58 protein-coding genes, 1 tRNA gene and 1 pseudogene (2 of these 60 running past the window's edge) are annotated in these 57,671 nt (G+C 56.0%); 7 read left to right on the forward strand and 53 right to left on the reverse strand.

The window, feature by feature from the left end; genetic code table 11:
- From AB1644_02290 to AB1644_02350, 13 genes are all read right to left on the reverse strand, one after another.
- Window positions 1-964: the 5' portion of a chemotaxis response regulator protein-glutamate methylesterase gene (locus AB1644_02290; GenBank protein MEW6049877.1), read on the reverse strand. The gene continues 155 nt to the left of window position 1, outside the view; only the first 964 of its 1,119 coding nucleotides appear in the window; the start codon lies at window positions 962-964; its stop codon lies off the left edge, out of view.
- 12 nt (window positions 965-976) lie between these two features.
- Window positions 977-2,728 (reverse strand): chemotaxis protein CheA, encoded by a 1,752-nt coding sequence (locus tag AB1644_02295; protein ID MEW6049878.1) that lies wholly within the window; start codon window positions 2,726-2,728, stop codon window positions 977-979.
- Between the two features lie 10 nt (window positions 2,729-2,738).
- On the reverse strand, window positions 2,739-3,341 hold the full coding sequence (locus AB1644_02300) for a protein phosphatase CheZ (protein ID MEW6049879.1): 603 nt from the start codon (window positions 3,339-3,341) through the stop codon (window positions 2,739-2,741).
- Between the two features lie 18 nt (window positions 3,342-3,359).
- On the reverse strand, window positions 3,360-3,734 hold the full coding sequence (locus AB1644_02305; protein MEW6049880.1) for a response regulator: 375 nt from the start codon (window positions 3,732-3,734) through the stop codon (window positions 3,360-3,362).
- 27 nt (window positions 3,735-3,761) lie between these two features.
- Complete coding sequence (locus AB1644_02310; GenBank protein MEW6049881.1) at window positions 3,762-4,136, reverse strand: response regulator; 375 nt, start codon at window positions 4,134-4,136, stop codon at window positions 3,762-3,764.
- A 31-nt stretch (window positions 4,137-4,167) separates the two neighbouring features.
- Window positions 4,168-5,178, reverse strand: a complete 1,011-nt coding sequence (locus AB1644_02315; protein MEW6049882.1) for a protein-glutamate O-methyltransferase CheR — start codon at window positions 5,176-5,178, stop codon at window positions 4,168-4,170.
- 37 nt (window positions 5,179-5,215) lie between these two features.
- Window positions 5,216-5,587: a response regulator gene (locus AB1644_02320; GenBank protein ID MEW6049883.1), complete on the reverse strand. Its 372-nt coding sequence runs from the start codon at window positions 5,585-5,587 to the stop codon at window positions 5,216-5,218.
- Entirely contained in the window at window positions 5,580-7,493 is a 1,914-nt protein-coding gene (locus AB1644_02325; GenBank protein ID MEW6049884.1) for a HEAT repeat domain-containing protein, read from the reverse strand. The genes AB1644_02320 and AB1644_02325 overlap by 8 nt, the downstream gene beginning before the upstream one ends.
- A gap of 31 nt (window positions 7,494-7,524) precedes the next feature.
- Window positions 7,525-7,875 (reverse strand): STAS domain-containing protein, encoded by a 351-nt coding sequence (locus tag AB1644_02330; protein ID MEW6049885.1) that lies wholly within the window; start codon window positions 7,873-7,875, stop codon window positions 7,525-7,527.
- An 18-nt stretch (window positions 7,876-7,893) separates the two neighbouring features.
- Window positions 7,894-8,322 carry an ATP-binding protein gene (locus tag AB1644_02335; GenBank protein ID MEW6049886.1) on the reverse strand — a complete coding sequence of 143 codons (429 nt, stop codon included), beginning with the start codon at window positions 8,320-8,322 and terminating at the stop codon, window positions 7,894-7,896.
- Window positions 8,319-9,608, reverse strand: a complete 1,290-nt coding sequence (locus AB1644_02340; protein ID MEW6049887.1) for a SpoIIE family protein phosphatase — start codon at window positions 9,606-9,608, stop codon at window positions 8,319-8,321. Before AB1644_02340 ends, AB1644_02335 begins: the two co-directional genes overlap by 4 nt.
- A gap of 126 nt (window positions 9,609-9,734) precedes the next feature.
- Window positions 9,735-11,048 (reverse strand): ribosome biogenesis GTPase Der, encoded by a 1,314-nt coding sequence (gene der / locus AB1644_02345; protein MEW6049888.1) that lies wholly within the window; start codon window positions 11,046-11,048, stop codon window positions 9,735-9,737.
- Window positions 11,045-12,328 (reverse strand): DUF512 domain-containing protein, encoded by a 1,284-nt coding sequence (locus AB1644_02350; protein MEW6049889.1) that lies wholly within the window; start codon window positions 12,326-12,328, stop codon window positions 11,045-11,047. The genes der and AB1644_02350 overlap by 4 nt, the downstream gene beginning before the upstream one ends.
- 125 nt (window positions 12,329-12,453) lie before the next feature.
- Between AB1644_02350 and AB1644_02355 the strand changes: the two genes are divergently transcribed.
- Window positions 12,454-13,245, forward strand: coding sequence for a DUF3800 domain-containing protein (locus AB1644_02355; protein MEW6049890.1), 792 nt, complete (start codon window positions 12,454-12,456; stop codon window positions 13,243-13,245).
- 218 nt (window positions 13,246-13,463) lie between these two features.
- Here AB1644_02355 and AB1644_02360 read toward each other — a convergent pair.
- The 14 genes from AB1644_02360 to AB1644_02425 form a co-directional block, all read right to left on the reverse strand.
- Window positions 13,464-13,535: transfer RNA gene (locus AB1644_02360), tRNA-Gly, on the reverse strand.
- Between the two features lie 67 nt (window positions 13,536-13,602).
- Window positions 13,603-14,352 carry a twin-arginine translocase subunit TatC gene (gene tatC / locus AB1644_02365; protein ID MEW6049891.1) on the reverse strand — a complete coding sequence of 250 codons (750 nt, stop codon included), beginning with the start codon at window positions 14,350-14,352 and terminating at the stop codon, window positions 13,603-13,605.
- A 420-nt stretch (window positions 14,353-14,772) separates the two neighbouring features.
- A complete protein-coding gene (gene nrdR, locus AB1644_02370; GenBank protein MEW6049892.1) occupies window positions 14,773-15,261 on the reverse strand; it encodes a transcriptional regulator NrdR in 489 nt (162 codons plus the stop codon).
- 37 nt (window positions 15,262-15,298) lie between these two features.
- Complete coding sequence (gene cutA / locus AB1644_02375; protein MEW6049893.1) at window positions 15,299-15,619, reverse strand: divalent-cation tolerance protein CutA; 321 nt, start codon at window positions 15,617-15,619, stop codon at window positions 15,299-15,301.
- On the reverse strand, window positions 15,620-15,928 hold the full coding sequence (locus AB1644_02380; GenBank protein MEW6049894.1) for an MTH1187 family thiamine-binding protein: 309 nt from the start codon (window positions 15,926-15,928) through the stop codon (window positions 15,620-15,622).
- Between the two features lie 2 nt (window positions 15,929-15,930).
- Complete coding sequence (gene glyA / locus AB1644_02385) at window positions 15,931-17,202, reverse strand: serine hydroxymethyltransferase (GenBank protein ID MEW6049895.1); 1,272 nt, start codon at window positions 17,200-17,202, stop codon at window positions 15,931-15,933.
- 475 nt (window positions 17,203-17,677) lie between these two features.
- On the reverse strand, window positions 17,678-18,022 hold the full coding sequence (locus AB1644_02390; protein ID MEW6049896.1) for an MGMT family protein: 345 nt from the start codon (window positions 18,020-18,022) through the stop codon (window positions 17,678-17,680).
- Window positions 18,023-18,115: 93 nt separating this feature from the next.
- A complete protein-coding gene (rpiB, locus tag AB1644_02395) occupies window positions 18,116-18,559 on the reverse strand; it encodes a ribose 5-phosphate isomerase B (protein ID MEW6049897.1) in 444 nt (147 codons plus the stop codon).
- Window positions 18,559-19,503, reverse strand: a complete 945-nt coding sequence (locus AB1644_02400) for a branched-chain amino acid transaminase (GenBank protein ID MEW6049898.1) — start codon at window positions 19,501-19,503, stop codon at window positions 18,559-18,561. The genes rpiB and AB1644_02400 overlap by 1 nt, the downstream gene beginning before the upstream one ends.
- A 148-nt stretch (window positions 19,504-19,651) precedes the next feature.
- Window positions 19,652-20,233 (reverse strand): biotin transporter BioY, encoded by a 582-nt coding sequence (locus tag AB1644_02405; protein MEW6049899.1) that lies wholly within the window; start codon window positions 20,231-20,233, stop codon window positions 19,652-19,654.
- A 22-nt stretch (window positions 20,234-20,255) separates the two neighbouring features.
- Complete coding sequence (locus AB1644_02410) at window positions 20,256-21,404, reverse strand: acyl-CoA dehydrogenase family protein (GenBank protein ID MEW6049900.1); 1,149 nt, start codon at window positions 21,402-21,404, stop codon at window positions 20,256-20,258.
- A gap of 3 nt (window positions 21,405-21,407) precedes the next feature.
- Complete coding sequence (locus tag AB1644_02415; protein MEW6049901.1) at window positions 21,408-22,550, reverse strand: acyl-CoA dehydrogenase family protein; 1,143 nt, start codon at window positions 22,548-22,550, stop codon at window positions 21,408-21,410.
- An 11-nt stretch (window positions 22,551-22,561) separates the two neighbouring features.
- On the reverse strand, window positions 22,562-23,425 hold the full coding sequence (locus tag AB1644_02420; protein MEW6049902.1) for a 3-hydroxybutyryl-CoA dehydrogenase: 864 nt from the start codon (window positions 23,423-23,425) through the stop codon (window positions 22,562-22,564).
- A gap of 367 nt (window positions 23,426-23,792) precedes the next feature.
- Window positions 23,793-24,983 carry an acetyl-CoA C-acetyltransferase gene (locus AB1644_02425; protein MEW6049903.1) on the reverse strand — a complete coding sequence of 397 codons (1,191 nt, stop codon included), beginning with the start codon at window positions 24,981-24,983 and terminating at the stop codon, window positions 23,793-23,795.
- A gap of 275 nt (window positions 24,984-25,258) precedes the next feature.
- Here AB1644_02425 and AB1644_02430 point away from each other — a divergent pair, with 275 nt between their 5' ends.
- From AB1644_02430 to AB1644_02445, 4 genes are all read left to right on the forward strand, one after another.
- Window positions 25,259-25,921, forward strand: coding sequence for a porin family protein (locus AB1644_02430; protein ID MEW6049904.1), 663 nt, complete (start codon window positions 25,259-25,261; stop codon window positions 25,919-25,921).
- Between the two features lie 301 nt (window positions 25,922-26,222).
- Window positions 26,223-26,798, forward strand: coding sequence for an outer membrane beta-barrel protein (locus AB1644_02435; GenBank protein ID MEW6049905.1), 576 nt, complete (start codon window positions 26,223-26,225; stop codon window positions 26,796-26,798).
- A gap of 117 nt (window positions 26,799-26,915) precedes the next feature.
- Window positions 26,916-27,497 carry an outer membrane beta-barrel protein gene (locus tag AB1644_02440; GenBank protein MEW6049906.1) on the forward strand — a complete coding sequence of 194 codons (582 nt, stop codon included), beginning with the start codon at window positions 26,916-26,918 and terminating at the stop codon, window positions 27,495-27,497.
- A gap of 135 nt (window positions 27,498-27,632) precedes the next feature.
- Window positions 27,633-28,211, forward strand: a complete 579-nt coding sequence (locus AB1644_02445; protein MEW6049907.1) for an outer membrane beta-barrel protein — start codon at window positions 27,633-27,635, stop codon at window positions 28,209-28,211.
- 141 nt (window positions 28,212-28,352) lie between these two features.
- Here the strand turns inward: AB1644_02445 and AB1644_02450 are convergent, their stop codons facing one another.
- From AB1644_02450 to AB1644_02475, 6 genes are all read right to left on the reverse strand, one after another.
- Window positions 28,353-28,850 carry a biotin/lipoyl-containing protein gene (locus AB1644_02450; GenBank protein MEW6049908.1) on the reverse strand — a complete coding sequence of 166 codons (498 nt, stop codon included), beginning with the start codon at window positions 28,848-28,850 and terminating at the stop codon, window positions 28,353-28,355.
- Entirely contained in the window at window positions 28,843-30,363 is a 1,521-nt protein-coding gene (locus AB1644_02455; protein ID MEW6049909.1) for an acetyl-CoA carboxylase biotin carboxylase subunit, read from the reverse strand. The genes AB1644_02450 and AB1644_02455 overlap by 8 nt, the downstream gene beginning before the upstream one ends.
- A gap of 118 nt (window positions 30,364-30,481) precedes the next feature.
- The gene (locus AB1644_02460) at window positions 30,482-30,859 is read right to left on the reverse strand and encodes a GIY-YIG nuclease family protein (GenBank protein ID MEW6049910.1); all 378 of its coding nucleotides are present in this window, start codon (window positions 30,857-30,859) and stop codon (window positions 30,482-30,484) included.
- 98 nt (window positions 30,860-30,957) lie between these two features.
- Complete coding sequence (locus AB1644_02465) at window positions 30,958-31,752, reverse strand: enoyl-CoA hydratase-related protein (GenBank protein ID MEW6049911.1); 795 nt, start codon at window positions 31,750-31,752, stop codon at window positions 30,958-30,960.
- 10 nt (window positions 31,753-31,762) lie between these two features.
- Window positions 31,763-33,370, reverse strand: coding sequence for a carboxyl transferase domain-containing protein (locus tag AB1644_02470; protein MEW6049912.1), 1,608 nt, complete (start codon window positions 33,368-33,370; stop codon window positions 31,763-31,765).
- A 12-nt stretch (window positions 33,371-33,382) separates the two neighbouring features.
- Window positions 33,383-35,176, reverse strand: coding sequence for an acyclic terpene utilization AtuA family protein (locus tag AB1644_02475; protein MEW6049913.1), 1,794 nt, complete (start codon window positions 35,174-35,176; stop codon window positions 33,383-33,385).
- Window positions 35,177-35,439: 263 nt separating this feature from the next.
- Here AB1644_02475 and AB1644_02480 point away from each other — a divergent pair, with 263 nt between their 5' ends.
- Window positions 35,440-35,784: a carboxypeptidase-like regulatory domain-containing protein gene (locus tag AB1644_02480; GenBank protein MEW6049914.1), complete on the forward strand. Its 345-nt coding sequence runs from the start codon at window positions 35,440-35,442 to the stop codon at window positions 35,782-35,784.
- Window positions 35,785-35,960: 176 nt separating this feature from the next.
- The gene (locus AB1644_02485; protein ID MEW6049915.1) at window positions 35,961-36,269 is read left to right on the forward strand and encodes a hypothetical protein; all 309 of its coding nucleotides are present in this window, start codon (window positions 35,961-35,963) and stop codon (window positions 36,267-36,269) included.
- 503 nt (window positions 36,270-36,772) lie between these two features.
- Here the strand turns inward: AB1644_02485 and AB1644_02490 are convergent.
- From AB1644_02490 to AB1644_02585, 20 genes and pseudogenes are all read right to left on the reverse strand, one after another.
- Window positions 36,773-37,174, reverse strand: a complete 402-nt coding sequence (locus tag AB1644_02490) for a Zn-ribbon domain-containing OB-fold protein (GenBank protein MEW6049916.1) — start codon at window positions 37,172-37,174, stop codon at window positions 36,773-36,775.
- Entirely contained in the window at window positions 37,171-38,334 is a 1,164-nt protein-coding gene (locus tag AB1644_02495; GenBank protein ID MEW6049917.1) for a thiolase domain-containing protein, read from the reverse strand. Before AB1644_02495 ends, AB1644_02490 begins: the two co-directional genes overlap by 4 nt.
- 14 nt (window positions 38,335-38,348) lie before the next feature.
- Window positions 38,349-39,398 (reverse strand): hydroxymethylglutaryl-CoA synthase, encoded by a 1,050-nt coding sequence (locus AB1644_02500; GenBank protein MEW6049918.1) that lies wholly within the window; start codon window positions 39,396-39,398, stop codon window positions 38,349-38,351.
- Between the two features lie 520 nt (window positions 39,399-39,918).
- Window positions 39,919-40,689, reverse strand: a complete 771-nt coding sequence (locus AB1644_02505; GenBank protein ID MEW6049919.1) for an MBL fold metallo-hydrolase — start codon at window positions 40,687-40,689, stop codon at window positions 39,919-39,921.
- Window positions 40,690-40,721: 32 nt separating this feature from the next.
- Window positions 40,722-41,750 carry a GntG family PLP-dependent aldolase gene (locus tag AB1644_02510; GenBank protein MEW6049920.1) on the reverse strand — a complete coding sequence of 343 codons (1,029 nt, stop codon included), beginning with the start codon at window positions 41,748-41,750 and terminating at the stop codon, window positions 40,722-40,724.
- A gap of 131 nt (window positions 41,751-41,881) precedes the next feature.
- Window positions 41,882-42,088, reverse strand: coding sequence for a cold shock domain-containing protein (locus AB1644_02515; protein MEW6049921.1), 207 nt, complete (start codon window positions 42,086-42,088; stop codon window positions 41,882-41,884).
- Window positions 42,089-42,178: 90 nt separating this feature from the next.
- On the reverse strand, window positions 42,179-42,808 hold the full coding sequence (locus AB1644_02520; GenBank protein ID MEW6049922.1) for a hypothetical protein: 630 nt from the start codon (window positions 42,806-42,808) through the stop codon (window positions 42,179-42,181).
- A 3-nt stretch (window positions 42,809-42,811) separates the two neighbouring features.
- Window positions 42,812-44,569: a peptidylprolyl isomerase gene (locus tag AB1644_02525; protein MEW6049923.1), complete on the reverse strand. Its 1,758-nt coding sequence runs from the start codon at window positions 44,567-44,569 to the stop codon at window positions 42,812-42,814.
- Window positions 44,570-44,641: 72 nt separating this feature from the next.
- Window positions 44,642-46,357 carry an ATP-binding protein gene (locus tag AB1644_02530; GenBank protein MEW6049924.1) on the reverse strand — a complete coding sequence of 572 codons (1,716 nt, stop codon included), beginning with the start codon at window positions 46,355-46,357 and terminating at the stop codon, window positions 44,642-44,644.
- Between the two features lie 90 nt (window positions 46,358-46,447).
- Window positions 46,448-47,647 carry a type II secretion system F family protein gene (locus AB1644_02535; GenBank protein MEW6049925.1) on the reverse strand — a complete coding sequence of 400 codons (1,200 nt, stop codon included), beginning with the start codon at window positions 47,645-47,647 and terminating at the stop codon, window positions 46,448-46,450.
- 26 nt (window positions 47,648-47,673) lie between these two features.
- Entirely contained in the window at window positions 47,674-48,750 is a 1,077-nt protein-coding gene (locus AB1644_02540) for a type IV pilus twitching motility protein PilT (GenBank protein ID MEW6049926.1), read from the reverse strand.
- Between the two features lie 155 nt (window positions 48,751-48,905).
- Entirely contained in the window at window positions 48,906-50,597 is a 1,692-nt protein-coding gene (pilB, locus tag AB1644_02545; GenBank protein ID MEW6049927.1) for a type IV-A pilus assembly ATPase PilB, read from the reverse strand.
- An 81-nt stretch (window positions 50,598-50,678) separates the two neighbouring features.
- Entirely contained in the window at window positions 50,679-51,164 is a 486-nt protein-coding gene (locus AB1644_02550) for a roadblock/LC7 domain-containing protein (GenBank protein ID MEW6049928.1), read from the reverse strand.
- Between the two features lie 419 nt (window positions 51,165-51,583).
- Window positions 51,584-52,159, reverse strand: a pseudogene (locus AB1644_02555) (GTPase domain-containing protein).
- 28 nt (window positions 52,160-52,187) lie between these two features.
- Window positions 52,188-52,529: a roadblock/LC7 domain-containing protein gene (locus AB1644_02560; GenBank protein ID MEW6049929.1), complete on the reverse strand. Its 342-nt coding sequence runs from the start codon at window positions 52,527-52,529 to the stop codon at window positions 52,188-52,190.
- Window positions 52,510-53,505, reverse strand: a complete 996-nt coding sequence (locus AB1644_02565; protein MEW6049930.1) for a hypothetical protein — start codon at window positions 53,503-53,505, stop codon at window positions 52,510-52,512. The genes AB1644_02560 and AB1644_02565 overlap by 20 nt, the downstream gene beginning before the upstream one ends.
- A gap of 11 nt (window positions 53,506-53,516) precedes the next feature.
- Entirely contained in the window at window positions 53,517-54,395 is an 879-nt protein-coding gene (locus AB1644_02570) for a tetratricopeptide repeat protein (GenBank protein ID MEW6049931.1), read from the reverse strand.
- Window positions 54,396-54,511: 116 nt separating this feature from the next.
- Window positions 54,512-54,886: a hypothetical protein gene (locus AB1644_02575; protein MEW6049932.1), complete on the reverse strand. Its 375-nt coding sequence runs from the start codon at window positions 54,884-54,886 to the stop codon at window positions 54,512-54,514.
- A gap of 3 nt (window positions 54,887-54,889) precedes the next feature.
- The gene (locus AB1644_02580) at window positions 54,890-56,092 is read right to left on the reverse strand and encodes a DUF4388 domain-containing protein (protein ID MEW6049933.1); all 1,203 of its coding nucleotides are present in this window, start codon (window positions 56,090-56,092) and stop codon (window positions 54,890-54,892) included.
- Window positions 56,093-56,205: 113 nt separating this feature from the next.
- Window positions 56,206-57,671, reverse strand: the 3' portion of a protein-coding gene (locus AB1644_02585) for a ComEC/Rec2 family competence protein (GenBank protein MEW6049934.1). 838 nt of this gene lie beyond the right edge of the window; only the last 1,466 of its 2,304 coding nucleotides appear in the window; the start codon falls outside the window, past its right edge; its stop codon occupies window positions 56,206-56,208.

Raw genomic sequence — 57,671 nt, forward strand, 5'->3', positions numbered from 1 at the left:
AACCGACCACCCCGTTGTTCCCCATGCCGGTCAGGATAATCCCCATTGCTGTGGAGGTATAGCTTTCGGCGACTGAGTTCATCATGACGTCAACGCACGGCCGGTAGAGGGTGTTGGCAGGCTGGTCGGAAACAATCACGGTGGCCGAGCCTCCCCGTTTTCGCACGGTTATCTGGCGCCCGCCGGGCGCCAGCAGCACGACTCCCGGCTGGACTGATTCGCCGTCGACCGCTTCACGCACGGCCACCTGCGAAAGGCCATCCAACCGCTCCGCCAGTGACTTGGTAAACATGGGCGGTATGTGTTGGGCGATGACAATACCCACCGGGAGGTTGCGCGGCAATTTCGGAATGATGCCCTGAAGCGCGGGCGGTCCGCCGGTCGAGGAGCCGATCGCAACGATGCCGATCGGGTGGTTTCGCCGACGGGTTGTCCGTATCGAAGCAGGTGTTGCGGTTGTGGCCACAGCCAGGTTGCCAACACCGAGCTTGCCCCTGGCACCAGTCCCGCCCAATTGTCGCTGCCGGTGACGAGCCATGAGCAGGTGCTTGCGCCTGGCGATATCCTTGATCTTGGCCAGCAATTCTCCTTTGATCTTCACAATGTCCAAACTCACGAATGACATCTGCTTGGGAATGAAATCAACAGCTCCCAGGTCAAGCGCCTCAAACGTGGCATGCGCCCCTTCGGTCGTCAGCGATGACACCATCATGACCGGCACCGGATCGGTGGCCATGATCTGACGCAATGCAGTCAGGCCGTCCATCCGCGGCATTTCGATATCCATGGTGACCAAATCCGGCTTGAGCAGACGGACCTTCTCGATCGCCTCCTCGCCGTCCCGCGCGGTCCCGACAACTTTGATCGTAAGGTCCGACTCGAGCATAAGCGTGAGGGCCTTACGCATAAAGGCGGAATCATCCACCACCACAACGTTTATTGTCTTCTCCGGCACGCTGCTCATCGAACCATCATCCTACGCCAGTCGATGTGCGATATTGAACAAACCCAACAGGTCGACTATCAACCTAATCCGTCCATCCCCAAGTATGGTGGCACCGGCAATTCCTTCGGTGGCACCGAAATACTGGCCCAGTGACTTAATGACCACTTCTTCCTGGCCCAGGAACCGATCGATATTGATGCCCAACTTCTTGTCGGCCAGCCCGACCACCACCACATACGGCTTTTCCGCCAGGGACAGACCGCGGCGGTTTCGTCGCAACACATCACCGACATTGATCACCGGGATGACCTCGTCGCGGAGCCGCAGAACGGGGCGGCCATTGACGAAGGAAATGTCCGCCTGGTTCGCTTTCACGGTTTCGAACACCGACGACAACGGCAGGACAAACATCTCGCCGTCGGATTCGATAAGCAGTCCCTGGATAATGGCCAGCGTCAGCGGAAGTTTGATTGTCAAGGTCGTTCCCCGATCGCGGGCCGACTCCAGTTCGATCAATCCGCTTAGCTTCTCGATATTGGTTCGGACGACATCCATCCCCACGCCGCGGCCGGACACACCGGACACCACCTTGGCCGTGGAAAAACCCGGCTCGAAGATGAACCGGAACAGTTCCTTTTCCGACATGCGGTCAACTTCGGCTCGCCCGGCCATTCCCCGTTCCACCGCCTTGTTCCGGATGGCAGCGACATCGAGCCCCTTCCCGTCATCCTGTATACGCAGCACGATATTCGAGCCCTCCTGGCTCGCTTGCATAGTGATCGTTCCTTTTGCGGGCTTCCCTTTGGCTATCCGGTCCTCAGGTGATTCGATACCGTGATCGCAGGAGTTCCGTATGATATGCACCAGCGGATCCCCGATCTCTTCGATAACCGACTTATCGAGTTCGGTGTCCTCTCCCGACATGATTAGTTCGATCTGTTTGTGGCTGTCGCGACTGAGATCGCGAACCAGGCGCGGAAACTTGCTGAACACTTTTCCGACCGGCTGCATGCGCATCTTCATTACCGCCATTTGTAACTCGGTCGTGATGTAGTTCACGGAGGCCGCCGCCTGATTGAGCTGTTGCACCTGCGCGTTGCCTTCGAACGCCGAGGTGATACGCGAGATCGTCTGCATGAGGCTGTTCCGGCCGAGCACCAGTTCACCCATCAGGTTCATGAGCGAATCAAGTCGATTCACATCCACGCGGATGGTCTGGTCCGCGGAAACCTTCTTGTCGACTCCTGGCTTGGGCTGGGCGGCCACCGCCAACGGCTCTGCCGCCGGTGCCGGAGTCGCTACGTCCTCTGCAGGTGACGCTTTGATCGCAGCGACTTCAACGACCGGGGAAGCCTCCGGCAACACCGGAGCGGACCCGCCAGTCTGTATCGCCACCAGATTTGCTACGATCTGAGTGAGATCGAGCCGCTCCGTATTGCGAGCTCTGACATTCTCGATCAACGTCATGAGCAGGTCGAGCGACGCCAGCAGGACGTCCATTATCTCAGGCGTCACCGCCAGTTCAGCTTTACGCAGCTTATTCAGGACGTCTTCCATTTTGTGGGTCAACTCGGTGACCTGATCGAAGCCAAGGAAACTCGAGGTCCCTTTGATCGTGTGCGCGGCGCGGAAAATTTCGTTCAACAGATTTAAGTCCGACGGCATCGTCTCCAGTTTCACCAGGTTGGTATCCAGTGAATGCAGGAGTTCATCGGTCTCGACCAGGAAATCGTCGATGATTTCCTTCATTTCGTCCAGTTGGAGTTCCGTCTCGTTGGACATGCTGTCCCCCTTACCGCGACTTCGCTTTGGCAAACATCGAATCGATATCGGTCTGCCGGGCCTGTTTGTTGGCCAAGTCGGCGTGCGGGTCGAATGCCCGCGTCGGACGAGTCCTCGCTGGATCCTCGCCGGACGCTGATGACCCGCCCGGACCGAATCCGCCGAGTATATTCTGCAGACGGTCCTCGATGTCTTCAAGTAACGAGGCCGCGTGGTTCATTTGCTGCGAGGTGATGTCCTGAAACTGGAGTGCCTCCATGATCGCATAGGCGTCGTTCAGATTCGACTCAGCTTTTTGTCGGATCGCGGTGATCAGCATGGCGACATCGGCCTGCTGCCGTGCATCGATCATGGCGATCAACTGCGCCAGACCGGTGATCACGTCTTCTTCCCGCTGCGTGATATGTTCGACCACGTCGAGCATCCGGTGCGCCGCCGCCTCTGTCTGCGCCGATATTTTGTCGAGCTGGTTGGTGGCCTGCGGCACCTTCTGCTGCGATTCAACCAGCGGCTCGCGGATCTGTCGCACAGCTTCAAGGAGTCCGCTCACCGACAAGGCGATCGAACTCAGCTCGCTTTGCAGCCGGCCGTAGATGTCTTGCGTGTCAGTCATTCCTGCCTCCCATGTGCATCAGCCGGCCAGCACCTGGTCGATCTTCGCCTTCAATGTCTCCGGCGTGAACGGCTTCACGATATAGTTGTTCACACCCGCCTTCATCGCCTCAATGATATCCTCTTTGACCGACCGCGTCGTCACCATCAAGACCGGGAGCGCCTTGTATTCGTCCATCGACCGCAACGTGGTGACGAACGCCAGGCCGTCCATCTCCGGCATGTTCCAGTCGGTGATTACGAAATTCACCTTCTCCTCTTTCAGTTTACCCAGCGCGTCCTTCCCGTCGGTGGCCTCGACCACGTTCTCGAAACCGGCCCGTTTGAGCGTATTGATAATGATCCGCCGCATGGTGGGGCTGTCGTCAACCGCCAGTATTTTGAGATCCGCCATATATCCTCCTGTCGATGGTGTCCTGCTCTATTGGTGTAACTGCCTGGCTATCTCATCGAGAAGCCGCGATGATTTGAACGGCTTGACCAGATAGGAGCTGGCTCCCACGGCCAGCCCGCGTTCGCGATCGTCCTCCCCCTCTTCGGAAGAGAGGATGATGATCGGCGTATCGCGATACGTTTCATTCTTGCGCAGCGTATCGATCAACGAATAACCATCCAGATTTGGCATGTTCAGATCCGTTATTACCAGATCCACTGGGGACGACAGACGCGAGATCTTCTCAATCGCATCCATACCATCCGATGCCGTCACGACTTCGAAGCCGCTGTTCTTGAGCGAGAACGAAACGAACTTGACGATGGTCGGTGAATCGTCGACAATCAGTATTTTCTGGCTCATACGACCTGTCCCGTCTGGTGACGGTTCCCCGTTACTTCCTCACTGTCACCGGTTTGATTTTGCTCAACAGTTCCATCGCCCGGGTAGCGCCGTCGGCCGCGCTCGTGCTCCTAGCCGCCAGTGGAGATGCCGCCGTCCGAACGGTGCATGGCGCCTGACGGGCCGGTTCGGCGGTGGTTACGGCCGCAGCTTCTTTCTGGTACACCAGGGCGTTCTTGAAGTACACGAGCTTGAACGCCTTGCTGATGCCGTGCAACGTCTCGGAATGTCCGATGAACAGATAGCCGCCCGGTCGCAGCGCATTGTAGAACCCGCGCACGATCTGCCGCTTCACGTCGTCGGAGAAGTAGATCATGACATTGCGGCAGAACACCATGTCCATGCCGCTCACCATGGCCAGCTTGCGCGAGTCATTCAGATTCATATGTGAAAACTTCACCAGCGCTTTGACTTCCGGATTCACTCGATAGCTGTCACCGGATCGCGAGAAGTATCGGGCAAGCAGGTCCGGTCGGACGCCTCTCATGGTTATGCCTGAATACTCCCCCAAACGCGCTTTCTGGAGCACCTGTTCGGAAATGTCGTTGGCGACGATCTCAATGTTCCAGCCTGCCGCATTCCGCAACCGCTCGAGAATGATGATGGCCAGGGTATACGGTTCCTCTCCGGTCGAACACCCGGCCGACCAGATGCGAAGCGTCCTGTTCCCCTTGCGGGTTGACTGCTCATTGATCACCAACGGGAGAGCCTCATCCGAGAAGCACTGCAACTGCGGTTCGTTGCGAAAGAAACTCGTTTCATTGGTAGTCACCAGGTCCATCAGGCGGTGGAACTCTTTCAGAGAGAGGTCGTACTTCACGTGGTAGAAATAGTCGCGGACGGTCTTGATCTGAAGATCCTCCATCCGCCTGGCCAGTCTGTTCTTGACCAGATACATTTTATTCTCAGGGAAAAAGATGCCGCTCCGTTCATGGATGAAATCCCGGATCAACCCAAACTCCTCAGCCGTCATTTCGATGTCGCCGTCCAATTGGCCCTGCATACTGGTTCCTTCGTGCCTGAACGTTCAGACTGAGAGATCACTGCTGACGTTTGACGGTCGCCTCGGCAAGTTTGTACAGTTGGTTAATGTTGAACGGCTTGATGATATAATCCACTACCCGGCTCCGCAACGCAGAGACCGCGCTGTCAACTGACGGAAATCCGGTCATCAGAATGACAGGGATACTCGGATACTCTTGTTTCAATTCGGCCGTCAGGGCCAGACCATCCATCTGCGGCATTTTGATATCACTTAGGACCAGGTCCACCGAACGGTCATGGAGGATCTCCAACGCCTTTTCGCCGTTTTCGGCAACGGCGATCTGCCACCCCTGTCCTGAAAAGAAATCATAGAGGAGATCGCGGATGAGCAGTTCGTCATCGACAACCAGGATTGACGGTTTAGACATGGTCGGCTCCTTCAAGCGTCGACACTGCCATGCCGATGGCAGTCTCCACATCTTTGTTGGTGTCGCTCCTCAATGAATGGAGAGCCGGCAATGCGTCGATCGCCCGCATCTGGGCCAGTCCCTTGATGACGGCGATCTTGACAATATCCTGCGAATCGGTCAGGTACGGCAGCACCAGCGCCGCGAGTGAGGGGTCCCGCAATTCCGCCAGTGCGTTGATGGCGTGGTAGCGCACCCAGACATCTTCGTCGTCCAGCAGGCATTTGATATCGCGAACTGCCACCCGGCCACAGAGCGCCACGAGCGCCGAAATGGCCGCTTTGCGCACACTGCTGTTCTCGTCGTTGAGCGCCACCCGTATAGGCTCCGGATCGCACACCGGTCCCAGCCGCGCCAGCGCGTTGATCGCGCTCTGGCGCACTGTCGCTTCGGGGTGATTGATCGCTTTGATGAGCGGGTCCACCACGTCCGCCTCCCCTATCATACCGAGGGCCGAGACCGCCAGACGTTGTCGCTCGGCGTTTTCGTGGTAGAGGTCGGCCGTGAACTTGGCGACCACCCGTGGCCCGCCAATAACGATCAGCGCGCCGAGGGCGGCCTCGCGCACGTCGCGATACACGTCATCGAGTCCGGAAAAAATGAAATCGACATCCTGCTCGGAGCATAACCAGCCGAGCGAGAAAAAGGCAGCCGAGCGGACATGACCGTTGGCATCCATCGCCAGACGTTTGAGCGTGGTCACGGCTCCGTTGAAGCCGCTGATCCCCAGCACCTGCGCTACCTTGCGCCGAACACCCGGATCGGTGTCATCGGCGACAGGAACGAGCATGGCGGCTACCGAATCGTCGACAATCTCCTTGACGATATCGAGAAGAACGATCTTGGCTTCCGGCGCAGCACCGCGGAGGCGGTCAAAAAACACTTCTATGGCAGGCTGACCGAGACCGGACAGCAGTTCCGACAGGCGGTGGTGATTCTCTTCAGGCAAGAATGGAATGGCGTCGACCAGACCGGCTAAAGAGGCGGCCGAAAGCCACCACGAGGGCCTCATCAGCGCGAAGTCGATCATCGCCTGGTCGCCGTTTCGCATGCCTTCAAGAACCGCTGCCAGAAACCGTTCGAGCGGAATATCACACTCGACAGCCCCGCGATTGCGTGCGTGAATTCTCACCACCGCAGCCAGCGCCGCCTCAGCGATCGACTGGTCTTTGTGGTCCAGAAATGGCAGGAGGTGAGGGACCGAGTCGGCGAGACCGATCTGCCCTATTGCGTCTATGACGGCGAACAACAACACCGGGTCGTCGGCAACAAGCCCGGCATACAACTGATGCAGCGTTTCTGATGTACCGATCTTACCGAGCGCCTCGACAACCGACAGGCGGATCTCCTCCCGCGTTTCAAAAGCGGCCATGAGGTGAGGAACAGCCCTGTTGTCTCGGATCTCTCCCAGCGCCTCCGCGGCGGAACACGCCACATTGCTGTTGGCGTCGCCAAGCCGGTCGCAGAGCGCTTCGACCGCCTGCGGGTCACCGATCAAACCGAGGACATCAACCACGAACTTGCGGACATCGTGGTCATCGACAGTAATGTTGGCCAGCAGCGCCGGTACCGCCTCACGACCAATTCGCACGAGAATCTCGGAGGCCAGGTTGCGGGTGCCGATATCCTGATGCTCCAGAAATCGAATCAGGAGGTGCGAGACGGTGGGACGGTTGGCGCGCACGAGCGAGTCGGCCGCCAGTTCGCGTATACCCAGGTCTGGGTCCTCCAGCGCCAGTACCAGACCGGCCAGCGCTTCATCCTGGGCGTAGGTCGCCAGTTCCCGCACCGCCAGTTCACGCGTCGTGAACTCGGGAGACTGCAATCCTGCCAGCAGCTCAACAACCCGTGTAGACGTATCCCGCATTCCTTCCACCCCCGCCAATGACACCTCTCTCTCAGAGCGTAGTGACCGGCTGATACGACGAAAGCGCTTCCTCTTCAGAGGAGAAGATCTCGAAAATGTGCGACAACTGCGTGATATCGAAGATCTCCTGCACGTAGTTAGCCAGGTTGGACAACGTCAGGCGCCCTTTGAACATCCTGACTTCTTTCATGATCGACACCAGCGCCCCCAGTCCGGAGCTGTTGATGAAATCGACTCCGGTGAGGTTCAGGTGTACGCAGGTGGTGTTCTTCCCCAGCAGCTTCTTCACCTGTTCCTTCAGGATCGTGCCGCTGGCCAGATCCAGCCTGCCGTTGAGCTGCAGTACCGTCACCGGTCCCTGCTGCCGCGTTGAAATCTCCATAGCGTCCTCCGCTTGCACTTATAAAGCAACCGTGTTCTTCTCGCGTTTCACCCTGATAGTGACCGTCAGACCGCCGCCGGCGTTTTCCCGAAACGAGACCTCGCTCGAACAGTGCCGAATCAGATCTATCCCGCGGCCCCCTTCCGCCAGCAGGCCGGGCGGGCTCTTTCGCTCAATCGCCTTCACTCCTCCAACCCCTTCGTCCGTTATATCGGCACTTATCTCCGTTTCGTTTACCGCGATGTCCACGAGGATTCTCTTATCCGGTTGTCGCCGGTTGGCGTGTACCAGTGCATTGGTAAACGCCTCGGACATGGCCAGCATGAGCCGCTGAGCCGGTGTTGCCTCGACGTGGTATTTCCTCAAAACCCTCTCAACATCATCCAGAAACCGGCCTTCCGATTCGCTTATCGACGGATAGCTGAATTGATATCGCTGCGTCGTCATTTCACCCACACCTGCAGCACCGTGAAATCATCGTGAGTGTCATCCGGCGCGCCTTTGGAGAACGCGTCCACCGTCTCTTTCATCTTCTGACAGAAGGCCGACGGCGCCAGCTCCAGTCCGGCTACAAAGGCCTGTTCGGCCCGCTCCCGGCCGAACAACTGGCCATAGATGTCTGCTGCCTCTGTCAAACCGTCTGTGAAAAGAAATAGCCTGTCGCCGGTCCTCAACTGACACTCCTCTTGTATAAAAGCACAGCCCGGGAACTGCCCGACAATCGGTCCGCCTGCCGCAAGATTGCGCACTTGCCTGGCGGTACTGTCCCAAAACAGGCCTGGCAGGTGCCCGGCATTACAGTAGCTCAGCGTCCGGGCGGCAACATCGACCCTGGCCAGAAACAGCGTGACATACATCTCGCGGTCCTTGACAATGCTGCTGGCCAGGAGATCGTTGAGCGCCCCCGCCAGTTCCGCCATGGTTATGGCAGGATTGGTGCACAGCAGCGACCGGATGATGCCAGACGCCGCCGACATCACCAGCGCCGCCGGCACCCCCTTGTTGGACACATCGCCCAGCAACACGACAAACGACGAGTTATCCAATCTTGCGATATCATAGAAGTCCCCACCGACTTCGCGGGCCGGGTGGTACACGCTTCCAATCTCCACCCCTTCAACTGCCTGAAGATTCTGTGGGAGAATCGTCTCTTGCACCTGCCGGGCGATCTGCATCTCCTGTTCGACCTTCTGGCGCCTCAAAGTCTCTTTCATCAGGAGGGCGTTGTCGACCGCCACGGCCACGAAATTCAGGAGCATCTCCAGGATCTCCTGGTCTTGCGAATTGTAGGGGCCGCCGTTCGCCTTGTTTATGATGATCATGACGCCAAAGCATTTCTCGGCGGTCCGGATCGGCAGCGCTATCAGTGAGTTGAGCGCAATTCCTTCGGTACGAAGCCCGATATCGTTCTGAACGATCGCCTGGCCCGAGCTGAAACAGAAGCTCGGCAGATCCATCTGCTCGCCGTGCTTGAGCGAACGGGCGAATGTCTCGCTCACTCCCCACGAGATCTTGGGCTTCAGTTCCCCCTCTTCTTCCATCATGATAAGCCCGACCTCACCGTCAACCAGGCGGATCGCCATGTCCATAACCACCGACAAGACCTTGTCGATCTCATGTATCGATGTAATGACCGCCCCCATGGTGGTCAGGTCGCAGAGCTGCGCCTTCTGAACCCCAAGGCGGGCTTCCAGTTGCTCGATCTGTGATTCCCAGTTGTACACGGTAGCCATATGCCAACTGTATCGGCAGGTCGAGAAGATTGGTTTATAGATGAACAGGACAATAGGGCACTCAGAAATTCCGGCAACAACCTCACTGAGCGATCATCCGAAGATGCGAGATTTGTAAGTTGGAGATCACTTGCTGCGAAACCGAAGGCGAATTGGCACGCCCTCGAAACCGAACTGCTCTCGAAGCTGATTGGTCAGATACTGGATATAGGTCTTATCGACCAGCTTGGGGTGATTGGTGAAAAACATGAAAGTCGGCGGCGCCGTGTCGGTCTGTGTCAGATACTTGAACTGAATATGCTTCCCCTGCCGTGCCGGAGGTTTGCGCCGACCAACCGTCCTTTGCAAAAACTCATTAAGCTCCGCCGTTCCTACTCGGCGATTATGCTCGGCGTGAACCTCTCTGACCAGACTGAGTACCTTAGCGACACGCTGACCGCTAATCGCTGAAATGTACATGATCGGCACGAACTCATGCTGCGCCAGAATCTCTTTTAACTCGGCTGTGAACTTGTCGGCCGTCTTGGCGTCCTTTTCAATCAGGTCCCACTTGTTGACCGCCACCACCGCCGCTCGGCGATTCTCAAGCACTTCGGCCAGTATGCGCTGGTCCTGTGTCGTTATTCCCGCGGCAGCGTCCACAATCACTACTCCGACATCGCAATTTTCGATAGCACGCGCCGTCCGAAGCGTCGTGTAGAACTCGATACTCTCCGCCACTTTGTACCGCCGGCGAAGTCCTGCCGTGTCGATCAGCACAAACTTCTGCCCATCCACTTCGATAGGCGTATCGACCGAATCCCGCGTCGTCCCCGCTATCGGCGAGACGATCAGTCGCTCCTGCCCGAGCAGTTTGTTGATGAACGAGGACTTCCCCACATTCGGCCGTCCCACAACTGCCACCCGAATCACACCGATCTCGGCCTCCGACTTCGCCTCGGGTACCGGCAGCCTGGCCACTAATTCGTCCATCAGGTCGCCGATACCGCGTCCTTCAGAGGCGGATACCTGCCACGGTTCCCCCATTCCGAGCTTCACGAACTCATAGCTGCCGGCAGAATAATCTTCAGTGTCAACTTTGTTGGCGACCAACAGACACGTCTTCTTAGCTTTCACCAAACTGCGTGCAATCTGCTGATCCGAGGTGTCGATTCCTACCTGAGCATCCACCATTAACAGCACCAAATCCGATTCGTTGATGGCGAAATCGGTCTGATCCAAAATCAGTTTTTCCATCATGTCTTTGGTGCCCGGCACCATGCCGCCGGTGTCCACGAGCAGGAATGAAACGCCGTTCCAATCACACGTGGCGTAATTGCGGTCCCGCGTAATGCCGGCCTGCGCATCCACCACCGCCAACTTCTTCCGAAGGAACCGGTTAAAAAGCGAGGACTTCCCCACGTTGGGGCGCCCCACAATCGCGACTACCGGGAGACTCATGAAAAGGCTTCTTTGATCGTGGCAGCCAGGTTGTACTGGCCCACCAGTACCGGCTTGCCGAGCGAGCGCTCGAACTGCGCCAGCGAGAGATTATCGAGAAAGAGATCGTCGGCATTCAGGCAATTGGGTGGAAGCACGATCGTATCATATACGTCGATTCGGCTCCGTGCTTCTCGAAGCAGGTCCTGCCCGGTCAACAGCCCGGACACCGTCACGCTCTCCCCCCAGAATCGATTCACGACCGGTTGAACGCTGACTTTCAGCTTCAACTCTTGGGTGACGAACGGCAGAACCTCCGAATTCAAAAACGGTTGCGCCGAATATCCGGTCAAAAACAAAACGCGTTTCTTAGAGCGAATAGCGCGGAGTCGGCTCCGTCGCCGATTGAACATCGTGATAAACTCACGCGCCATCCCGATCCCGTTTTCGAACTGGTTCATCTCTTCGTAGGTATGCCTGGGCGGAAACGGCCGCCTCGCCGCAACATAGAACTCATCCGCCGCCCAGACAAATCGTGTCCCGTGTTCTCGCAGATACTCGTTCTGCTGGCTCTCGATGTAATCAATGATCGGACCCGCCTCCTCCGGCGTGTATGTCCGCAGATTCGGCAGGTCGTCGCGATATTTCGTCAACCCTACCGGCACCACGGCAAGCGTCTCGACACCCGGATATATCCCGACCAGATCATTGACCGTTTTTTCAAGTTGCGGCCCATCATTGATGCCGGGGCACAGCACCACCTGCGTGTGCACGGTAATACCCCCCTCGGCCAGTTGCCTGATACGCGGCACAATCGGCGCCAGCTTCTCGTTTTTCAACATGCATCGCCGAAGTTTGTCATCGGTGGCGTGCACTGAGATGTAAATCGGCGACAGCCGCTGCTCGATAATCCTCGCAATATCCTCGTCGGTGGTATTCGAAAGAGTAACAAAGTTACCGTGCGTAAACGACAGCCGGTAATCCTCGTCCTTGATATACAGAGCTCGCCGCATCCCCTGCGGCTGCTGGCGGATGAAACAGAAGATACAGTCGTTCTTACAGGTCCGGACTTTGTGGTCATCAAGTGTCAACCCCAGATCCCCCGCGCCGACATCATCGAACTGGAACGCCAGTTCCCGCCCGGCGTCATCGGCAAACAGGATATTCACGCGCTCCTCGGCGATTCGAAACCGGAAATCGATCACATCTTCGACCTTCGATCCGTTCACGGCGACCAGCGAATACCCCGGCCGCACATAACCAAACAGCGGCGACCCGGGCGATACATCCAGAATTCTCATTACGTCCTATATCTGCCAACACAATAAACGGGCCTTGTGGCCCGTCGCTTTCACGCTAATTGCTTGGGGAATATAGACAAACACGGTCGGAAGTCAAGGGGGGCAGACTCAGATATCGATCAGTCATGAACTTCAACTTGACTTCAACGGAGGATTCAATATCTCTTCCGTCGGTGACCTTCCGCATAAATAAGGAAGACGAAGTGCGTATTTGGATAGCATACATCGATGAAAGTGGCACACATGGGAATTCATCACATGTTGTAGTTGCATCTGTGCTTGCCGCAGCTAACGCCTGGCAGGAGCTACGTCCCAGGTGGGAACATGCCTTGAAATCCCGCGGGCTCACGCGCTATCATGCGCAGGAATTCAATCGCAGATCAGGTGAGTACGCACAGTTAACGAGTCAAGAATTGAATTCGTGTGCCGCCGAGCTACTGCAGGCGGTAAATGACACTCAGATACAGTACGTCGTGTATGTCATTGAAAGATCGCTGTTCGAATCAAAAAAGCCAACCATTTCGGTATATGACTACTTGCTGGCCACAACCATAGCAGATTTAATGATCAAGGGCGAGGCTGATGGCATTGATGCTTTGTTTGTAATCATTGAGCAGGGGTCCGGTTTGGACACCACTCTGTGCGATTTGTTAACGAGAGCGGCTTATGCACGTAGATTGGGACCTGTGGGACATATTAGCTGGCGCCCTAAGGAACCAGAACTATTCCAACTGCAGGTAGCCGACATGATTGCCTTCGAATCATACAAATATATAACATCACCCACCAAAGCGGTGAGAAGGTCCTACCAAGCAATCACTAGTGGACACCCACTCGCACCATATCTGATTCATGCCAGTATGCTGGATTGCGATTTGCCCAAAGCACGAGAGTTCTTGGATAGATTTCAGAAATGAAAAATGCGTTCCTGATAGACCGGTTCCGTCCTCAGCTTCCGTTCCCCTGCAACACCCCACGTTTCATAATACTTTGAACCCTTAATACCCAAAATTGGGTACTTACAGTTCAAACTATATGGCCCCGGCTCTTGGCAGTCAAGAATCAACAATTGCCGATGACAGAACGACGATCAGATTTGGTTCAGCGCTGATAAGCGGATTGGAAACTCGATACAAGCGGGCGATGGGACTCGAACCCACGACGTCAAGCTTGGGAAGCTTGCATTCTACCACTGAATTACGCCCGCGTGGTAAACCGTAACCGAATCTAACCTTCCGCTCCCCCCTTGTCAACTGCCGCCCCCCGGCGAAACTCTAACCCTTCTTCCCCGTAATCCGGACCGTTATAATCGATATTTCATACAGCACATACAGCGGCACCGCCAGAAGCAATTGCGTGAAGACATCAGGAGTCGGTGTCAGAAAAGCCGCCACGACTAAAATAATCACGACCGCAAACCGCCTCCCCTTCGCGAGAGTTGACGAACTGATCACCCCAAACCGCCCCAGTATGTATGCGACAATTGGTAATTCAAATCCTGCCCCAAAGCCGAGCATCAACATGCCGGTAAATGTCAAATAGCTGTTAACCGTGATAATCGGGCTGAGCAAATCGCCGGAAAACCCAATCATGAACTGCAGCGACCACGGCAGTACAACGTAGTAACAAAACAGCGCCCCCGCCACGAACAGCACGGTAGCCGAACCAACAACGGCCAGCGTCAGCTTCCGCTCTTTTTGGTAAAGTCCGGGCGATACAAACGCCCAGAGCTGGTAGAATACAATCGGCAGCGCCGCAATAAGCCCGGTTATCAACGCCACTTTCAGGTACGCCGTAAACGACCCGGTCACCTCGGTAACATGCAGCTTAATATTCCCCAGCGGCGCCACAAACCAGCGCATGATCGGGTCGGCAAAATACAGCGCCGCCATTGCCGTCAGAATCACCGCCCCAAACGCTTTGAGCAGCCGTTTCCGCAGCTCTTCCAGATGGTCCAGAAACGGCATCGATCCAAACAAGCGCTGTTCGGGCTGATTCTCCGGTTGGTCGATTGGCTTGCTCATACCGCCGACAAAAAGCGGGGATAGGACGGAAATGTCAATTCAATAAGGAGCGACGTAAAGGCGTCGTAGGTCGGGTTCCGAGCACGTCTCAATATGTATCTGAAATGATAGCCCGAAGCGAGATTCGAAGGAGTATGCAAGTTTGGCACTACCTCAGCGAGAAACCCGACACCGTAGGCCAATGTTGTCATTCCGGCCGCCGAGAGCCGGAATCCAGCCGTCGGTCGGGTTCCGAAGTGAGCTTAAATGGTCTGAGCGCAGCGCGAACGCAGAAACCCGACACCGGAGGCTCTTGTGAGTCATTGCGAGACGACGCGCTTCGCGGCGGCGAAGTCAATCTCGACCTCGTGCTAAGCACATTCGAGATTGCTTCGGCGAAGCGCCTCGCAATGACTGCTCACGGATTTTCGCAACACTCCCCTACGTTGCGGGCCCCTCTTTCGGGCGCATCGTCGATTTCTGTTTCCGAAGCTTGTTCATCTCCGACATGAACTCGTTAATATCCTGGAAATCCCGATACACCGAGGCGAATCGGATATACGCCACCTCATCGGCTTCACGGAGTCTGGCTATCACCATCTCGCCGATCTCTTTGCTCTCAATCTCCCCCTTGCCGGCTGCATGAATCGAGGCCTCGATATCATCCACCATCGTCTCCATCTGCTGACTGGAGACCGGGCGTTTATTGCAGGCCAGTTTGATACCGTGAAGTACCTTACTGCGGTCGAACGGCTCGCGGCGGTCATCGGACTTGAGCACGGTCACCATGCTCTGCTCCACATATTCGTAGGTGGTAAAGCGCGCGCCGCAGCTAAGGCACTCGCGACGGCGACGGATCGCCCGGCCGTCCTGCGATGGTCGGCTGTCGACTACCTTGTCTTCCTCTTTACCACACTGCGGACAGCGCATGGTCGTTTATGTATCTATGAGATTACGAGAAATCCGGCTACGGCTTGTTGGTCTCGGTCTTCACCCAATTGATGTAATCAGGAAACGCCGCCACGAGCGGAAGCGCGATTATCTCGGGCAGTTCGTACGGGTGGTTCTCGATCACGTACTCCATCAGCGCCTGGAATTTCTGCTTGGTGGTCTTGACAATCAACATAGACTCTTCGTCGGTCTGGACGGCATCATCCCACCAGAAGTACGAATGAATTCTCGGCACCACGTTGATACAGGCGGCCAGTCGTCGTTCGACCAGCGCCATGGCCATCTTCTCCGCTTCATCCCGCGGAATCGATATGTATACGATACGAACTGATTCCATCTATGTCCTCACCTTTCGTCCGAGCTTTCTCTCGACAGACTCGATCTTGCCGGCGAGCCGGTTTTTGGCCCCCTTCCGGTCATCCACCGTGATTATCATATATACGCGGCTGTGCTGCTTGCGAAGCATGAGCCGCGCGCGGTTTATCAGCTTCATCACCGGCTCCCATTCCCCCTCAATAATTGTCGCCATCGCCGTCAACTTGTACGGCAGCCCGCTCCGGTCAATCAAGTCGATCACCTTTGCGACATCCGCTGAGACCGATGGTCCCCGCTTGTCGGTCGGAAACATGGTCAATTGAAACAACATGTTCAGACTTCCTGAAGCCGCTCGGCATACAGGGGAAATTTCTCGGAAAACAGTGCCACCTCGTTGGCAATCTGTCCCAATACGGCGTCATCCTTCCTATTCTTGAGCGCCCGGTCGATAAACTCCGCAATCACCGGCATCTCTTTTGTGCTCATGCCGCGCGTTGTCACCGATGGCGTCCCTATCCGAATGCCGCTCGTTACAAACGGCTTCTCCGGGTCAAACGGCACCGTATTTTTGTTCACCACAATCCCCGCTTTGTCCAGGGCGTTCTCCGCCTTCTTCCCGGTCATCCCTTCGACACCAATAAACGACACCAGGAACAAATGCGTATCCGTGCCGCCTGCGACCAGTTTATAGCCACGAGCTTTGACCGCCTCCGCCAGCGCCTTCGCATTGTCGATAATTCGTTTCTGGTACGCCTTGAATTCCGGCTGCAACGCTTCTTTGAACGCAACCGCTTTCGCGGCGATTACATGCATGAGCGGCCCCCCCTGTATGCCCGGCATGACCATCCGATCCAAATCGGCCGCATATTTCTCCTTGCACATGATCATCCCACCGCGCGGCCCGCGAAGTGTCTTGTGTGTGGTGGTAGTGACAAAATCGGCGTACTGTATCGGCGATGGGTGCAGCCCAGCCGCCACCAGTCCGGCGATGTGGGCGATATCCACCATCATGTACGCGCCAACCGCGTCACACACCTCGCGAATTCTCTTGAAATCCCAAAACCGCGGATACGCCGATGCTCCCGCCACGATCATCTTCGGCTGGATCTGCTTCGCTTCTTCCATCATCCGGTCGTAGTTCACCATCTCCGTCTCGCGATCCACTTCGTAACCGTGAAACTGAAACAGAAAACCGGAGAAATTGATCGGATGCCCGTGTGTCAGATGCCCGCCGTGCGACAGCGCCAGCCCCATGACTTTGTCTCCCGGTTTTAGAACCGTAAAATAAACCGCCATGTTCGCCTGTGAACCGGAATGCGGCTGCACATTCACATGCTCGCACTGAAAAAGTTCTTTGGCCCTGTCCCGCGCCAGATTCTCCGCAACGTCAACAAATTCGCACCCGCCATAATACCGCTTCCCCGGATACCCCTCGGCGTACTTGTTGGTCATGACGCCACCATTGGCCTCCAGAACTGCCTCGGAGACATAGTTCTCCGATGCTATCAGTACCAGCTTGGTGGCCTGCCGGTGCGTCTCCTTGAGCATTACTTCAAACAGTTCAGGATCGACTTGCTTAAGATATGACATATCGAATCTCCGCAATTCAATGGCAAACCGAGCGCTTCACCGCCCGGCCAAAACGCTTTGCGTTTGAAGGTATACAAAAGGGTCAGCGAGGTCAACAGGCGCAGGACTCACAATCCTGGGGGTTCGATGCGCTGGTCATTTGCCTGATGGAAACCTGACAGATCAAACGTTAGAACGCTCTGCCCGTCATTGCGAGGAGGATTCGCCGAAGGCGAACCGGACGAAGCAATCTCTGGTGGTTTCATACGCAACTCGTTCCGGCAGTTCTTGCTTGCCCGAGGCGAAAAACTGCACTCTCGATTCAAACTGCCTGCTTCATCGTCGAGAGCGAGTTTCTGGCTGCGCAACCAAGGAGGGGGCCGTAGGGCAGAACCGCTTCTGGTTCTGCCGTTCTTCGTTGCGTCGGGTCCTGTCGTTCGCCGACAGGCGAGTGATGTGACCAGGCTCTTGCTGGCGTGCCGCCCTGAGCGGAGTCGAAGGGCGACCATTGCTACCTCCGGCTCCGCACCGCCCCCCTCGGCCGCCAAAGATATTTATCGAGATCAATCTCCCCCGCTTTCGAAACTTTCACTCCCTCGCGCTTCAACAGCGCCACCTGCAATTCAAACCCACCCCCTCGCGGCAGTGAAATGCGCCCCTGACTATTGATCACCCGATACCACGGCAGATTCTCTTTCTCGGCATACGCATTGAGCACCCACACCACCTGCCTCGCCCCTCGTGGATTCCCCGCCATCGCAGCGAGCAACCCGTACGTCACAACCTTACCGCGTGGAATGCGCTTGAGGACATGTCTTGCCCTATCTGAAAATGAATCCGCCATTGAAGTGGACATGAATTAAGTTGAACGTGCTGTCAGGCGTCCTCGCCTGACAGTTGTCCCAGCGCTAAGAGTGTCGGGCGGGGACGCCCGAAACCACCGTTATCGCTACCGTGCATCTTCTTCAGACTTAATCTTCCCCACCCTCTTCTCGTGCCGCCCCCCTTCGAACTTCGTCTCAAGAAACGTCTTCACTATCTGGTCAACCTGTTCCTCTGGCGTGTACTTTGCCGCGAGTGTCAGCACGTTGGCGTCGTTGTGCAATCGTGTGAGCTGCGCCATTTCCACATTGAGCGCCATCCCCGCCCGCACGCCCCGCACCTTGTTGGCTGCCATATTCATGCCATTGCCGGTCCAGCAGACCGTAATTCCGTAGTCGACCGTATGGTCGGCTACGGCATGTGCTACTTTGAGACCGTAATCCGGGTAATCAACCGATTCGGTGGAGTTGGTGCCGAAATCGGTCACCTGATGGCCGAGCCGTCTGAGGATCTCCTTGATCTTCTCCTTGAGCTCGAACCCCTTATGATCTGCGCCGACCGCTACTTTCATCACACTGCAACGTGATTGTATTTCGGCACCGGTGTCAGCCACTCCCATTTATCCGGCGTCCTGCCGTCGATAACGCTGAAAAACGCCTTCTGCAGCCGCCTGGTGACAGGACCCGCTTTGCCGTCACCGATTTGAATGCCGTCGATCTGCGAAATCGGTGTTACTTCGGCGGCCGAGCCGGTGAAAAACACCTCATCGGACAAATACAGCGCCTCGCGCGGAATATCCTGCTCGATAACTTCAATCCCCAAATCTTTGGCCAGCGTGATGATTGAGTTGCGAGTGATCCCTGGGAGAATCGAGGCCGAAAACGGCGGTGTGATCAGTGTCCCTTTGCGAACCAAAAAGATATTCTCGCCCGAGCCCTCGGACACATGCCCGAACACGTCGAGCGCTATCCCTTCCACATACCCGTGCGCAATAGCCTCTAACTTGATAAGCTGACTATTCATGTAGTTGCCGCCAGACTTGGCCATCATCGGCATCGTGTTTGGTGCATTCCGGTTCCACGAGGAGACGCAGACCGAAACCCCCTTCTCAAGCGCCTCCGGACCGAGATATTTCCCCCAATCCCAGGTCGCTATCGCTACCTCTATCGGTGCACCTGTCGGATCAACACCAACCGTCCCGAATCCTCGGTACACCACCGGCCGCACATAACACTGGTCGAAACGATTCTTTCCCACCAACTCTAAAATAGCTGCATCTATTTGGTCCATGCTGAACGGAATGTTCATCCGGTAGATCTTGGCTGAATTGAACAAGCGCTCGGTGTGTTCCCGAAGTCGAAATGCGGCCGGCCCTCTGGGGGTCTTGTACACGCGCATCCCCTCGAACACTGAGGAGCCGTAATGGATCACATGTGACAGGATATGTATCTTGGCATCTTCGAAACGGACATAGTCGCCGTTCATCCAAATGAATTCAGCCAGCGCAGCAGCCATATTGCACCCTCCGGGTGTTTTAACGTCTTATATGCCTAAATGATACGCAAAAGCGCCGGTCGGTTCAACGAAAATCAGCGCCCAGTGCGACTCCCTCAAGCGTGGACAACGCGCGAAACATTAAGTTGTTACATGGCAAAGCGGTAGGCTATGCATCGCTTTGTGTGCGCTTCACGATTCTCCATACCGAGGGGATAACTCCCCCTGCCAACGCTATCTTGGCCGCCGCGCCGGGAAGAAATGGAAACAATCCTGCCACCAGAAGTTGCCCTGAAGGCATAAAACCGGACAACCAGGCAAGCCCGCACGTGTAGATAACAACCTGTCCGATTAACATAGCGCTGAGAGAACGAAACAGCGTCCGGTGCCACCCATTATCAGCCAACCACCCCATCACATACGCTGCACCGACAAAACCAAACAAGTACCCGCCAGTAGCCCCGAAGAACACCGGCAACCCCGCGTTGCCGCCCGCCAGCACAGGTAGTCCCAGCGCTCCCTCGAGCAGATATGCCAGCACGACAGCCGTCCCTCGAATTCGCCCGAGCGTCATCGCGATCACCATTACACCGAACGTCTGTCCCGTTACCGGCACCGGCGAAAACGGCAGTGGTACCGCTATATAAGAACAGGCGACGAGTAGGACATTAAACGCCGCAAGAACCACGATTTCCATCCAGCGGGCCGATGGTCTGATCGCGTCATAAATCGTGAGTTGGTGTGCCGTCATGCCTGTGCTCTCCACGAATCTCTTAGATTGATTTCCCTATGCTCTTCAACAAATCGCGCGCTATCACCAGCCGCTGAATCTCGGAGGTTCCTTCGCCAATCTCGCACAGCTTAACATCGCGCCAGATTCGCTCCACCGGGTACGGCCCGGTGTAATAACCGATACTCCCGAGTATCGTCATCGCGTGTTCGGTAACGCGCCGCCCCACCTCCGAGGCATACAGCTTTGCCATCGCCGACCATCGCGAAAACGGCTGCCCGGCGTCTTTCAATTGCGCCGACTCGTAAATCAGCAGCCGCGATGCCTCCAGTTCGGTCGCCATATCGGCCAACAACTGCTGAATTCCCTGGTTGCTCGCAATCGGTTGTCCAAACTGGACTCTGTCTGCGGCATATCTGAGAGCACAATCAAAAGCCCCCTGTCCCAAACCCAGCGCCATAGCCCCGATTGAAATCCGCCCGCCATCGAGCGTGATCAGCATCTGCTTGAACCCCTGCCCCAGTTCGCCGAGCTGATTCTCGACCGTCACTTTCAAATCATCGAAATGCAAAAACGCAGTGTCCGAGCCGCGCAAGCCGAGCTTGTTCTCTTTCTTCCCGACTGCATACCCCTTCATGTCCTTCTCAAGGATAAACGATGTTATTCGCTTATCCGACGGATCTTCCGAGGTCCGCGCTGTCGCCACTGTCGCAAACGCCTTGGTCGCCGAGGTTATCCAGCACTTGCTGCCGTTGATTATCCAGTTATCCCCGTCTCGGCGAGCAAATGTCTTGGTGCCACCGGCATCCGAACCGGCTTCCGGCTCGCTGAGACCGAACGCAATCAGTTCCCCTTTGGCCGCGCGCGGAAGATATCTTTGCCGCTGTGCCTCGGTCCCAAACTTGAGAATCGGGAATGTCCCCAGCGAATTGTGCGCCGCCAGCATGATGCCGGTCGAACCGCACACCCGCGAAATTTCCTCCACTGCAATCGTATATGTCACTGTATCAGTCAGCCGCCCACCGTATTTCTCCGGAATCAGCATGCTCAGAAGCCCCATCTCCGTGAGCGGCTTCATGTGTTCGTCTGGAAATCGCTGATCGAGATCCAGGAGTACAGCTTTTGGCTCTATCTGTTGAAGAGCGAACGCTCGGATTTTCTCTCTGTATTCGTGATGTCGTTTTTCCAGCACCGCTCAATCCTTCAACAAATCACGTGAAATCACCATTCGCTGCGCCTCCGAAGTTCCCTCGTACAGCTCCGTAACGCGCGCATCGCGGAAATAGCGCTCCACGGCGTACTCTTTGATATACCCGTAGCCGCCGTGAATCTGCACCGCTTCATTACAAACGAAATTCGCCATCTGCGAGCAGTACAGCTTGGACATCGAGGCTTCCCGGTGACACGGTTTCCCCTCGTCTTTCAACTGCGCCGCTCGATAACCCAGAAGTCGTCCGGCATCCAGACGCGTGGCCATCTCAGCCAGTTTGAACTGAATCGCTTGAAAATCGGCAATCGGCTGCCCAAACTGCTTGCGCACCTTGGAGTACTTGATCGCTTCCTCCAGCGCCGACCGCGCGATCCCTATCGCCTGGAACGACACACCCACCCTTCCCGAGTTGAGAATCGACACCGCCATGCGGAAACCGTCTTGCAGTTCCCCAATGACGTTTCCTTTCGGCACAAGTGCGTCGACAAACGTAATCTCCCGCGTGTCCGATGCCTTGATACCGCACTTCTTTTCAGGCTTACCCAGTGTGATTCCCGGTGTCTCCTTATCGACTATGAAACAGGAAATCCCCTTGCGACCCTCTTCCGGTTTCGTCTTCGCAAACACGATCAGCACCCCGGCGTACACGGCGTTGGTCACGAATGTCTTGGTACCGTTGAGAACGAACTGATCCCCTTTGGGCATAGCCGTTGTAGTCAGCGAGGCCACATCAGTCCCGGCATTCGGCTCCGTAATACAGTACGCGCCGATTTTCTCCCCCGATGCCATCAGCGGCAGATACTTCTTCTTCAAATCCTCGCAGGCGAATAGTCGCAGGATTTCGCAGGTGAGCGAGTTGTGCACCGACAACATGATGCCGAACCCGGCGCACGCGGCGCAGAACTCCTCCAGAACACCGGCGAACGCCGTCGCTCCCTGCCCCAAACCGCCGTATTCCTCGGGGACAGTGAACCCGAAATATCCCAGCTCCGCGCATTCCTGTATCAAATCTTGCGGTGTTGTCTCGTGTTCATCGAACTCGAGCGCATGCGGATAAATACGCTTGACCGCTAAATCGCGCGCCATCGCCTTGAATTCAGCTTGCTCTTCAGACAGGTGAAAATCCATCGATCAACTCCTCAGGTCTGGTAGACGTAGAACCCACGGCCGGTCTTACGACCCAGGTACCCGGCCTGAACCATCTTTCGCAACAACGGACACGGACGATACTTCGGATCGCCAAGGCCGTGGTGCATCACCTCAAGGATCGCCAGGCAGATATCAAGCCCGACAAAATCGGCCAGCGTCAGCGGTCCCATGGGATGCCCCGCGCCCAGCTTCATCACCTCGTCGATCGCTTCGACGGTACCAACTCCCTCCATATAGGCAAAGATCGCCTCGTTGATCATCGGCATCAGTATCCGGTTGGCGATGAAACCCGGATAATCGTTCACCGCCACCGGCGTCTTCCCCAGTTTGACCGACAACTGGCTGGCCAGATCGAACGTGCAGTCGCTGGTGGCTATTCCACGTATCAACTCAACCAGCTTCATCATCGGCACCGGATTCATGAAATGCATGCCGATTACCTTGTCCGCCCGACGTGTCGCGGCAGCAAGTTGCGTAATCGGAAGCGATGACGTGTTCGAGGCCAGAATTACTTCCGGCGCGCAGTAATCCTCCAGCTTCCGGAATAGATCCAGCTTAGTCTGAAGGTCCTCCGTGATCGCCTCGATAACCAGTTGCGTCCCTTTAACGCTGTCGAGACTCGTGGAACTCTTGATTCGTCCCATCGCAGCCGCTTTGTCCGATTCGGTGATCGCTTCTTTTTTGATGAATCGATCGAGACTTTTTGATATGGTCGTAAACGCACGGTCGAGGAAGTCCTGCTTCACATCAACCAGCACCACTTCGTAGCCGGTCGACGCGAACACCTGGGCGATCCCATTCCCCATGGTGCCGCTGCCGATCACAGCTACTTTTCTAATGTCGTTAAGCGTCATGTTACATTCTCCCGGACTGTTTATCGATAAGGATAGTATGGTGTCCTTGTCACTTCTTTGCAGCGACACCCTGTCATTGTCATTCCTGCGAAAGCAGGAATCCACCTGAAATCGCTCTGGATTCCAGCTTGCGCTGGAATGACACAAGGGAACGAGTAACGCATTCTGAAAAGAAATTTCCGTCACACCACACTAGAGCCTCATTCGCAATTCAATTTCGTCACCCTAAGCACCCCTTAACGTAGCCCTAAGCACCCCTTTGCGTCGACTTGAGCATCCCTTTAACGTCGCCCTGAGCGGAGTCGAAGGGCGTCCGCGCCCAGCTTGGTGCTGTCAGGCGTCCCCGCCCGACAGCGCCTGGATCCGTCTATACTATCTCTATCGCCATCGCCACCGCGTTGCCGCCGCCCAAACAGAGTGTCGCCAGCCCTTTCTTCAGGCCACGGTCTTTCAGCGCATAAATCAACGTTGCCAAAATCCGCGTACCGGACGCCCCAATCGGATGCCCCAGCGCCACTGCGCCGCCATGCACGTTCACTCGATTCCAATCCCAGCCAAGCTCTTTACCGTCCGCCAGTGCCTGCACCGAAAACGCCTCGTTCGCCTCGATCAGGTCCCAGTGGTTGATCGTGACGTTCATCTTCTTCATCAGTTTCTGCACCGCGTATATCGGCGAGAAAAACAACAGCTCCGGCGGCGTCCCCGCTACTGCATAGTCCACGATTCGCGCCAGCGGCTTGAACCCCTTTTCTTTGAGATACTGAGCGGACACCACCACTGTCGCTGCGCTGCCGTCGTTCAACCCCGGCGCATTCCCTGCCGTCACCGTCCCGTCTTTTTCAAACGCCGGACGCAACTTGCCCAGCGTTTCAAGAGAAATCTCCGGACGCGGGCACTCATCGGTGTTGAATATGACCGGGTCCCCCTTGCGCTGCGGAATCGCCACATCGAAAATCTCTGCCTTGAACTTCCCCCCTTTTATCGCGGCCACGGCTTTTTTATGCGAATTGAATGCGAACTCATCCTGCTCCGCTCGCCCGATTCCTGCTTTCTTGCCGGTCAACTCTGCGGCGTTCCCCATATGCCAGTCCTTGAAACTGCACCAGAGCCCATCGGAGATCATGATATCGTCGAGTTTCTGATGTCCGAACTTGAACCCGGTCTTGGCACCGCGAATGACATATGGTGTGTGCGACATTGACTCCATGCCGCCGGCAATCACTACATGTTGATCGCCCGCGCGAATCGACTGCGCGGCGAGCATCACTGCCTTCAGACCTGAGCCGCACACCTTGTTGATCGTCATGCACGCCACTTCCGGTGGCACGCCACCGTGAATGGCCGCCTGACGGGCCGGCGCCTGCCCGGACCCTCCCTGCACCACCTGCCCCATGATCACTTCATCTATATCCGCCGCGTTGATGCCGGCGCGACGAACCGCCTCTTTGATCGCGAGCGCGCCAAGCTGCGGTCCATTCAGGCTCCCCAGCCCGCCATGCAGCGTTCCGATTGCGCTGCGGCATGCGGACACAATATATGCATCGCGTGAATCAGTCATTACAATGACCTCCAACAAGACAACATGTTAACCCGGTATAGTGATGGTATATAATTCATCGGGAACATTCGCGCAAGGGGCACGGTTTGTTCGGGAGTTGTGTTCAACGAAAGAAAAACCGTACTTGTTGGAAAAGTTTTTTTGCTTTACAACTTTTTGAGCAACCGATAGCTTTGCTCACCGTACAATGGGAAGTGGCTGTCCGGGTTAAGTGGACAAAAAAAGAATTGAATCGAATCCACCAACGTGACGTGGAAAGAAACCAAGGAGGTTGTATGAAGAAACTGATTTTGGCCGTACTGGTGCTGATGTTGTTTGCGCTCAGCGCGTACGCTCAGGACGATGCCGCTGTGACCAAGGGTCTGGTCGGCAAAGGTATTAAGGCTGGCGTTACCCTTGGAAACTTCGCCGGCGCGGATGCCGATGATCCGACTTCCGAGAAGAAGATGAATCTCGGGTTCGGCGGCGGTGCGTTCATCACCTATGCTTTTGCCCCGATGTTTGCCGTGCAGCCGGAAGTTCTGTACGTCATGAAGGGCGCGAAGTACGAAGAGACCGGCGGCAGCGGCACCGACAAGCTCAAATTCTCCTACATTGAAATTCCCGTTCTTCTGAAGCTGATGCCTCAGGTCAAGGGGAATGTCCGTCCGGTAATCTTCGCCGGACCGTTTTTGGGAATTCTCGTAAGCGCAAAGGATAAGGCCGAGGGTTGGACCGACCCGGCCGACAACGGCGACTTTGACATCAAAGACCAGATGAAGAGCACTGAGTTCGGCATTGCGGCTGGCGCTGGCGTCGAATTTGTCGCCGGCAAAGGGAAAGTGACTCTCGATGGTCGCTTTGATCTGGGTCTTTCCAAGGTCCCTGAGGAAATATTAGGCGTGCAGGCCGACATTAAAACCTCCACCATCGCCTTCCTCGTCGGCTACAGCTTCTAAGCAGACTTCTTTACATTTTTGGTGTTCAGCCCCGCATTCTCCATGCGGGGCTTTTTTTATCAGTCAGCCGATTCAGGATTTTTTCTTGACGCCCGCCGTGCGACATTTCTACTTCTACCATGAAGCGCGGTCGACATTGCGAACCGGGAATAGGGCTGTTGTTTTCACTGCTATCAGCATCGACGCTGCACAGTCTGCTGTCGTATCAACGGATGGTGAGTCGATTACCTATATCCCGCTGACGGTTGGACTGAAGTTTTGGTTACTTGAGCGAACGCATTGCGATTGTGAGTAGGTCACAATGAAGAAGAAGTTCCTTGCTGTGATTGTTCTCATGCTGCTCACGCCACTCGTGACGTCGGCAGAAACAGCCACCAGCGCATTCCACCTCTACCTCGGGGCCGGACTCTCTGTCCCCTCCGGGCAATTCGGCGATCTCACCTCGGTTGGCTACCACGGCTCAGGGGCTATGGGATTCGGTGTTCTGCCGGGCCTGGAGTTGCTGCCCAAGATCGAGTTTCATGCCACTCGGATCGACGAGATCCCGTACAGCTACACATCCAGGAGCGGCGGAAACTATCGCCTGTTACTGTTCGGCGGTGACGGACGGTATCTTCTTCCTATCGCAGGCACTTCCGCCAAGCCATATGTCATGGTGGGTATCGGCTTTGCCAACGCCTCGATCAGCGATCTGGTTGTCGATGGACAGACCACTTCCTACGACGGCTGGACCGAATTGTACTACGACCTGGGTGCAGGAATCGAATTCAAAGGCCTCGGTATCATCCCCTTCTTTTTCCAGTTCCGATATGTAAGTATCTCCACGAACCAGTCAAATACCACTATGTTTCCGCTGACTTTCGGTATTAAGTTCTGATCCCACAACAAGTTAGTCACGTCCAGGCTACGAAATCCGTTAAGGTTCAATATCGGACTGCCGATAATGTGTATAAGGTTTGTCCGCGTTGAAATCTCCAAACGAACGGAGGTAACTGTGAAAAAGAGCATTATGATTTTTGGTCTGGTGACCTGCTTTGCGGCAGCAGCGTTCGCTCAGACTCCCCCCTCGCCGTTCAGCATTTATGCCGGCGGTCTTATGTCCATGCCGAACTCTCCCGATGGTTTCAAGGACTCGTACAAGAACGGGTTCCACGGCTTCGTGGGTCTTGGGTTCAAGATGGTACCGGCAGTGCAGTTTGTCGGCAAGGTCGAATACCACTCGTTCAAGTTCGACTGGGACCAATACACTGTTCCGACCGCCTCGGGCGGCACGCAGGGTATCTGGATGTACGGTGCCGACGCCCGCTTTGCGGTTGGCGCTCCGGGCGCACCGGTGAAGCCGTTTGCGTTGATCGGTGGCGGTCTGGCCCATGTCACGCATGCTGATTTCTCCGACCCTGTCCTATTTCCGACACCGGAAAACGAGAGCAAGTTCTATTACAACATCGGCGGCGGCATTCAGATGCACTTTCTGCCGGCGGTTGATCTGTTCGCCCAGGTGCGCTATGTGAGCATCGCCACTGAAGGCGAAAAGACAACCATGGTTCCTATCTCAGTCGGTGTGAAGATATTCTAACCGACCAAAGCTGGGGTGGATATTCTTAGACGGCGGATTCTCACGAGTCCGCCGTTTCCTTTTTTCTCGTGTGACAGCCTGTTGCCAACTTGGAGCCGACAGGTATATTATCCTCGCCCGAAAGGTGACATGGATGTGATCTCGAAACTGCAGCGCGGTGCGGTGTTGATCATCGCCGCCTTGTTTCTGATATGCGGTGGCTCGCCGGCGGCCGGCGAACCAACGCAAGGGGTGCATGCGTATGTTCATGCCGGGGCCGGCTACACCTTCGGCGAACTTAGCAAACAATCCGATTTCGGACTGGCCGCCGGAATCGCTCTGGGAATCACCCCTGTTGAACGCTCCTCTGATATCGAATTTGTTTTGAGAGGAACGATGAACCTGTTCCCCCGCCGTCGCGATGATCTGCACTCGATTCAGACTCTTGGTGGCGGACTTGACCTGAAACTCAATCTCGGCCGCGGCGACCACTTGAATCCGTATCTGTTGCTCGGCTGCGGCTATGCCCGCATGACCATCAAAGCGGCGAAGACCGGCCCGCGCGCTAGCGGCGATTTCACCGAAAACAATTTCTTCGGCTCACCCGGACTTGGCATCGAGATTGGGAGGAAAGGCAAAGTGCGGTGGTTTCTCGAAACACGCTTCACCGATATCTCCGGCTCATATCTCCGGGACTACCAGTTTCTGGCCCTTTCAGTGGGAATAAAAAAGTAGCCGGGTGCCCCACAGCTTGCTGTGGGATCGCTACGAGTTGCTTGGAGAGGACAGGGTCATATGCGTTAATGTCGCACAGCAAGCTGTGCGCCACCGAACCAGCGATGCAGCTTTCTCTCCCCACAGGAAGGGTGAACCTGTCTACTCGCTCAATTCCAATTCGATAATCGGCTTCTCGGTGTCCACCTGGTCCCCCGCCGCAAAATTGACCGCTTTCACTCGCCCCTTCGCCTTGGCATTCACCTGGTTTTCCATCTTCATCGCTTCAACAATGACCAGGGGCTGCTTCAATTCCACTGCATCTCCCACCGCCACCATGAGCTTGACAATCTTCCCTGGCATCGGCGCATACACTTTGTCTTTCGCGGCTCCATGATCACCCGCCCCGCCGGCAAACCCTTCCTCCGATAGCTCCTGCACTTCGAACAGCATCGAGTCCACATCGACAAGATAGCCGCTTTTGTTCCGGGCCACTGCCACGCTGTGGCGAATCCCGTTCTGTTCGACTACATACAGCCCCGCCCCCACCGGTCGTACGGCAAGCTTGGAATTCTCCGCTTTCGCCGTTATCCCCTCGGCGCTTTTCTCCGTTTCAAGAATGACAGTTTCACCGTTGACGATCAGTTCCTGCTTATCCACGAATGGAGTCTCCGATCTGCCACGCGCCAAGGCTCTGCCAGGGCGTAGCCATCGCCGCCCTGCCCGGCCCTCCTGCATTTCCATTCAACGCTGCCGATTGCATCGCTGCGATGACGGCCGCTGCTGCCGCGTCACGATATTTCTTGTCATCGACTGAGCGGCTCCCCATGTGCTGTTCGATAAAGCTCGTGAATGTCCTCCCCGCGCGGAACTCCAGATGCGACAGTACGTCGACCATAAATCGCTTCGATGTCTTCACCCCGAGTATCTTATACTGATGCAGAGCGCCGATCATCTTGGTAATCGCCATATCCCGATTGGGCGCGTGAACGATCAGCTTGGCCATAATCGGATCATAGTTGATCGTAATCTCCGACCCCTGCTCGATCCCTGAGTCCACCCGTATCCCCGGCCCGGCCGGTTCGGTGTAATGAATGATCTTCCCCGTCGACGGAAGAAATCCGTTCTCGCCGTCCTCGGCATAGATTCGACACTCGATCGCGTGCCCGCGCTGTGTGAGATTCTTCAAAGAATCCGACAGCGACAATCCCGCTGCCACACGTATCTGCTCCACCACTAAATCGACTCCTGTCACCATCTCTGTGATCGGATGTTCCACCTGGATACGCGTGTTCATCTCCAGAAAATAATAGTGCCCCGAATCATCCAGCAGAAACTCAACCGTCCCCGCATTCGTGTAGTGAGCCGCCTGCGCCACTTTTACCGCATCCGCCCCCATGCGGGCTCGAAGTTCCGGGCTGACGGCTGTCGATGGCGTCTCTTCGATAATCTTCTGATGTCTTCGCTGTATCGAACATTCCCGTTCAAAGAGATGCGCGCACTTGCCGTGCATGTCTGCCAGCACTTGGAACTCGACGTGGCGCGGATTCGATATGTACTTCTCCAGATACACCGTGTCATCACCGAATGCGTTGGCCGCCTCCCTCTGCGCCGCCTCAAGCGCATCATCAAGCTCATCAGGCTTGTGCACCACCCGCATCCCCTTCCCCCCGCCGCCGGCCGCCGCCTTGATGATTACTGGGTACCCCGCCTTCCTCGCCGCATCATGAAATACTTTCGCTTCAGTCGCGCTCCCGGTCATCCCCGGAATCAACGGCACCCCAGCTTCCGCCATCTTCACGCGCGACTCGATCTTGTTCCCAAGGAGTCGCATCGCCTCTGCGTCCGGGCCGACAAACGTAATCTTCTCCGCTGCGCACCGTCTCGGAAGGAGCGGATTCTCCGCCAGAAATCCATACCCCGGGTGAATCGCATCACAGCCGGTCTTGTGTGCCGCGTCGATGATCTTATCGATATCAAGATATGACTCCCGCGGCGGCGGTGGCCCAATCAGCACCGATTCATCGGCGTACCATCGATGTCTGCTGTTCGCATCCGCCTCGGAATAAACTGCCACGCAGGGAATCCCCAGCGTCCGGCAGGCATTCATCACCCGGACCGCGATCTCCGATCGGTTGGCAACGAGGATCTTCTTGAAGAGTTGTTCAGCCATATGTGTTCTTGCCTGAGTCTTTCATGCCCATATGTCGTCGGGCTTCGACTCCGCTCAGCCCGACGTTCAATTAGCTATCGCTAATTGAACAAGCCAGTACAACTAAATGTATATCTTCTCATACGGTCTTATTTGCTGTCTCGGCTGTCATGGGCTTCTCTTTCGACCTATTTCCATGATGAGTGCTATTGTGACAAACAGAAAGCTCATGGATCATATCGAAATCCCCTCGCATAAGCGCTTCCTTCTTCGCCCGGCTCCATCCCTTCACTTGTTTCTCAGCCCTCGCAGCATCCTCTAAACTTGGGAACTCAATTGTAAACAGAAGCCTCTTGAAACCACGCTTTGAGACATAACTACATATTTCGCTGAACTCATGCTGGACCATTCGCTGTATGACCTTAGTCGTCACTCCCGTGTAGTATGAGTCATCCAGGCATTCGACAATGTATAACCACGCTGCATCCACACCTTGCGACCCTTCAGCCCCCACCATTAGACTTTTCAAACCCAGCAGTTCCCTTTTCGTCGGCCTGAGCGGAGTCGAAGGCCGACGAATTCCATTCAGCCAGGCTCTCCCGCTCCGGGAGCAATCTATTTTACCTCTTTCTTCACCCAGTTCGGCTGGCGCTTATTCAAAAACGCCTCCATCCCCTCTTGTCCTTCGTGCGACAATCGAAGTCTCGCAATCATTTCCGCTGTGTATGGCTTGAACTGCTCCGGCGTCATGCGCGGCACCGAACTAACCAACTGCTTCGCCATCGCCACCGCTTCCGGTCCCGAGGTCAAGATCGACAGCACCACCGAACTGACCTCTGTGGCAAGCTGGTCGTCATCTACAACCTTATTGACCAATCCCACCTGGAACGCCCGCTCTGCGTCCATCCGTTCGCCAGTGATGAACAGTTCGCGCGCTTTCCCCTCACCAATCTTGTTGATCACGTACGGTCCGATACAAGCCGGAACGACCCCAATCTTCACTTCCGAGAACGAGAACTTGGCAGACCGCGCCGCAATCGCCATATCGCACACCGCGACAAAGCCCGTTCCCCCGCCAATCGCCGCACCATTTATCTTGCCGATTACCGGTCGTTTGAAACTGTATATTTGGTAGAACAAATCCGCCAGTGCCTCCGCCTCGGCCAGATTCTCCTCAAACGTCTGATTCACCACCGCCTTCATCCAATTCAAGTCTGCACCGGCGCAGAACGACTTTCCGTGTCCGGTCAGCACGACCACACGAAGGTCATCATCCTGCTCCAGTTGCTCAAACAGTTCCGCCATCTCATAGATGACGGTCGCATTGAAGGCGTTATGAATATCCGGCCGGTTGAAGAAAATATGCCCGACCGCCTTGTCCTTGATGTACTCAAGCGTTGTAAATGCCATGACCACCCCGCTACATCCTGAACACGCCGTACCGCTGCTCCGGCACCGGCGCGTTGAGTGACATCGATATCCCCAGCGCCAGCGCCTGGCGCGTCTCGGTTATCCCGATTATCCCGTCATCCCAAAGCCGCGCGCCGGAGTAATACGGTGTCGATTCGGATTCGTACTTATCGATAATCGGCTGGCGAATCGCCGCGATCTCCTGCGGCGTCAGCTTCCGTCCCTCTTTCTCAAGCTGCTCGATCTTCACCTGTGCCAGCACATCCGCCGCCTGTTCACCACCCATGACGCAAATCTTCGCGTGCGGCCACATCCACAACAGACGCGGGAAATACCCCCGCCCACACATCGCGTAATTGCCTGCGCCATACGATCCGCCAACAACGACCGTGAACTTGGGCACATCGGCATTCGCCACCGCATGCACCATCTTGGCGCCATCGCGGGCAATCCCTCCCGCCTCGTACTGACGTCCTACAATAAACCCGGAGATATTCTGCAAGAACAAAAGCGGAATCCGCCGCTGCGTGCACAGCTCGATAAAATGCGCCCCCTTCTGTGCCGACTCCGCAAACAGCACCCCATTATTGCCGATTATCCCCACCAGATACCCCATGATCCGCGCGAACCCGGTCACCAGCGTCGCACCATACAGCTCTTTGAATTCATGGAACCGCGAACCATCCGCGATTCGCGCAATCACCTCACGGATATCGTACGGCTTGCGAAGATCGTTGGAAACGACTCCGTATAGTTCTTCCGGATCGTAATACGGATCCTCCGGCGTCGTCCGGTCGACCTCAAATCGCGGTGTGCGGTGCAAATTCTCGACTATATTCCGCGTTATCTGAAGCGCGTGCTCATCATTGAGTGCATAATGGTCCGACACACCGGAGGTCCGGCAGTGCACATCGGCTCCCCCCAGTTCTTCTGCCGTCACTACTTCACCGGTCGCCGCCTTCACCAGCGGCGGTCCGCCGATAAAAATCGTCCCCTGTTTCCGGATAATCACCGTCTCATCAGACATCGCCGGAAGATACGCTCCTCCGGCTGTGCACGATCCCATCACCACCGAAATCTGCGGAATCCCTAGTGCCGACATCCTGGCCTGGTTGTAAAAGATTCTGCCAAAGTGATCCTTGTCCGGAAACGTCCCCGACTGAAGCGGCAGGAAAATCCCGCCGGAATCGACTAAATACACGCACGGCAGATTATTTTTCTCGGCAATTTCCTGTGCCCGTGCATGCTTAAGAATTGTCATCGGATAATACGTCCCCCCTTTGACCGTAGCGTCATTCACTACCACCATCACCTCGCGCCCGTGAATTGAGCCAATGCCAGTGATGATCCCGGCGGCAGGCGCATCGTTGTCGTACATGTCGTACGCCGCCAGCGGACTCAGTTCTAAAAACGGCGTGTTCTTGTCAAGGACACGAGCGAGTCGTTCTCTTGGAAGCAGTTTCCCTCGCTCCACATGTCGCTGCCGCGACTTCTCCGGTCCCCCTAATTTGACCTTCTCCAGTCGCTCCTTGAATAGCTGATGCGAAACTTTATTCTTCGCGACATTCTCTTTGAACGCCGCGTCGCTCGTATCGATCTTCGTCTCTATCCGAAACATATCCACCGTCCCTCAGGACTTTGTCTTCAACAGCGACACCGGCACCTTCACCGGCATCTGCAAGAGCGCCTGCGCCAGTGTTTTCCCCTGCGGGTCCAGCAACAACGACTGCGTCCCGCCGCCGCCAAGCGTCTCCTCCAGAAGGAAATTCAATCCGTGCAGATTGTCCAGTTCATACCGTACCACCTTGCCGAGTGTCATCCCCTTGAAAAATTCTTTCACCCGCTTAGTGGTCAGATTATCCAGCATCCACTCGTATATCTCCGGTGACCGCGCCAACACTCCGATATTGCACGTGTCCCCTTTATCCCCCGAGCGTGCATAACACAGTTCCTGCAACCGGACAACTTTGGTCGCCCCGCTTATCTTCCTGGTTTTCAATCGTTCTGGCTTTGCCGAATCATGTTCTGCTTTCGCCTGCATCCGGATCGGGAACGCAATCTCGTGAAAATCCTCCGTGCCATCACTGCCGATTGTCAGCACCTTCGCCTTCACGCGCGTGCGATGCATCAGCGCCGGCCAGTACGTCACCACTTGCACCGGTTTCGGACGTCCCCGCCCCGTCACCGCCATCCCGGCCGGGCCCGAGAGAATCAGCGTCGAGAGCGCTTTCCCGAAATCCTTCACCTTGCCGATTTCCTTATCTCGTACCGCAAACCTCAGCAAAATCTCATTCGGCTCATACTCCGAAAGCGTCTCAGGCCAACACGACCCCGCTCCCACCATCGCCGTGTGTGTTGCGTCGTACCTATGATTCAGCTTCCGCCAGAAAATGTCCGCAATCGTCTCTGCCTTCTTAAACGTATCCGGCCCGCTTACCAGCACTTCTCCCGAGGCCTTCCAGCCGTCATCGAACGACATCGACACCTTGAGGCAATCCGGCTCCGGCTTCCCCTTGACACCGTACACCTTCACCCGATCTTTGCCAACCTGCTTCAGTTGAATCGTATCAAACCGCGCCACACCGTCAGGTGAGATATAATTCGAGGGGTCCCCCATCTCGTACACGAGCTGCTCTTTGACCGTCTTTTCTGTCACCATGCCGCCGGTTTTCGGATGTTTCGTCACCACGAACTCCCCCGATGATTCCATCTCGATTATCGGATACCCGATATTGTGATAGCTTTTCACCTCGTGCCAATCGGTGATATTCCCGCCGGTCGCCTGTGCGCCGCACTCGATAATATGCCCCGCCACAATCCCGGCCGCCATCTTATCCCAGTCATCCATCGACCAGCCTAATTCATGTATCATCGGCGCCAGCGTGATCCCGGTGTCCGTCACTCGTCCAGTGACGACTATCTGACACCCCGCCTCCAGCGCCTTCACCACCGGCTCCGCACCAAGATAGATATTCGCCGATGTTATCCGCGAGCGCACCGCAAAAAAATCTTCACCTGTCTCCATATTGTCGAACCGCTCCCCGGCCGCCGTCAACTCGTACAGATTGTCTACGATATTGTCGCCGTAGACAATCCCCACTTTGATATCCAGCCCCATCTTCTGCGCCATCTCGACAATCTTCCGTCCCATCCCGATCGGATTGATTCCGCCCGCATTGGAGATAACCCGCACGTTCTTTTTGACAATCAGCGGAAGGCATTCTTTTAGTTGGTCGAGGAAATCGACCGCATAGCCGAGTTCTGAATTCGATTGACGTTGTCGTTGGAGAATGGACATGGTGATTTCCGCGAGGAAATCCATGGTGATATAGTCGAGCGGTCCGCCGGTGAGTTGGCGTTTGAGGGCCGAGAGGTCATCCCCCCAGTACCCGCCGGCATTCCCAATCCGCACGATCTTTTTCAACCTATGTCAGCCCTTCTAACCCGTTGTATTGCAAATACAACGAACCGCCCACGCATTCACCGAAACGCCAATATATCCGGTCGGATGAAGGTTGTAAAGGGGAAGCTTGGAAGGCCAAAGGTATTTTGACAGCAGACTCCCTGAACCATTTGCTATAGATTGAGTGGCCTAACGCAGTTTGACAAAGACACATATTCCGACGTCATTATTGACAGAGAGTAAGTCTCTAAGACCGAACTCGGCCTTTCATTAGATAGACAAGCATGAGATCCTTTGCTCCGTTAATAACGCTCGTAGCACTCACACTGATTGGCGCAGTCTGCCATCATCAGGAGTGGAAAGATGGCACCGGAAGGCTGGAGGGTTATGTTAAAGATAGCACGACAGGCCAGCCTCTGACGGGCGTGTCAGTGATGATCGTGTCCTCAACAGTTGGGGCAATTTCTGATTCTCTTGGATTTTATAGAGTGAAGAATATTCCTCCGGGTATCTACAGAGTGTATTTTTCATGTGTTGGGTATAGGCGGATGCAGGCAACGGATGTCGAGATCAGGAGCGGCGTCACAATTCGTATTGACATCAACCTTGCCATCCTCGAAAGCCCGTAGCGCACCCAACGGGTGATGAATTTCGGAATGGCTCTTGACGAACAACGTTGCGCATGAGACCCTGTAGTCCCCATAGCCCAGAACCGCTTCTACTTCTACCAATTGCCTCGACCAAATCACCTGTTGCCTTATCGTGGATATGCCCGTATCCTATCCCCAACCACAAGGAGGGTTCTATGATTGGCATTCTGATTCTCCTCGGTCTCCTGCCGATTCTCACCGGCCTTGTCGCGTTTCCCATAGGCGTTATCATTGGTCTGGCAATCTGGTACGGCGCCCCATGGACGCGCGGCTGGGTGATGCTGGTTATTTCTTTCTTGTTGGCGCTTCTCTCATTCTGGGTCGGCGTCAACGCTTGGCTGATCGGCGTTGGCCAACCGGACGGTTCTATTTCCGGCATCCCCCTGCGTCCGGCTCTGATCGGCCTGCTGTGGGGCCTATTCCTTGCCCTGCTGTACCGGAAAATTCGCCCGGTAACTATCTAACAGGCCACGAGACTACGGACAATAAACGGCACACGTCCTCGTGTGCCGATTGACGGCAGACCGGGAGGTCTGCCGTTTACAAGTGTAAGGAGACTACTTTCGTCGCGTCGAGCGCAGTCGAGACGCGACAAGGAATTGCCGGGGTGCCCCACAGCTTGCTGTGGAAACGTTTCGGAAAGGAAACAAGCTTTCCGACAAGATCGGGACAGTCGCACAGCAAGCTGTGCGCCACCGAGGTAGTTCCTTCTCCCCTCTGGGGAGAAGGTGGTCCCGAGCGAAGACGAGGGGGCGGATGAGGGGCTGCAAAAAGGCAAAACCCATTTCGATCCTGCCCCCACATGTCTACCACTCCTCACCTTTAGGCGCGAAGCGGTAAGACGGACAACGTCCGCGAGAAGCGGTAAAACGGACGACGTCCGCGCGCGAAGTGGTAAGACCGGCGATGCCAGTTCAGTCAGGTCCTGCGACCCGCTTCGGGGCGTGTGACCTGACTGAAATGTTGCCTAATACCACTTGGGCACGAACTTATGCCCGTAGCTCAGCACCCCATGCTCCGCCTCGCTCTGAATGCGGCGAAACTCAAGGCGCACTTCCATGCCGATCTTGATCTTCTCGACGTCGCAGTCTGTCATCTGCGCCATTATGCGGGTGCCGTCGGTCAACTCCGCAATCGCCAGCGCGTATGGCGCCATATCCTTGAACTGCGCCGAGGCCGTCCGTATCACCGTGTACGTGATAATCTTGCCGGTCTCCGGCAAAATCACCTTCTCGCACGCAGTGTCGCCTGTCTCCGGATCGACTTTGCGAGGCGGATAGTAGGTCTTGCCACTTTTTTTGAACCTGACGGCTTCAAGGCGATACCGCTGCGGGTACTCGCGCCAGTTGCGGGAAGAAAACATGGTCATCGTCCCACCTCCATGATGTGCACCACTGATGATGCCCCCGAGCCCCCCATGTTCTGCGCCATGCCGAGAGTCGGCTTCGATGGTATCTGCCGCCCGTTCTCCGCCTGGCCCGTCAGCTGCTTGTACACTTCGGCGATCTGCGCCACGCCGGTCGCGCCGACCGGATGCCCTTTGGACTTGAGACCGCCCGACGGATTCGAGGGGAACTTCCCTTCCAGCGAGGTCTCGCACGCCAGAATCGCCTGCCCGGCCTTACCAACCGGGTATTTGCCGATTGATTCGAGGAGAATCAGCTCGGCAATCGTGAAACAGTCGTGCAGTTCGGCGAACTGGATCTGTTCGATCTTCTTGTCCGCCATTTTCAGTGCCTTTTGTGTGGCAATCGTGGCCGCTTTGATAGTTGTGAAGTCATCGCGCTGCGCCAGCGCCATGCTGTCGGTCCCGACCGCGGAGGCCAGCACGTTGATATATGGCTTGCCGAGCTTCTTGGCGATCTCTGGCGTAGTGACAACCACAGCCGCCGCGCCATCCGTGATCGGCGAGCAGTCGAGCACACGAAGCGGGTCGGCAATCATAACCGAGTTCGAAACCTGGTCGGCTGTCACTTCATACGGGTATTGCGCTACCGGGTTCTTGGCGCCGTTGCGATGATTCTTCACCGCCACCGCCGAGAGCATTTCGCGCGTGGTGCCGTATTTCGCCATGTGGGCATGCGCCATCATCGCATACAGTCCCGGAAACGTGGCACCGTGGAACACTTCGTATTCCTGATCGGCCGCGGTGGCAAGCGCATAGGTAGCGTCATCGCCGCTGCAATCGGTCATCTTCTCGACCCCGGACGCGAGGACGATATCGGACATACCGGACGCTACTTCGATAAACGCCTGACGGAACGCCATCCCTCCGGAAGCGCAGGCGGACTCGACCCGCACGGCCGGAATACCGCGCACGCCAAGGTAATCGGCCATCAGCGGGCCAAGATGTTCCTGTCCGACAAACAGCCCGCCGGACATGCAGCCGACATACATGGAGTCGATGTGGTCTACTCCCGAATTCTTTATCGCATTCATGGCGGCATCGACAAACAGATCGCGAAGGGAAGATCGCCAGACCTCGCCCCATTCGCTCAAGCCGACACCGACGACGGAGACTTGTCTCATCTGTGTCTTACCTCCTAATCATTCTTTTTGATCTTGTGACGGTACTTCGCGTAGGTGCCGTAGTCGACATAGGTCAGGTTTTCTTCCAGAAGCTTTCGCGTCCGGACCGCCTTGTCGCGCACCTCGTTTATCCGGTCGGTCACCTTCCAGATAAACGCATCCGACCCCGCGCCGGAACCGTACGAGCACATGAACACCAATTCGCCCGGCTTGCAGACATCGAGCGTGGCGGTCAGGCCAATCGGCGATGCGCCGGAATACGTGTTGCCGAGAGTCGGCGACAGCCACCCCGGATTGATCTGCTCCTGCGTGAACCCGAGCTCGAGCGCCACGCGCTGCGGGAACTTGCCGTTTGGCTGGTGGAACACCGCGTACGCGAAATCCTTCGGCTTCATCCCGGACTTCTTCAGAATGGCGTTCGAGGCTCCTTTGGTATGAGCGAAATACGCCTCTTCTCCGGTGAACCGCCCACCATGCTGCGGATAGAACTGGTGCTCGCGCCGCCAGAAATCCGGCATGTCGGTCATGTAGGAGTGGGTGTACAGACACTCGGCAATCAGATGGTCTTTTCCCATAATAAATGCGCCCGCACCGGCAGCCGCAGAAAACTCGAGCGCATCCGATGGCGCCCCCTGCGATGTGTCCGCCGCAATCGCCAGCGCATATTTCATAAATCCCGACTCGACATGACTGAGCGCCACAAACATCGCCTCCGAGCCTGCTTTGCAGGCAAACTCGAAATCGGCGCAGTGAATATTGGGAGTGGCACCGATCGCTTCGGCAACGGTCGTCCCCGATGGTTTCACTGCATACGGATGCGACTCCGACCCGATATAGATCGCGCCGATATCCGATGGACTGACAATACCTGCCCGACGAAGTGCGTTACGCGCCGCTTCAACCGAGAGAGTTATCGTGTCCATGTCCGGAGGTGGGACCGACTTCTCGCGAAGCATCAGCCCCTTTTTGTAGCTGTTGGCATCCATCCCCCAGACCTTGGCGATCTCTTCGACTTTGATCCGGTGTCTGGGCAAATGGGCGCCATATCCGACAATACCTGCCATCATTTCACCTGTGAGTTAGAACCTTTATTAGTGCGGCCTTCAATTTATCTACACTTTCACAGCGGTTTCAAAACCGCTCCGCATGTTGTACGCCTCATGCACGGCATTCGAACGAAAACTCAGTTTCCCACCGCAAGCGGTGGGGCACCCATCGGATTTACAGCCTTGTCTACTGCGGTACCCCACCCCTTGGGGTGGGAATTGGATTGGCGTTGAAGATAAATTCACCCCCGATAATGCACAAGAGAGAACGATGAGAAATCGCGATTATAATCATTTGCACGAACATCGCTGTCGTGAGGCACGCTGAATGCGGCGCTCCTTGAGTGTAGCACTCGGCGACGAGTCCTCCCGGGTGGGACAGAGGATCATTTCAATCCCCTCTCCCCTCCCAGGGGAGAGGGTTAGGGTGAGGGGTCAAAAGGGTTGCCGCAAGATGAGACGAATGAGCGCAAAAGCGTCAATCCCCTCTCCCCTCTTAGGGGAGAGGGTTAGGGTGAGGGGTATTCAGATGGGCTATCTACAACTTCACCGTGAGTCCATCAATCGCCACAACCAGGTTGTCAATACGCGCATCTCGCGCCTGTGCTTCGATCAATTGCGCCTGTTCCTCGGACATGACGTGGGTAAGTAGCATCCTCCCGACGTGCGCTGTCGGAAGAAATGACAGAAGTTGTTCCAAGTCGATATGGGTCGCTTCGACTACCGCGACATCGCACCCGAACAGGCAGTCCTTGATCTCGTCAAAACTGGCCAGATCAGACGAGTAGAACAATCTGCGGTCACTGACTCTGATATCGAACGAGTGACACTGCATTTTGTTGGGCAGCGACAGTCTCTGGACGTGTTCCGCATACTTCATGAGATGACTGTTGGCAATCGCCTCAAGATGAAACAGTTCATTGTAAACGACTCCCTCGCCGTATCCCGTAATTGTGAGTGGGAAGCTGAGCCGCTCTTTGATGATATAGACTGACGGAAGATATGCGTCGAACGGCGCTACAAACTCATCGGGAAGATAACAGGTCACCGGCTCCCGTCTTCCAGCCAGATAGATCATCTGGAGAAACAGCGGCAGTTCGCAAACGTGGTCCGGATGAGTGTGACTTATAAAAATGCGGTCGACTTTAAGAGGATCGAACCCGCATTTCAGAAACGATGAGCAGACCCCTCCGCCGCAATCAATGAGCGAAAGGCTGTCTTCTACTTTGAGCATATGCCCCGAACTGGCCCGCCCCGCCTGCGGGACACCGGAGGAAGTCCCGAGAAACGTGAAAGTGCTGTACGACAATGTTCCCTCCTATACTCGCGCGGAAATGCGCGCTATGCAAAGAGACTTGTCAACCGCCCCAGCGCCTCCTCGCAGTCGGCGCGGGAGACATCGAGATGCGTCACAAAACGAATCTTCTTCGGGCCAAACGGTATGGCCCAAACTCCAACTTCTTTCATCTTTGCACACAAGACATCGGAGGTTTGGTCGGTCATGATATGCGGCACGACGATATTGGTGTCAACCCTCTTCAGGTCAACGCGTAATGGTGGCAGTTCGTTCAATCCCTTGGCCAACAGCTTGGCGTTGGCGTGATCTTCTGCTAGTCGTGGGATGTTGTTCTTGACCGCATACAGCCCGCCTGCCGCAATGATTCCCACTTGCCTCATCGCGCCACCGAACAGCTTCCGTTCCCGCAAACATTTCTGGATAAACTCAGCACTTCCGACAATCATCGATCCAACCGGCGCCCCGAGCCCCTTGGAGAGACAGCACGAGATGGTGTGAAAGGGACGAGTTAGCTCCGGCAGTGACATGCCGGTCGCAACATGCACGTTCCAGATACGGGCCCCATCGAGGTGCAAATGCAAGCCGTACTCATCACACACCTGGCGTACTTTGATGATTTCATCCTGTGGCAGGATAGTTCCGCCATGACGATTATGCGTGTTTTCCAGCGCAACCAATTTGGTTTCGGGAGTGTGAAGATTCTTAGGTCTGATATTGGCTCGGACCATCTCCGCCGTAATCATTCCTCGCTCGGTCGTGAGGAGATTGACCAGAAGCTGCGAATGCACCACCGGACCGGCACATTCATAGTTGACCACATGGCACTCGCGGTCGCACAGAAGCTCCCAGCCCCGTTGCGAGCTTACTTTAAGGGAAATCTGGTTTGCCATGGTGCCCGATGGCACGTACAGGGCTGCCTCCCGTTCAAACAGGGAAGCAACGTATCGTTCAAGCACTTTGACGGTGGGATCATCGCCGAAAACGTCATCCCCAACCTCGGCTTCGTACATCGCCCGGCGCATGGCAGGACTCGGTTTGGTTACCGTATCAGAGCGCAGATCAATGACTTTCATGCGGGGCAATATATGCTCTGCCGGCAATCGTGTCAGGCTCTAAGTCCGATAGAAACGGTGCGGTGCCTCCCCAGACAAAAGAAAAGGCCACCCACGTCTGGGCGGCCTTTTCGTTCATTTGGCTGTCAGGGTTACTGAGCCGGGGTAACGTTGCGGGCTTTCAACCCGTGATCGCTCTGACTCACCTCGCAAAACACTTCCTGCCCTTCCCTGAGCGTCTTGTACCCTTGCATGTTAATGGCGGTGTGATGGACATAGACGTCCTGTTCCGTGTCATAGCAGGTGATGATTCCCCAACCCTTGCGGTCATTGAAATACTTGACCTTGCCCTTTGACATGCACTACCTCCAATGTGGTTATGGAGTTGTCCTTGATCCCGCACTCTCTAATATTATACTACTCCGGACTTCATTTGACGCAAGAAAAATCTAACCCCCGACCAGCATTTTCTGAACAACTGACATGGTCAAACCGGATAACAGAGGTACAGTTACGTTGTCGTCCACCCCGAGCGGAAACGCCTCAAATAGGGTCGCCGCAGCCGCCCCGGCCATGCCGACCGGCAGGGCAAGGTCGGGCGCTATTAAGGCCACAAAAACGGTCCCAACCAGGCAGGCGGACGATCCCTCGATTGATTTGTTCCGGAAACGGTGTGTCCCATAGCGGCGACCAATTACGGCAGCAAAGGAGTCGCCCACTATGATAAACGCAAGAGCGGCAATAGCTATCGGCTTGGGATATAAAGCAACAGTGCAACAAGAGGCCAATAATATATAGGTGGCACCCATGAAGTCGCCGTTTTGTTCATGTTGGCGGATCATGGCCGAGAAAACCCGACCCACAAACGTCCGCCAGAGTGGCCAGCGACGGAGACGGGCGACATCAATCAAGACTACCGCGAGGAAAACCGGCACGAGGATTGCCAGTGCCTCGACCTTTTCAAGGCCGAGGAGATAGTACCCTACCGGTATGACGAGGGCCCCCATGTGGGTGGCCTTTCGGGCAACCTCCTGAGAAAACGGAATCTGCTCAGGTGTGTCCGGCAACAATTCCGGCATTGGTCACGCGTTACGGTCTGCGTATGGCTTGAGGTGCACCTTTCCGAGTTTACTCGGAAAGCGAACGTGGTACTTTTCAAACAGCCGATCCTGCAGTTGTCGTAGCATAGACGTTTTGTACTGCTGGGTCAGGATCATTTGTATCTGTCCCCGCGCCTGGTCCAGCCCCTTTGATTCTTCATGTTTGAGCACCTTGATGATCTGCCAACCGTACTTGGTCTTAATTGGCCTGGACACTTGTCCGACCGGAGTTCCCAGTGCCGCGTTATAAAACACCGGATCCACATCCTTGGGGCCGATGGCTCCAAGGTCGGCCAGCTCGGAGCGGACAGTGACATCGCCGGGATAATGCTGGCGCGCCAGCTCCAGGAAATCAACGCCGGCATCGGCTTGATCGCGAAGAAACTCCGCGAAAACGGAATCGCTTGTTACGATCTGCTGAACCACCAGCGGTTTTTCGACCATAAAGTCCTTCTTATGGGTCTGGTAGTAGCCGCGGACGGCGCTGTCGGATGGCGTCCAGGTCATGTCGTAGCGGTTGCGGTCCAGAATCGAGCGGGCAGTCTCGTGGCGGAGTGCCTGTTCGTGCTCGCGGATACGCTTGAGCGTATCCAACCCGATCGCTCGGGCTGCCTGGACCACCATGAATCGTTCGGCCATATACTTCATCATCTCCCGCTTGATCTCGGGAGTGGTGTTCGGGACTTTGTATCGGGTGCGGTACGCTTCTTCGATATTCTTCAGGTACTGGGCATCAAACGTATCCGCTTTGTTGACAATCCCGCACCAGACCGAATCACCCACCAGATAAATGTTGGTGTCGAGCATCTGCTCGTTCATATCGACTTGGAGCCCGGAGCGCAAGCTGTCCATCAGCTTCATGCCGATCTCGTTTGATTTCGACGTTTGCAGTGTGCGACTGGCGGTCTGATAGAACATCTCTCTGTCGATAGGTGGCAGGCCAGCCTGCAGATGATCCCCGATGAACAGTATGTGCCAACCGTCCTTGTCGCGATATGGCCCAGCGAGCTCTCCCACCTTGGTGGAGAAAGCAACGGAATCAAAGGGGGGCAGGTAGACGTTGCGGGTCACCCACCCCTGGTAGCCGCCTTTGGATTTTGTCCCCTGATCGTGGGAGTACCGCATCGCCATGTCCTGGAAATTGGCCCCCATGCAGAGTGCGCGGTAGATATTGAAGGCGTACTCCTTCATCTGGGCTTCGAATTCCTCAGGCGGGAGCGAGCGATAGTACAGGGAATCGCGACTGGAGGTCAGGCCGATGGGCAGTACCAGAATATGCCAGAGATCCACCTGCTCGGGAATAGCGAACAGGTCCGGACGACTCTTGAAAAAATCGATCACGTCGAGCGAATCAACCGACACTTTTTCATACACGGTCTTTTCGAAATAATTCTGCATGAGGTAGTCGTGGTACCTCAGGCGATACGTCCAGTAGTCGTGATAGTGCTTCCTGATATCGAGTTGATCAGCCTCATATCCCTGGAGCGTATCAACCACCAGGCTGTCGAGGAACGCCTTCACAGCCGTCTGGTCGACATAACCGCCCGTCGGCTGGACGGTGCTCTTGCGGAACGACGCGTAGAAGTCACGGGCGGAAAGCGCGTACCCGGGATCGGCGGAAGCAACGACGTAGGTCGCCGCTCCGGCCGTTTCATCGCTGAGCACGGGCGGGCGGCTGCAACCGACCAAGAGAAATACAATGACACCGAGACTAACAAGAATCGCCAAACAGGGGCGCATCGACATCCTTTCAAGATACGAGTTCGCGGTCGTCCAAGTTATACACGACCGCAACAAAAGCAAGCTGAAAAGTCAGGTGCGGACCAGCGCCGAGGGCTCGGCACTTTCCGATCGGGTACGTTGTGGATGGGAGGTCTGAGAATACATGGCGAAGTCAAGGCTGAAGGTAGCTCCATGACCGGGTGTTGACTGAACGCCTATGCCAATCCGTAAGGTCGAACAAATGCGATGGACAATGGCCAGCCCAAGACCGGTCCCGTGCTTCTTGGTGGAATGAAACGGCAGAAAAATCCGTTCCAGATCCTTGTCGGCGATTCCGGGGCCGGTGTCCCGAACATTCAGTCGAACCGATCCGGTCGACCGATGCGTACGGAGTTCAAACGCCACGGAACCGTTCTTTCCCTCAAACGCTTCGCAGGCATTAAGGGCGAGATTCACCAGGAGCTGCTTGATCAGGTCGGCATCCCCCACAACATACACAAACGACTCATCGGAATCCAGCGTGACGTGTATCCCCTCATGATACGTCTCGTGGTGTCTGAGTAGTTCGATAACGTCGTTGACTACCCGGCAGAGTTCCACCTTGTCATAGGTCGGACGGTTGACTTTCGCATACGTGAGAAAGTCGGTCAGGATCTTGTTGAGCCGGGTGGACTCCTTGACAATGAGTTGCATGAGTCGTGCGTTTTCCCCCGAACATTCCAGCTCTTTCGTGAGTACTTCCACGGAGCCTGAAATGGCCGCCAGCGGGTTACGGATCTCGTGCGCAATCGACGCCGACAGCTCACCGACCGCCGCCAAACGGTCGGCAGCCCGCACTTTGGCTTCCATGAGCTTGGCGTCCCGAAGGTCGGAGAAGATCGCGATCACTCCCCGCACGGCGCTCCCCTCATCCACGAGAATTGAGGTGGACAGCCCCAGCGGCACGCCGATCCGTTCGGCGTTGAGGATCTCCAGTTCGCGGCGAGGGTATTCGATGCTCCTTCGCAAACCGTCCATCATACATTGGGCCAGACCGGCCATCCGCTCCGCGAAGACCTCCTCGCATGACATCCCACGGACATCCTCTTCTCTATATCCCAGGATCTTTTCGGCTGCTCGGTTGAAATATACAATGGTGCCGGCGGCATCTATGGTCGCGAGTCCTGAACTGACATGGCGAAGGATGTCGTCGGTCTCCAGCCGGGCTCGCTTGAGAGCCTGGGACGCATCGGCCAGTTTACGATCCTGCGAACTAAGCCGTTCCGCCAGATACCCTGAAATGAAGGCTACCAGGTAGAAGATGAGAATATGGACGAATATGGAATAGAAGACATACTCCTGCGATGAAAAGATGGTCCGCAGGGCCTGCAGATTCAGATCAGCATCGGTCGCCTGCCCAAGGCCAAGCCAGATGATGAAGGCATAGGCAACCGAAACCAAAGAGGCAATGACGAGTGTTCCGACGAGCCGGTACGCCAGCGCCGCAGAGACGATCGTGAGCAGGAACATCGCCGAGAACGGCGAATTGACGTTGCCGGTTGCGAATATGACGCCGCTTTCCAAAGAGATTTCGAGCAAAAACTGCAGGGCGATGAGAGTCTGTGTGACCGCCGGCAGATGCAGCTTTCGCTCCAGGGCGATAGTGAGGGTGAATCCCAGCGTACAGACGGAATAGAAAATGACGAGGACCTGCAGGTAGGTCGGGTACCCCATCCAGAACGCAATCACGCCCAACAGCGTGATGTAGGAGGCCAATCGCAGCGGCAGAAACCAGCCGAGACGCTTCAGTCGTTCCTGTTGCTCCATACGAGAAACGGCACCGTGGCGGTGCCGTTCTCCTCCTTTGTTTCGAGGGCAGTACGCATCGACTCGAACGCGGCCGCCTTCCCGGATATCTTAACCGATCTTTCCGATGATGTCGAACATCGGCAGATACATGGCAATCAGAATACCGCCGATGACAATACCCATAATGACGATGATGATCGGCTCGATGATCGAGGTCAGCGCCGCCACGGCGTCGTTGACTTCTTCATCGTAGAAATCGGCGATCTTGTTCAGCATGTCGTCCAGACCACCGGTCTTTTCACCCACGCCGATCATCTGAATGACCATGGGCGGGAACACGCCGGTCTCCTTCAACGGGCCGGTGATGGTGTCACCTTCGGCGATGGCCAGCACCGACTTGTTGATGGCATTGGCGACCACGATGTTGCCGGAGGTTTTGGCAGTAATTTCGAGCGCCTCCAGAATCGATACACCCGAGGCAAGCAGGGTGCTCAGCGTGCGGGTGAATCGGGCGATCGATGATTTCCGCACCAGGTTTCCAAGTACCGGCATCCGCAGGAGGATTTTATCGAAAGTCAGCGCACCCGATGGCGTCCGTTTCCAATACGCCCCCACGCCCACCAGACCTATGACGCCTAACAAGAGATACATGGAATTCGCTTTCAGGAAATTCGAGATATTCAGCACGATCTGGGTCGGCGCCGGAAGCTCGGAACCTACCCCTTGGAACATCTTGGCGAAAACCGGCACGATGAACGTCAACATGGCTATGGTCACGCCTGTCGCGACGACGACGATGACCGACGGGTACATCATCGCGCCTTTGACTTTCCGAACCAGCTTGTCGGCTTTCTCGCGGTAAACCGCCAGACGAACCAGGATGGCATCCAGCGCACCGCCCACTTCGCCGGCCTCGACCATATTCACATAGAGTTGGTCGAACACTTTGGGATGCCGGGCCATGGACTCGGAAAGGGTGGCACCTCCCTGCACGCTGTCTTTCACCTGCGTAACCACCTTGGACATCTCCTTGTTTTCGGACTGGGACGCCAGGATCTCAAGGCACTGAACCATCGGCAGGCCGGCGCCGATCATGGTGGCGAACTGCCGGGTAAAGCGCGAGATCTCGATCTTCTTGATGCCCGTGCCGAACTTGATGTTGAGCTCCGCCGCCCGTTTTGAGATCGACGTGACCAGGATACGATTCTGCCTGAGCACCCGCTCCAGCTCGGCGCGGTTGTTGGCCTTCATCGACCCCTGGACCGCGGCCCCGGCGAGGGTCTTTCCTTTGTATTCAAATACCGGCATGGTAATACGTCCTTTCTGACCTCACCTCACGCGTAGGCCGGGCTCTTGGAGCGGGAGAGCATTTCGCTCAGCTCCTGCGTGTTGTGACTGAAACTCATGGCGTCGTTTATCGTGATCCTGCCGGCCGTGTACAGCTCGGCAAGCGATTGATTCATTGTCTTCATGCCGTATTTCTGCCCGGACTGGATCATGGAGTAGATCTGGTGGATCTTGTCGTCGCGGATGATGGCGCGAATGGCCGGCGTGGCGATCATGACCTCCATCGCCATGACCCGTCCGCCGCCCACCTTGGGGATGAGGGCCTGCGACACCACTGCCTGCAGACAGAACGACAGCGCCACCCGGACCTGCTCCTGCTGATTGTTGGGGAACACGTCGACGATACGGTTGATCGTTTCCGCGCACGAGTTCGTGTGCAGCGTGGCGAACGCCAGGTGGCCGGTTTCGGAGATGGTCAGTGCCGATTCGATCGTCTCCAGATCCCGCATCTCACCGACCAGCACGACATCGGGGTCCTCGCGGAGGGCATATTTCAGAGCGGCAGAAAATGAATTGGTGTCCGAATACACCTCGCGCTGATTGACCAGCGCCATCTGGTGACGATGCAGGTATTCGATCGGGTCCTCCACCGTGATGATATGCACCGGGCGTTCCTTGTTGATCTTGTCGATGATCGCGGCGAGCGTCGTGGATTTACCGGAACCGGTGGGTCCGGTGACGAGCACCAGGCCGCGCGGCAGCTTGGCGAACTCGGCGATGACCTTGGAGAGTCCGAGTTCCTCGAACGTGCGGATATTGAACGGGATCTGGCGAATCGCCACCGCCACATTGCCGCGCTGCATGAACATGTTGCAGCGGAAGCGGCTCATCTGTTCGATACCGAATGAGAAATCGAGTTCCGAGTTCTGTTCAAATTTGAGTTTCTGCTTTTCGTTGAGCATGGAGTACGCGAGCTTCTTTATCTGCTCGCTGGTCAACAGATCGATGCCGGAGAGGCGCTGAAGCTTGCCATCGACACGTACCACGGGCGGCGAACCAACGGTAAGGTGCAAATCCGACGCGCCCAGTTTGACCATCTGTTCCAATAACTCGCGCAGCGACATATTGTCTGTCCCCTATGTTCAACCGTGTCTGATCGAAAGGTAAGCCTACCTACCATATATCGGCGGCTGGGGCTGATACTTGACGGGGGAACTTGTTGTCCGGGCGAGGTAAGTGTATGCCCGGCAAAGGAGACGGGACCTGACGCCGGCTGACCTCAGCTAAAGGTAACGGCAAATACCTCTTCGATGGTCACCAGGCCGGCCTTCATTTTCTCAACTGCGGCCATACGCAGACTGCACATGCCTTCTTCGACCGCAGCCTTGCGTATGTCCGAGTCCGAGGCCTTGGCCAGAATCAGATTCTCGATAGCCGGCGTGATCGGCAGCACCTCGAAAATACCGGTTCGTCCCGCCTTGCCGGTGCCGTTGCAGTCATTGCAGCCAACCCCCTTGAAGGCGCGGATATTCCGGAGCATCTCCTTGGGGACCTTGAGGCTTTCCACCTGTTCCTGCGTGAGATTGACCTCTTCTTTGCACCGCTGACAAATCTTGCGCATCATACGCTGAGCCATGATGAGCTTGGTGGCGGAAGCGACGAGGTAATATGGGACGCCCATATCGATGAGTCGCGTGACCGACGACGGCGCGTCATTCGTATGCAGCGTGGAGAAAACAAGGTGACCGGTAAGAGCGGCCTTGATGGCGATCTCCGCCGTCTCACTGTCTCGTATCTCACCGACCATGATGATATCCGGGTCTTGTCGCAGGAACGACCGCAGCGCGGCAGCGAAGGTGAGACCGATCTCCGATCTGACCGCCACTTGATTGATCCCCTCGAAATTGAACTCGACCGGGTCTTCCGACGTGATGATGTTCACGTCGGTCGTATTCAACTGCTGCAGCGCCGAATACAGCGTGGTGGTCTTACCTGAACCCGTCGGGCCGGTCACGAGAATGATGCCGTACGGCGAATGGATCTTCTCGTCAAACTTGGACAGGTCCTCCTGGCGGAATCCGAGCTGCGTCATGTCGATCCGCAACGCCATCGGATCCAGAATTCGCATAACGACCTTCTCGCCAAAAATGGTGGGCAGCACCGAAACACGCAGATCGACCGTACGTCCGGCGATCTTAACCTTTATGCGTCCGTCCTGCGGCAGGCGACGCTCGGAGATATCCAGGTCGGCCATGATCTTGATACGCGATACGATCGCCGCACGGTATTTGAAGGGGAGCGGCGCCATCTCCTGAAGGTCACCGTCGATACGGTAGCGGACGCGGATGCGCTTCTCATACATTTCGAAGTGAATATCTGAGGCCCCCATGCGAATGGCATCGCCAATAATGGAATCGACCAGCTTGACCAGCGGTTTGTCCTGTATGGCCGACAACAGATCGGATTCACTCTGCACGTCCTCGGCGGACACTACCTCCAGATCCGAATCTTCCAGTCCCTTAACGATCTCCGACAGGCCGCTGCTGTCCGAATAGAACGCTTCGATCGCCTTCTCGATCGCTTTCTCGGGAGAGATGACCGGCTGGACGGTGCAGCCGGTGATGAATTTGACGGCGTCCAGGACGTAGATGTTGTTCGGATCGCTGATGGCGACCAGCAGCGTCTTGTTCAGCTTGGAGATGGCGATGACTTTGAATTTGCGGGCGATATCGAGCGGGATCAGCTTGACGACTTCGGGATTCAGCTCGATGTCGCTGAGACGGAGCGCGCCGATCTTGAGATGCTTGCCGACAAAACTGGCGAGTTCATCTTCGGACTGCACCGCGCCGATCTGCACCAGCGCAGTAATGAACTTCTCTTTCTTCTCTCTGACAATATTGAGCGCACGTTCCGCCTGCTCCGGAGTGATCTTGCCCGCGCTGACTAAGAGGGAACTGAGTTCTGCCGACATTGCCTTCGATCCACACGTCGCTTACGACAAAGCGTTGTTTAGTGACGGTCTGCCGCTCTGGCCGGCGACCGACCCCATCGTTCAATCCTGGAAAATATCGTCGAGCCGATCCTGCGCCACGTCGGCAAAATCACGACTGATGGCCGGCTTATCCCCGCCTTTGTGCGTGATCTGTTCGAACACTTTCACCAGTTCCTGAGCGGTCTCGCGTGCGTACAGGCGGACCATGCCGATCGTTGTACGATCATCGAATATCACCACCAGAATGGAACGTTCCCCCACCAGCGACATATGGATGTGGTCTTTCTTGCCCTGGTGAAACAGGACCGAAAACTCGGGCTCACCGACCAGGCGGGCGATCTCCTTGGTAGACGCAAACGACCCGGCCAACAGGGCGGCCAGCGCCGTGGTATCGAGCGAGTGCGTGAATCCCTGCCGCGTGATCAGGTGACCATCCTTGTCCACCAGCAGCGCGCATTTCGCCTCCGCGCCTTTGAGCATCTTGCTCAACAAGGCGTCGATCTTGTTGATCTCTTCTTCGTAAATGATCAGGGTCTCGTCAGACATGTCAGCCTCCTACCTGCCTATTTCAAACCAAACAAACGCTTGAAGAAACCGCGTTTTCTGGTGTCACCCCGACGCCGCAAGGAAGGAGCCATCTGGGGCGAAATTCTCCCGGTGGAATGTTCTTCCGATGCTGTCGATCTATGCACATCCGTGATCTCTTCTTCTTCCCGAATAGCCGGCCCGGCAGCAACCGGCGTTGGCGCCGCCACGGCAGTTCGTGCTTCCCGTGCCGCCGCCCGCTCGGACCCCGGGTACGGGCGGTACGGCGCCGGTTCGTACGGTGCGTGCGCCGCCGCGCCCACCACAGGCACCCGGCCGCTCTGCGAAGCGCTCGATTCGCCGGAACCGGACGCCATAGCGGTCGATGGTTCCACTAACGTGGCGGCGGACGCAGGACGCGATCGGGCGGTGCTGGCGGTTTTGGCCTTATCCAGCACCAGTTTGATAACCAGTTTGAGGGTATCGAACACGCCGTTGCCGATCGTAGCCGACGCTTCGAATGTTGGCCAGCCGCGCTTGTTGAGCTGTGCGTTCAGCTGCTCGACGGACAGGATGTTGGGCAGATCGCGCTTATTGAATTGCAGCACGAACGGTATCTCGTCCATGGAATATCCATATTCGGCGAGGTTCTCTTCCAGGTTCAACAATGATTCGAGGTTCTCGTCCATCTTGTCGGTCTGGCTGTCGGCCACGAACACGACCCCATCAACTCCGCGCAACACGAGCTTTCTCGTGGCGTTGTAGTAGACCTGGCCCGGTACGGTGTACAGTTGGAATTTGGCGGTAAAACCGTTGATGCTGCCGATGTTGATGGGCAGGAAATCGAAGTACAGCGTGCGGTCCGCCTCAGTCGCGAGCGAAATAAGCTTCCCGCGGGTGCTTTGCGGCACTTTGGCGTGGACATACTGCAGGTTGGTCGTCTTACCGGACAATCCCGGCCCGTAGTACACGATCTTGCAGCACACCTCACGCGAGGAGTAATTAATCGATACCATACCGTATCCCCGACACTCTTCCAGGCTCTCAGTTGATGCTCTTCAGTCGGCCGATGGCGTTCTTGATCTCAAGACGTATCAGACCGATGTTGACTTCCTTCTCTGCCGTGACAACCAGGATGCCAAGCCCGGCGTCGGTGAAAAACAACTTGGCGTCGTCGGCCTCAATGGTCACCTGGCTCAAGGGACTTGTCCGCAGGCGATCCAGCGACTTTTGAATATTGGTCGTGATCGAGGCCGCCAGCGCCCCAACAGTCTCGCTTTCGAAGCCGGCCTCAAGATCAGCGGCGATCACGATCCCATCGTTGCCCACCACCATCGAACCGGTGATGCCGGGGGTTTTGTTCAACTCATTCAGCACTTGATACATGTATCTTCTCCGCGTTAATATCCTGCTTCGCTGCGAAACGCTCGGTCATATATCGGCGAATCATCTCCATTGCCTGACTGACCCGGATGCTCAGGGTATCGTCACTCAGCCTCTCGGCCAGGACCAGGAGACTGTACTGCTGGTCACGCGCCACCATCAAACGTTTGTCTTTGAGAGTCAAATCGAGCCGGTCCGGCGCCCCCAGCCGGGTGCGATCGAGTACACGGCGATTTGCATCCAGAAAGAGAAGGGACAGCGGCGCCCAGTCATCGGGATTCAGAGTGCCGCGTTTGAAACTGGACAAGGGCAACCCTTCATAGTCCACCACTACCGCCATGAAAACGGAACCGTGCTCGCCGATATAGCGGGTGGCCCGGTCGAAGCCGTTCAGTTCAGGCTGGTTTCCGGACGGATGCTGCTCAGATGCCGAGCCGCCGTGGCGACGGTTGTCATATTCCAGTGGGGGAATGGGGAGTGATTCGCTGGTGATGCCGCGTTCCTTCGATATGGCGATCGAGGTCATCCCGGCAGGCAGGTTCTCGCGCTGCAGCGAGGGTCGTACCTGGGCGCGGCGCGGTTCCTTCTGACCGGTCACTTCATTGAAGAGTGGTCTGAGAGCAAAAGGCGCGGCCGCAATATGCAGCAATACGGCGGGTAGGTAGCCGAATGTACCGAGCGTCAGCGCCGCACGCCAGCCCATATCGAACATGACCGTCACCAGGAGTCCGAATACGATGCCAAGGGCAAGCCGATACACGAACGATCCCAGAACTGCCTGGAACCTGCTCATGGCGGTCATACCGCGCTGGGAAACGAGCACGACACACGCGTAGTACAGAAGCTCCAGACCGACAAACCAAACCGAGACCCGCATGACCTGGGTGCCGAGCCGCTCTGGGAACAAGAGCAACGGAACAATCCAGAGCACCAGGGTGATCAGCAGGATCAGGCGGCCAATTCGTTCAGGTATTTGCATATTCCGTGTCCTTATCTACTTACCTGATATCTGTCCACCAGGGCCGAGATCCTCATTCTCAGTGTCCCCAGATTGATTTTCGCGTTGCCGGCGAAGAGGAATAATCCGTCCTTCACCCGCACGAGGTAGAAAACGACGCGGCCGTTTTCAACCAACAAACTTTTTACCTTACCGAACGACGCTTTCACCAGTTCCTGGTTAAGGAAATTGTCAACTTCCGCCAGTGTTGCTGCACACGTATGAGCATCGAAACTGGTATCCCATTGTGCGTCCACTACCAGTCCCTCGCGGTTTATGAACAGGGCCCCCTCTATGTCGGGAATGGCCACGGCGTGTCGAATCAGATCGGGCGGGGCGGACAGACTGACCACCAGCTCCGGTCGTGCGCCGCTGTCAGCCGTCGTCTCCGTCGAAATCTCGCTCGGATTAAGGTCCAGACCACTGCGTGGCTCGATCATGCCGGCCTGTTCAGCTGGTAATTTCAGCGCGATTTCCAGAAGTTTCTTGATCTGGTCATTATTGGGATCGGCATCATAGAGTTTACGAAGGAGTTTGACCGCGGCGTTGAATTCTCCCTTGTAGATATAAATCTCGGCCAGGAGCAGTTCTATCGCCCGGGAGGCGCCTTCGATCTCAATTGCTTTCTTGATCTCTGCTTCGGCCCAATCGTATAGACCGCGGTCAAGGTTGATCTTGGCCATCACGACATGAGCAGAACCGTACGACGGATGGATACGCAAACCGCCCTGACAGATACGGAAGGCCTTTTCCAGATCTCCCTTCTTGCGGTACGCTTCGGCGAGCGCCGCGAAGATCTGGGAATTCGGATCGACCTCCATGATTTTCTGGCACTTGCCGATTCGTTCTTCCAACTCCGCGATTATGGACATGCCGTGCTTTCTGTTAACCTTAATTCCATCAATGCGTTGTCAAACGTCAAAAATACGCGCGCCTGATAATAATAAGCTGGGCAATCAGTTGTGTCAACTCAATTGCACGAATGTTGTCAGCTCAGAACCCTCTTGGTCTCATAAAGGCCATAAGCGAACAAACCGGTCATGGCTACCAGCATCGCCGGGACGATAAACCTATTCATGTTCAACACGCCAAAGCCAGTCAAGAGGACCGCCAATTGGCTTAGCCCCAAAACTACAAACGCACCCGCGAAAACGAGCCAGCTCTTGCTTAGCTGGCCGCCCTTCACCACCATAAACACCTGGAAACAGAACACAGCGCAGACGGCCGCCGCCACTAAAATCAGCAGGGTGAACGGCAGTGGGGGCACCGCGCTGATCACCACCGGTGCCGCTTCATCCTGGGCCGTCAGCGGGCTCACACATACCGTCAACCATGCGAGAAATGAAAGGACACGCGTTTTCATACATCACCCTCGTACCAGTTTTACGACTCTATCCGCACGCTTGATCGTGCTATAGAAATTGTCTTCGATACCAAATCGTTGCACGAGCTCACGGCGGAGAGCCAGCGGTTCGGAGATCTCTTTCTTCACCCGATTCACGACTTCGCGAAACGCTCCCGCGCCAAGCAGGTCGTAGACATACACCAGTTGCTCGGACAACATCCGCTCCAGGTTGGACATCAGCACGTGATACCTTGTCTCCGAAGGCAGCGACTTGACGGCCGAAAGAAACTTGTCGAATGACGGCACCAGGTCTGACCCGGGATCGACCCCGGGGAAAAACGTGAGGATGCCGGTGCGGTACTGCGCTACATATGACGAATACCGGCTGTTTTGGTCTCCGAGCATATCTTCCACCACCGTGCGGATTCTATAGAAACAGTTGCTGTAAAGCGTAAAGATGAGCGAGAACGCCACTTCTTCCTCATCCTCCTGTTCGGTCGGTTCGGGTGTCCGCTTGCCGGCCACTTCGATAAGGCCGTTCACCACCAGCCGATAGATCGATCGGCAGGTCACGAATTCCCCCATGGGAGACATATCAATTATGTCCGGTACGGTGCGCTCCCCGTTTATGAGCGAGAGAATGCGGAATTCGTCGAGCGCCAATACGACCTCTTCATTGGGGACACGGGGGGATTTGTTCATTCGGAGGAGCACGTCGTCAGGCGGCAGCACTTTCTGTATCTCGATCCATTCATCGATCCGGCGTGTCCCTTCCATAATTACGTTCATAGTGCTCAGTTCGATCAGGAACGGCGCATTCTTGGGAGCGCTTCCTTCGTGGAAGATGAAGTCCCCCTCCGCCCACGAGAAGAGGTTGTAGACGATCTCTTCGATCTGGAGCTTCAGGCAGGATGCGATCTCTTCCTTATCGAAGAGGTTCATGTCGATCAGCGTGGTCCCGAGTTGCCGTCCGGTCTGCTTATGCAGCGTGATGGCTCGCTCCAGGTCCTGTTTTGATATCTTGCCCCGCTTCAACAACAGGTTGCCCAGCAGGTCTTCGGCGCTGTTCACCGAGGAGGCGAAGATGATATTCCCCTCCTTGAACGCCACCTCCTTTTGACGGGTCGCTGTCTTGCATTCGAGAATCCCGGTTTTCTTGCCGGTGGCCAGCAGTTGGAGGATATCCGGGAACGAGACCGTCTTGAGATTTCCTGACAAACTCATGCTTGTGTAATCCCGTGAGCCATGGTTATATCACGGTGCACGAAGGCACCTGCTACTTCTTTGTCTGTATCGGGCGAACGGAGGTATTTCTTTATGAACGGCGACAAAATGTCTCAGGGGAAATCGGCTCGAACTGCTTTCAGGGAGTGCAGATACGGGCCGTTTCGGCTCAGGTCCCACAGGTAGTCCGGAAGCTCCCGGTCGACACGTAATTCGCCCGGGGAATGCTCCTGCGGCTGCCGTGGTTCAATTCTTGAACAGACGATACGCGCGAGTCCACGGCGTCTGGCGGCAAGCCAATCATCCGCAGTAGGATACCAGTTGCTTCCGACGATCAACGCCGAGTTCGAACCCACGAGTTCCAGGCTATTCGCTGCTGGAAATGTCTTCACGAATATGAGCACGGCGTCATCGCAGGCAAGCTCTATGGCCCGTTCGGCGGCCCGATATCCGTCGCCGGAACCGGCCGGATGACCCGCTCCGAAATAGGCTATATGCAATCCGCCCAAAGGTGGGTCCATGTTGTGAGCCCGAACATCGCTGATGCTGGGGCGTAGCGATGACGCCGCCAGGAGCTTCTGGGCGTGCAGAGAGTCCGCCATGCGCAGCAGGTCCGCAACCGCATCGTATTCACAGGCCATGATGAACAGGTACCGTATACGGTCGATCCCCTTGTCGCCGAGCACGGGTGCAATCACCCGTTCGCCAATCGAGTACTCTTTGGCCGATGCGCCGGTAATGATGAGATCTGCAGTTCCCTTCTCGCCGGTTGGAACGACAGACGCGACACCGCCGGGAATACTGAAACACATGATTTTGCGCTCTGCCTCGCCGCCGACACTGACGGCGTAGACGAGCCCGATGTTCGCCGTAAGCATGGCGGCAAAAATGGCAATACGTCGAAACGGTCTATTCCGGATGGCCCACGTCAACAACAGCAGGAATGCATATGCGGCCAGCACCGCAGCCAATTCGACATTCCGGGACGCCAGGCGTCCGACATCGATCACCGGCATGTTGTCGCCTCCGAACAGCTCGAGTGTCCATAATAGGAACCGCATCAGGACATCGACCAGTGAACCAACCATCAGGCCCAATGGTGGCAGAATGAGGTGCGCTATAAGCAGTATCAGCACCCCTATGACAGACATGCTGACCAACGGGACAATGATCAAGTTGGCCGGAAGCGACAGAAGCGGCACTCGTCCGAAATAGTAGACTATCAGCGGCGAGGAGACAACCTGCGCGACCAATGACACGATGAGCGGAAACACCAGCCAGATGTACCACCTCTTGCTTTGATAGTGCTCGAAAAACCCGGTGAACTTGGCGACTATAAACACCAGCCCCCAGGCGGTGACAAAGGACAACTGGAAGCCAACATCAAACATCTGAGCCGGATCGACCAGCAGAACGATCAGCGCCGTAAGCGCGATGAGGTTGTTGAGGTCATAGCGTCGATTCAGCAACCCGGCAATGATCACCAAACCTGCCATAACCGAGGCCCGGATGACAGAGGGCTCGCCGTACGAAAGTCCGGCGAAGAGCGCAGTAATCACGAGAAGCAGTATGGCCCGCC

The organism is Candidatus Zixiibacteriota bacterium (assembly GCA_040753875.1).
Taxonomy (GTDB): Bacteria; Zixibacteria; MSB-5A5; order GN15; family FEB-12; genus DATKJY01.

What these genes read in the sequence shown, in the direction of transcription:
- AB1644_02425 (MEW6049903.1), bottom strand. Translation starts at nt 24,983, where the DNA reads ATGACTGATTCACGCGATGCATATATTGTGTCCGCATGCCGCAGCGCA.
- AB1644_02485 (MEW6049915.1), top strand. Translation starts at nt 35,961, where the DNA reads ATGATTGGCATTCTGATTCTCCTCGGTCTCCTGCCGATTCTCACCGGC.
- AB1644_02465 (MEW6049911.1), bottom strand. Translation starts at nt 31,752, where the DNA reads ATGGCATTTACAACGCTTGAGTACATCAAGGACAAGGCGGTCGGGCAT.
- AB1644_02320 (MEW6049883.1), bottom strand. Translation starts at nt 5,587, where the DNA reads ATGTCTAAACCGTCAATCCTGGTTGTCGATGACGAACTGCTCATCCGC.
- AB1644_02470 (MEW6049912.1), bottom strand. Translation starts at nt 33,370, where the DNA reads ATGTTTCGGATAGAGACGAAGATCGATACGAGCGACGCGGCGTTCAAA.
- AB1644_02535 (MEW6049925.1), bottom strand. Translation starts at nt 47,647, where the DNA reads ATGCCGGTATTTGAATACAAAGGAAAGACCCTCGCCGGGGCCGCGGTC.
- AB1644_02480 (MEW6049914.1), top strand. Translation starts at nt 35,440, where the DNA reads ATGAGATCCTTTGCTCCGTTAATAACGCTCGTAGCACTCACACTGATT.
- AB1644_02550 (MEW6049928.1), bottom strand. Translation starts at nt 51,164, where the DNA reads ATGTCTGACGAGACCCTGATCATTTACGAAGAAGAGATCAACAAGATC.
- AB1644_02295 (MEW6049878.1), bottom strand. Translation starts at nt 2,728, where the DNA reads ATGTCCAACGAGACGGAACTCCAACTGGACGAAATGAAGGAAATCATC.
- AB1644_02310 (MEW6049881.1), bottom strand. Translation starts at nt 4,136, where the DNA reads ATGAGCCAGAAAATACTGATTGTCGACGATTCACCGACCATCGTCAAG.
- AB1644_02340 (MEW6049887.1), bottom strand. Translation starts at nt 9,608, where the DNA reads ATGGCTACCGTGTACAACTGGGAATCACAGATCGAGCAACTGGAAGCC.
- AB1644_02525 (MEW6049923.1), bottom strand. Translation starts at nt 44,569, where the DNA reads ATGCGCCCCTGTTTGGCGATTCTTGTTAGTCTCGGTGTCATTGTATTT.
- rpiB (MEW6049897.1), bottom strand. Translation starts at nt 18,559, where the DNA reads ATGAAAGTAGCGGTCGGCGCAGATCATAAGGGGTTCGAGCTCAAGGAG.
- AB1644_02420 (MEW6049902.1), bottom strand. Translation starts at nt 23,425, where the DNA reads ATGACGCTTAACGACATTAGAAAAGTAGCTGTGATCGGCAGCGGCACC.
- AB1644_02520 (MEW6049922.1), bottom strand. Translation starts at nt 42,808, where the DNA reads ATGCCGGAATTGTTGCCGGACACACCTGAGCAGATTCCGTTTTCTCAG.
- AB1644_02325 (MEW6049884.1), bottom strand. Translation starts at nt 7,493, where the DNA reads ATGCGGGATACGTCTACACGGGTTGTTGAGCTGCTGGCAGGATTGCAG.
- AB1644_02405 (MEW6049899.1), bottom strand. Translation starts at nt 20,233, where the DNA reads ATGACGGCACACCAACTCACGATTTATGACGCGATCAGACCATCGGCC.
- AB1644_02575 (MEW6049932.1), bottom strand. Translation starts at nt 54,886, where the DNA reads ATGAAAACGCGTGTCCTTTCATTTCTCGCATGGTTGACGGTATGTGTG.
- AB1644_02560 (MEW6049929.1), bottom strand. Translation starts at nt 52,529, where the DNA reads ATGTATCAAGTGCTGAATGAGTTGAACAAAACCCCCGGCATCACCGGT.
- AB1644_02315 (MEW6049882.1), bottom strand. Translation starts at nt 5,178, where the DNA reads ATGCAGGGCCAATTGGACGGCGACATCGAAATGACGGCTGAGGAGTTT.
- AB1644_02435 (MEW6049905.1), top strand. Translation starts at nt 26,223, where the DNA reads ATGAAGAAGAAGTTCCTTGCTGTGATTGTTCTCATGCTGCTCACGCCA.
- AB1644_02490 (MEW6049916.1), bottom strand. Translation starts at nt 37,174, where the DNA reads ATGACCATGTTTTCTTCCCGCAACTGGCGCGAGTACCCGCAGCGGTAT.
- AB1644_02570 (MEW6049931.1), bottom strand. Translation starts at nt 54,395, where the DNA reads ATGTCCATAATCGCGGAGTTGGAAGAACGAATCGGCAAGTGCCAGAAA.
- AB1644_02335 (MEW6049886.1), bottom strand. Translation starts at nt 8,322, where the DNA reads ATGACGACGCAGCGATATCAATTCAGCTATCCGTCGATAAGCGAATCG.
- AB1644_02380 (MEW6049894.1), bottom strand. Translation starts at nt 15,928, where the DNA reads ATGTTGTTTCAATTGACCATGTTTCCGACCGACAAGCGGGGACCATCG.
- der (MEW6049888.1), bottom strand. Translation starts at nt 11,048, where the DNA reads ATGAGTCTCCCGGTAGTCGCGATTGTGGGGCGCCCCAACGTGGGGAAG.
- AB1644_02515 (MEW6049921.1), bottom strand. Translation starts at nt 42,088, where the DNA reads ATGTCAAAGGGCAAGGTCAAGTATTTCAATGACCGCAAGGGTTGGGGA.
- AB1644_02330 (MEW6049885.1), bottom strand. Translation starts at nt 7,875, where the DNA reads ATGGAGATTTCAACGCGGCAGCAGGGACCGGTGACGGTACTGCAGCTC.
- AB1644_02460 (MEW6049910.1), bottom strand. Translation starts at nt 30,859, where the DNA reads ATGGTGGGGGCTGAAGGGTCGCAAGGTGTGGATGCAGCGTGGTTATAC.
- AB1644_02495 (MEW6049917.1), bottom strand. Translation starts at nt 38,334, where the DNA reads ATGAGACAAGTCTCCGTCGTCGGTGTCGGCTTGAGCGAATGGGGCGAG.
- pilB (MEW6049927.1), bottom strand. Translation starts at nt 50,597, where the DNA reads ATGTCGGCAGAACTCAGTTCCCTCTTAGTCAGCGCGGGCAAGATCACT.
- AB1644_02500 (MEW6049918.1), bottom strand. Translation starts at nt 39,398, where the DNA reads ATGGCAGGTATTGTCGGATATGGCGCCCATTTGCCCAGACACCGGATC.
- nrdR (MEW6049892.1), bottom strand. Translation starts at nt 15,261, where the DNA reads ATGCGCTGTCCGCAGTGTGGTAAAGAGGAAGACAAGGTAGTCGACAGC.
- AB1644_02455 (MEW6049909.1), bottom strand. Translation starts at nt 30,363, where the DNA reads ATGGCTGAACAACTCTTCAAGAAGATCCTCGTTGCCAACCGATCGGAG.
- AB1644_02565 (MEW6049930.1), bottom strand. Translation starts at nt 53,505, where the DNA reads ATGCAAATACCTGAACGAATTGGCCGCCTGATCCTGCTGATCACCCTG.
- AB1644_02530 (MEW6049924.1), bottom strand. Translation starts at nt 46,357, where the DNA reads ATGGAGCAACAGGAACGACTGAAGCGTCTCGGCTGGTTTCTGCCGCTG.
- AB1644_02390 (MEW6049896.1), bottom strand. Translation starts at nt 18,022, where the DNA reads ATGTCCACTTCAATGGCGGATTCATTTTCAGATAGGGCAAGACATGTC.
- cutA (MEW6049893.1), bottom strand. Translation starts at nt 15,619, where the DNA reads ATGGAATCAGTTCGTATCGTATACATATCGATTCCGCGGGATGAAGCG.
- AB1644_02400 (MEW6049898.1), bottom strand. Translation starts at nt 19,503, where the DNA reads ATGGCTGCTGCGCTGGCTGAATTCATTTGGATGAACGGCGACTATGTC.
- AB1644_02540 (MEW6049926.1), bottom strand. Translation starts at nt 48,750, where the DNA reads ATGTCGCTGCGCGAGTTATTGGAACAGATGGTCAAACTGGGCGCGTCG.
- AB1644_02300 (MEW6049879.1), bottom strand. Translation starts at nt 3,341, where the DNA reads ATGACTGACACGCAAGACATCTACGGCCGGCTGCAAAGCGAGCTGAGT.
- AB1644_02355 (MEW6049890.1), top strand. Translation starts at nt 12,454, where the DNA reads ATGAACTTCAACTTGACTTCAACGGAGGATTCAATATCTCTTCCGTCG.
- tatC (MEW6049891.1), bottom strand. Translation starts at nt 14,352, where the DNA reads ATGAGCAAGCCAATCGACCAACCGGAGAATCAGCCCGAACAGCGCTTG.
- AB1644_02350 (MEW6049889.1), bottom strand. Translation starts at nt 12,328, where the DNA reads ATGAGAATTCTGGATGTATCGCCCGGGTCGCCGCTGTTTGGTTATGTG.
- AB1644_02305 (MEW6049880.1), bottom strand. Translation starts at nt 3,734, where the DNA reads ATGGCGGATCTCAAAATACTGGCGGTTGACGACAGCCCCACCATGCGG.
- AB1644_02430 (MEW6049904.1), top strand. Translation starts at nt 25,259, where the DNA reads ATGAAGAAACTGATTTTGGCCGTACTGGTGCTGATGTTGTTTGCGCTC.
- AB1644_02415 (MEW6049901.1), bottom strand. Translation starts at nt 22,550, where the DNA reads ATGGATTTTCACCTGTCTGAAGAGCAAGCTGAATTCAAGGCGATGGCG.
- AB1644_02510 (MEW6049920.1), bottom strand. Translation starts at nt 41,750, where the DNA reads ATGAAAGTCATTGATCTGCGCTCTGATACGGTAACCAAACCGAGTCCT.
- AB1644_02580 (MEW6049933.1), bottom strand. Translation starts at nt 56,092, where the DNA reads ATGAGTTTGTCAGGAAATCTCAAGACGGTCTCGTTCCCGGATATCCTC.